This is a genomic window from Burkholderia sp. FW306-1C-G01B, assembly GCF_058781685.1.
Window position 1 is genome coordinate 1 of the sequence record NZ_JBYSWZ010000016.1, and the last position, 56,259, is coordinate 56,259.

51 protein-coding genes, 1 tRNA gene and 3 pseudogenes are annotated in these 56,259 nt (G+C 65.2%); 20 read left to right on the forward strand and 35 right to left on the reverse strand.

The window, feature by feature from the left end; genetic code table 11:
- Positions 1-104: 104 nt before the first annotated feature.
- The 7 genes from AC3WLY_RS27515 to AC3WLY_RS27545 form a co-directional block, all read right to left on the reverse strand.
- Positions 105-1,328, reverse strand: coding sequence for a CpaE/TadZ family protein (locus tag AC3WLY_RS27515; RefSeq protein WP_492309347.1), 1,224 nt, complete (start codon positions 1,326-1,328; stop codon positions 105-107).
- A 22-nt stretch (positions 1,329-1,350) separates the two neighbouring features.
- On the reverse strand, positions 1,351-1,734 hold the full coding sequence (locus AC3WLY_RS27520) for a CpaD family pilus assembly lipoprotein (RefSeq protein WP_072436476.1): 384 nt from the start codon (positions 1,732-1,734) through the stop codon (positions 1,351-1,353).
- A gap of 15 nt (positions 1,735-1,749) precedes the next feature.
- The gene (locus AC3WLY_RS27525; RefSeq protein WP_310140271.1) at positions 1,750-3,129 is read right to left on the reverse strand and encodes a secretin GspD/PilQ domain-containing protein; all 1,380 of its coding nucleotides are present in this window, start codon (positions 3,127-3,129) and stop codon (positions 1,750-1,752) included.
- A gap of 62 nt (positions 3,130-3,191) precedes the next feature.
- Positions 3,192-4,211 carry a Flp pilus assembly protein CpaB gene (gene cpaB, locus AC3WLY_RS27530; RefSeq protein WP_492309346.1) on the reverse strand — a complete coding sequence of 340 codons (1,020 nt, stop codon included), beginning with the start codon at positions 4,209-4,211 and terminating at the stop codon, positions 3,192-3,194.
- Between the two features lie 19 nt (positions 4,212-4,230).
- Complete coding sequence (locus AC3WLY_RS27535; RefSeq protein ID WP_175958782.1) at positions 4,231-4,710, reverse strand: prepilin peptidase; 480 nt, start codon at positions 4,708-4,710, stop codon at positions 4,231-4,233.
- A gap of 90 nt (positions 4,711-4,800) precedes the next feature.
- A complete protein-coding gene (locus AC3WLY_RS27540; protein ID WP_034179896.1) occupies positions 4,801-4,983 on the reverse strand; it encodes a Flp family type IVb pilin in 183 nt (60 codons plus the stop codon).
- A 536-nt stretch (positions 4,984-5,519) separates the two neighbouring features.
- A complete protein-coding gene (locus AC3WLY_RS27545) occupies positions 5,520-5,726 on the reverse strand; it encodes a hypothetical protein (protein ID WP_175958781.1) in 207 nt (68 codons plus the stop codon).
- Positions 5,727-5,820: 94 nt separating this feature from the next.
- Here AC3WLY_RS27545 and AC3WLY_RS27550 point away from each other — a divergent pair, with 94 nt between their 5' ends.
- The 6 genes from AC3WLY_RS27550 (at position 5,821) to AC3WLY_RS27575 (ending at position 11,723) form a co-directional block, all read left to right on the forward strand.
- Positions 5,821-6,903, forward strand: coding sequence for an ABC transporter substrate-binding protein (locus AC3WLY_RS27550; protein ID WP_175958780.1), 1,083 nt, complete (start codon positions 5,821-5,823; stop codon positions 6,901-6,903).
- Between the two features lie 15 nt (positions 6,904-6,918).
- Positions 6,919-7,761, forward strand: a complete 843-nt coding sequence (locus AC3WLY_RS27555) for an ABC transporter permease (RefSeq protein WP_425132899.1) — start codon at positions 6,919-6,921, stop codon at positions 7,759-7,761.
- A 36-nt stretch (positions 7,762-7,797) separates the two neighbouring features.
- Positions 7,798-8,628: an ABC transporter permease gene (locus tag AC3WLY_RS27560; RefSeq protein WP_492309345.1), complete on the forward strand. Its 831-nt coding sequence runs from the start codon at positions 7,798-7,800 to the stop codon at positions 8,626-8,628.
- Positions 8,629-8,668: 40 nt separating this feature from the next.
- Positions 8,669-9,514 (forward strand): ABC transporter ATP-binding protein, encoded by an 846-nt coding sequence (locus AC3WLY_RS27565; RefSeq protein WP_204422659.1) that lies wholly within the window; start codon positions 8,669-8,671, stop codon positions 9,512-9,514.
- 148 nt (positions 9,515-9,662) lie between these two features.
- Positions 9,663-10,616, forward strand: a complete 954-nt coding sequence (locus tag AC3WLY_RS27570; RefSeq protein ID WP_492309344.1) for a TauD/TfdA dioxygenase family protein — start codon at positions 9,663-9,665, stop codon at positions 10,614-10,616.
- A gap of 159 nt (positions 10,617-10,775) precedes the next feature.
- Complete coding sequence (locus tag AC3WLY_RS27575) at positions 10,776-11,723, forward strand: TauD/TfdA dioxygenase family protein (RefSeq protein WP_492309343.1); 948 nt, start codon at positions 10,776-10,778, stop codon at positions 11,721-11,723.
- A gap of 55 nt (positions 11,724-11,778) precedes the next feature.
- On the opposite strand, the gene AC3WLY_RS27580 is transcribed toward AC3WLY_RS27575, so the two are convergent.
- A complete protein-coding gene (locus AC3WLY_RS27580; RefSeq protein WP_492309342.1) occupies positions 11,779-13,431 on the reverse strand; it encodes an ABC transporter substrate-binding protein in 1,653 nt (550 codons plus the stop codon).
- A gap of 298 nt (positions 13,432-13,729) precedes the next feature.
- On the opposite strand from AC3WLY_RS27580, the gene AC3WLY_RS27585 reads away from it, so the two are divergent.
- Complete coding sequence (locus AC3WLY_RS27585) at positions 13,730-14,137, forward strand: DUF427 domain-containing protein (protein ID WP_175958774.1); 408 nt, start codon at positions 13,730-13,732, stop codon at positions 14,135-14,137.
- Positions 14,138-14,311: 174 nt separating this feature from the next.
- Complete coding sequence (locus AC3WLY_RS27590; RefSeq protein ID WP_492309341.1) at positions 14,312-15,304, forward strand: sulfonate ABC transporter substrate-binding protein; 993 nt, start codon at positions 14,312-14,314, stop codon at positions 15,302-15,304.
- Between the two features lie 27 nt (positions 15,305-15,331).
- Here the strand turns inward: AC3WLY_RS27590 and AC3WLY_RS27595 are convergent, their stop codons facing one another.
- From AC3WLY_RS27595 to AC3WLY_RS27610, 4 genes are all read right to left on the reverse strand, one after another.
- Complete coding sequence (locus AC3WLY_RS27595; RefSeq protein ID WP_492309340.1) at positions 15,332-15,916, reverse strand: putative glycolipid-binding domain-containing protein; 585 nt, start codon at positions 15,914-15,916, stop codon at positions 15,332-15,334.
- Between the two features lie 106 nt (positions 15,917-16,022).
- Complete coding sequence (potE, locus tag AC3WLY_RS27600; RefSeq protein ID WP_492309339.1) at positions 16,023-17,408, reverse strand: putrescine-ornithine antiporter; 1,386 nt, start codon at positions 17,406-17,408, stop codon at positions 16,023-16,025.
- Between the two features lie 62 nt (positions 17,409-17,470).
- The gene (locus AC3WLY_RS27605) at positions 17,471-19,771 is read right to left on the reverse strand and encodes an Orn/Lys/Arg family decarboxylase (RefSeq protein ID WP_492309338.1); all 2,301 of its coding nucleotides are present in this window, start codon (positions 19,769-19,771) and stop codon (positions 17,471-17,473) included.
- A gap of 201 nt (positions 19,772-19,972) precedes the next feature.
- The gene (locus AC3WLY_RS27610; RefSeq protein WP_310140314.1) at positions 19,973-20,176 is read right to left on the reverse strand and encodes a hypothetical protein; all 204 of its coding nucleotides are present in this window, start codon (positions 20,174-20,176) and stop codon (positions 19,973-19,975) included.
- 93 nt (positions 20,177-20,269) lie between these two features.
- Between AC3WLY_RS27610 and AC3WLY_RS27615 the strand changes: the two genes are divergently transcribed.
- Complete coding sequence (locus AC3WLY_RS27615; RefSeq protein ID WP_492309337.1) at positions 20,270-22,450, forward strand: ornithine decarboxylase; 2,181 nt, start codon at positions 20,270-20,272, stop codon at positions 22,448-22,450.
- 294 nt (positions 22,451-22,744) lie between these two features.
- On the opposite strand, the gene AC3WLY_RS27620 is transcribed toward AC3WLY_RS27615, so the two are convergent.
- From AC3WLY_RS27620 to AC3WLY_RS27630, 3 genes and pseudogenes are all read right to left on the reverse strand, one after another.
- A complete protein-coding gene (locus AC3WLY_RS27620) occupies positions 22,745-23,902 on the reverse strand; it encodes an iron-containing alcohol dehydrogenase (RefSeq protein ID WP_492309336.1) in 1,158 nt (385 codons plus the stop codon).
- Positions 23,899-24,027, reverse strand: a pseudogene (locus AC3WLY_RS27625) (putative quinol monooxygenase); the annotation flags it as partial. The gene AC3WLY_RS27620 and the pseudogene AC3WLY_RS27625, both read right to left, overlap by 4 nt.
- Positions 24,028-24,108: 81 nt before the next feature.
- Positions 24,109-24,846, reverse strand: coding sequence for an SDR family oxidoreductase (locus AC3WLY_RS27630; RefSeq protein ID WP_310140325.1), 738 nt, complete (start codon positions 24,844-24,846; stop codon positions 24,109-24,111).
- Between the two features lie 103 nt (positions 24,847-24,949).
- Here AC3WLY_RS27630 and AC3WLY_RS27635 point away from each other — a divergent pair, with 103 nt between their 5' ends.
- From AC3WLY_RS27635 to AC3WLY_RS27650, 4 genes are all read left to right on the forward strand, one after another.
- Positions 24,950-25,909, forward strand: coding sequence for a LysR family transcriptional regulator (locus AC3WLY_RS27635; protein WP_492309335.1), 960 nt, complete (start codon positions 24,950-24,952; stop codon positions 25,907-25,909).
- Between the two features lie 159 nt (positions 25,910-26,068).
- A complete protein-coding gene (locus AC3WLY_RS27640) occupies positions 26,069-27,457 on the forward strand; it encodes a uracil-xanthine permease family protein (protein ID WP_175958762.1) in 1,389 nt (462 codons plus the stop codon).
- A 420-nt stretch (positions 27,458-27,877) separates the two neighbouring features.
- Positions 27,878-28,276 carry a hypothetical protein gene (locus tag AC3WLY_RS27645; protein WP_492332733.1) on the forward strand — a complete coding sequence of 133 codons (399 nt, stop codon included), beginning with the start codon at positions 27,878-27,880 and terminating at the stop codon, positions 28,274-28,276.
- A 240-nt stretch (positions 28,277-28,516) separates the two neighbouring features.
- Positions 28,517-28,834, forward strand: a complete 318-nt coding sequence (locus AC3WLY_RS27650; protein WP_072436892.1) for a hypothetical protein — start codon at positions 28,517-28,519, stop codon at positions 28,832-28,834.
- Positions 28,835-29,313: 479 nt separating this feature from the next.
- Here AC3WLY_RS27650 and AC3WLY_RS27655 read toward each other — a convergent pair whose 3' ends face one another.
- The gene (locus AC3WLY_RS27655; protein ID WP_175958761.1) at positions 29,314-29,553 is read right to left on the reverse strand and encodes a hypothetical protein; all 240 of its coding nucleotides are present in this window, start codon (positions 29,551-29,553) and stop codon (positions 29,314-29,316) included.
- 251 nt (positions 29,554-29,804) lie between these two features.
- Between AC3WLY_RS27655 and AC3WLY_RS27660 the strand changes: the two genes are divergently transcribed.
- Complete coding sequence (locus AC3WLY_RS27660) at positions 29,805-30,104, forward strand: NUDIX hydrolase (protein ID WP_425132886.1); 300 nt, start codon at positions 29,805-29,807, stop codon at positions 30,102-30,104.
- 105 nt (positions 30,105-30,209) lie between these two features.
- On the opposite strand, the gene AC3WLY_RS27665 is transcribed toward AC3WLY_RS27660, so the two are convergent.
- Both AC3WLY_RS27665 and AC3WLY_RS27670 read right to left on the reverse strand, forming a co-directional pair.
- Complete coding sequence (locus AC3WLY_RS27665; protein WP_175958760.1) at positions 30,210-30,422, reverse strand: hypothetical protein; 213 nt, start codon at positions 30,420-30,422, stop codon at positions 30,210-30,212.
- A gap of 650 nt (positions 30,423-31,072) precedes the next feature.
- Positions 31,073-31,303 (reverse strand): hypothetical protein, encoded by a 231-nt coding sequence (locus AC3WLY_RS27670; RefSeq protein ID WP_175958759.1) that lies wholly within the window; start codon positions 31,301-31,303, stop codon positions 31,073-31,075.
- Between the two features lie 428 nt (positions 31,304-31,731).
- Here AC3WLY_RS27670 and AC3WLY_RS27675 point away from each other — a divergent pair, with 428 nt between their 5' ends.
- Positions 31,732-32,034, forward strand: a complete 303-nt coding sequence (locus AC3WLY_RS27675; protein WP_492309334.1) for a hypothetical protein — start codon at positions 31,732-31,734, stop codon at positions 32,032-32,034.
- 162 nt (positions 32,035-32,196) lie between these two features.
- Here AC3WLY_RS27675 and AC3WLY_RS27680 read toward each other — a convergent pair whose 3' ends face one another.
- From AC3WLY_RS27680 to AC3WLY_RS27695, 4 genes are read right to left on the reverse strand one after another with little or no spacing between them, the layout of a single operon-like run.
- Complete coding sequence (locus tag AC3WLY_RS27680) at positions 32,197-32,652, reverse strand: Csu type fimbrial protein (protein ID WP_492309333.1); 456 nt, start codon at positions 32,650-32,652, stop codon at positions 32,197-32,199.
- Entirely contained in the window at positions 32,649-35,093 is a 2,445-nt protein-coding gene (locus tag AC3WLY_RS27685; RefSeq protein WP_492309332.1) for a fimbria/pilus outer membrane usher protein, read from the reverse strand. Before AC3WLY_RS27685 ends, AC3WLY_RS27680 begins: the two co-directional genes overlap by 4 nt.
- Positions 35,053-35,784, reverse strand: a complete 732-nt coding sequence (locus AC3WLY_RS27690; RefSeq protein ID WP_175958757.1) for a fimbrial biogenesis chaperone — start codon at positions 35,782-35,784, stop codon at positions 35,053-35,055. Before AC3WLY_RS27690 ends, AC3WLY_RS27685 begins: the two co-directional genes overlap by 41 nt.
- A gap of 3 nt (positions 35,785-35,787) precedes the next feature.
- Positions 35,788-36,369, reverse strand: coding sequence for a Csu type fimbrial protein (locus tag AC3WLY_RS27695; protein WP_425131024.1), 582 nt, complete (start codon positions 36,367-36,369; stop codon positions 35,788-35,790).
- A 604-nt stretch (positions 36,370-36,973) separates the two neighbouring features.
- Here AC3WLY_RS27695 and AC3WLY_RS27700 point away from each other — a divergent pair.
- Together AC3WLY_RS27700 and AC3WLY_RS27705 are read left to right on the forward strand one after the other, a co-directional pair.
- Positions 36,974-37,285 carry an EAL domain-containing protein gene (locus tag AC3WLY_RS27700; RefSeq protein WP_425131025.1) on the forward strand — a complete coding sequence of 104 codons (312 nt, stop codon included), beginning with the start codon at positions 36,974-36,976 and terminating at the stop codon, positions 37,283-37,285.
- Between the two features lie 379 nt (positions 37,286-37,664).
- The gene (locus tag AC3WLY_RS27705; RefSeq protein WP_425131026.1) at positions 37,665-39,074 is read left to right on the forward strand and encodes a GGDEF domain-containing protein; all 1,410 of its coding nucleotides are present in this window, start codon (positions 37,665-37,667) and stop codon (positions 39,072-39,074) included.
- Positions 39,075-39,702: 628 nt separating this feature from the next.
- Here the strand turns inward: AC3WLY_RS27705 and AC3WLY_RS27710 are convergent.
- The 5 genes and pseudogenes from AC3WLY_RS27710 to AC3WLY_RS27730 form a co-directional block, all read right to left on the reverse strand.
- Positions 39,703-39,847, reverse strand: a pseudogene (locus tag AC3WLY_RS27710) (IS5/IS1182 family transposase); the annotation flags it as partial.
- Positions 39,848-40,070: 223 nt separating this feature from the next.
- Positions 40,071-40,664: a hypothetical protein gene (locus AC3WLY_RS27715; protein WP_492309331.1), complete on the reverse strand. Its 594-nt coding sequence runs from the start codon at positions 40,662-40,664 to the stop codon at positions 40,071-40,073.
- A 602-nt stretch (positions 40,665-41,266) separates the two neighbouring features.
- Positions 41,267-41,521: a DUF2489 domain-containing protein gene (locus tag AC3WLY_RS27720; RefSeq protein ID WP_175958754.1), complete on the reverse strand. Its 255-nt coding sequence runs from the start codon at positions 41,519-41,521 to the stop codon at positions 41,267-41,269.
- Positions 41,518-42,048 carry a hypothetical protein gene (locus AC3WLY_RS27725; protein WP_175958753.1) on the reverse strand — a complete coding sequence of 177 codons (531 nt, stop codon included), beginning with the start codon at positions 42,046-42,048 and terminating at the stop codon, positions 41,518-41,520. The genes AC3WLY_RS27720 and AC3WLY_RS27725 overlap by 4 nt, the downstream gene beginning before the upstream one ends.
- A gap of 291 nt (positions 42,049-42,339) precedes the next feature.
- Positions 42,340-43,251 carry a LysR family transcriptional regulator gene (locus tag AC3WLY_RS27730; RefSeq protein ID WP_175958752.1) on the reverse strand — a complete coding sequence of 304 codons (912 nt, stop codon included), beginning with the start codon at positions 43,249-43,251 and terminating at the stop codon, positions 42,340-42,342.
- 106 nt (positions 43,252-43,357) lie between these two features.
- On the opposite strand from AC3WLY_RS27730, the gene AC3WLY_RS27735 reads away from it, so the two are divergent.
- Positions 43,358-43,966, forward strand: coding sequence for a short chain dehydrogenase (locus AC3WLY_RS27735; protein WP_492309330.1), 609 nt, complete (start codon positions 43,358-43,360; stop codon positions 43,964-43,966).
- A gap of 18 nt (positions 43,967-43,984) precedes the next feature.
- Here the strand turns inward: AC3WLY_RS27735 and AC3WLY_RS27740 are convergent.
- From AC3WLY_RS27740 to fdnG, 8 genes and pseudogenes are all read right to left on the reverse strand, one after another.
- Positions 43,985-44,202 (reverse strand): annotated as a pseudogene (locus AC3WLY_RS27740) (transposase); the annotation flags it as partial.
- A 47-nt stretch (positions 44,203-44,249) separates the two neighbouring features.
- Positions 44,250-44,345 (reverse strand) — tRNA-Sec (locus tag AC3WLY_RS27745).
- A gap of 32 nt (positions 44,346-44,377) precedes the next feature.
- Positions 44,378-46,303: a selenocysteine-specific translation elongation factor gene (gene selB / locus AC3WLY_RS27750; RefSeq protein ID WP_492309329.1), complete on the reverse strand. Its 1,926-nt coding sequence runs from the start codon at positions 46,301-46,303 to the stop codon at positions 44,378-44,380.
- Positions 46,300-47,739 carry an L-seryl-tRNA(Sec) selenium transferase gene (gene selA, locus AC3WLY_RS27755; protein ID WP_492309328.1) on the reverse strand — a complete coding sequence of 480 codons (1,440 nt, stop codon included), beginning with the start codon at positions 47,737-47,739 and terminating at the stop codon, positions 46,300-46,302. The genes selB and selA overlap by 4 nt, the downstream gene beginning before the upstream one ends.
- 74 nt (positions 47,740-47,813) lie before the next feature.
- Positions 47,814-48,749, reverse strand: coding sequence for a formate dehydrogenase accessory protein FdhE (gene fdhE, locus AC3WLY_RS27760; protein ID WP_175958748.1), 936 nt, complete (start codon positions 48,747-48,749; stop codon positions 47,814-47,816).
- Between the two features lie 106 nt (positions 48,750-48,855).
- Positions 48,856-49,482: a formate dehydrogenase subunit gamma gene (locus AC3WLY_RS27765; protein ID WP_059599523.1), complete on the reverse strand. Its 627-nt coding sequence runs from the start codon at positions 49,480-49,482 to the stop codon at positions 48,856-48,858.
- Positions 49,479-50,393, reverse strand: coding sequence for a formate dehydrogenase subunit beta (fdxH, locus tag AC3WLY_RS27770; protein ID WP_034179967.1), 915 nt, complete (start codon positions 50,391-50,393; stop codon positions 49,479-49,481). Before fdxH ends, AC3WLY_RS27765 begins: the two co-directional genes overlap by 4 nt.
- 10 nt (positions 50,394-50,403) lie before the next feature.
- Positions 50,404-53,475, reverse strand: a complete 3,072-nt coding sequence (gene fdnG / locus AC3WLY_RS27775; RefSeq protein ID WP_492309327.1) for a formate dehydrogenase-N subunit alpha — start codon at positions 53,473-53,475, stop codon at positions 50,404-50,406.
- Positions 53,476-53,616: 141 nt separating this feature from the next.
- Between fdnG and AC3WLY_RS27780 the strand changes: the two genes are divergently transcribed.
- Together AC3WLY_RS27780 and AC3WLY_RS27785 are read left to right on the forward strand one after the other, a co-directional pair.
- A complete protein-coding gene (locus tag AC3WLY_RS27780) occupies positions 53,617-54,540 on the forward strand; it encodes a YihY/virulence factor BrkB family protein (protein WP_175958746.1) in 924 nt (307 codons plus the stop codon).
- A 431-nt stretch (positions 54,541-54,971) separates the two neighbouring features.
- Positions 54,972-56,129 (forward strand): porin, encoded by a 1,158-nt coding sequence (locus AC3WLY_RS27785; protein WP_175958745.1) that lies wholly within the window; start codon positions 54,972-54,974, stop codon positions 56,127-56,129.
- Positions 56,130-56,259 lie beyond the last annotated feature (130 nt).

Sequence of the window (56,259 nt, forward strand, 5' to 3'; positions counted from 1 at the left end):
CGCCGGCGCCGGCGCGCGCGGCGCCGCGGGCGAGGCGGCCGGTGCGGGGTCCGGCGCGGGATCCGGCGCAGAGTCCGGCGGCGGCCGGTTGCGGTTACCGAACGTCACGATCCTTTCCTCCATTTGACGAAGCGCGCGTACCACGGCTCCGCGACGGCCATCGGTTCGCCGGTGATGCCGTTCGCGAGTTGCCGGATCCCGTCCAGGAAGCCGTGGCGCTTCGCATCTTCGATCGGCTCGCCGAGGTTCTCGGCGACCGCCAGCGTCTGCGGCTCGTGCGGCAGCTCGCGCAGCGACGCGCCGCCGAATGCCTCCGCGAAATCGGCCGGCTCGACGCGGCCCGCGACCGGCGCGAGCGGGTTGTTCAGCGCAATCGACAGCAGCCGCTCGCCCGGCAGTTCCTGCACGAAGCGCGCGAGCCGCGCGGATTCGTACGCGGCGAGCACCGAGCGGTCGGCGACGACGTAGACGAGATCGGACGCCTCGAGCGCATCCTCGAACAGCTTGCCGGCGCCGCTGCCGACGTCGAACAGCACGTAGTGGAAGCGGTCCTTCAGCATGTCGACCAGGCGCGCGACCACCCCGTCGCTCAGCGGCACGTCGGCGCCGTACGCGAGCTCGGCCGACAGCACGTGCAGGCGGTCGCCCTTGGTGACGAACATGCGGTCGAACAGCGCGTCGTCGGGACGCTGCTCCATGTTCAGCAATTCGACCAGCCCGTTGTTGCTGGACAGTCCGAGCATCGAGTTCGCGCCGCCGCCATGCAGGTTCAGGTCGATATACGCGACGCGGCGGCGCTTCTCGCCCGCCAGGCAGCGCGCGAGGCTCACCGCGATGGTCGTCGTGCCGACGCCGCCGCGTGCGCCGACGAAGCTGACGATCTTGCCGGTGCGCACCTGCACGACCGATTCCGTCGCCGTCAGCGCGCGCCGCATCAGCTCGACGGTCAGCGGCTTGACGATGTAGTCCTGCACGCCGATGCCGAGCAGGTTGCGAAACAGCCCGACGTCGTTCTGCGTGCCGATCGCGACGACCCGCACCGACGGATCGCACACGTCGGCGAGCCGCATCAGGTCCGACACCGGCAGCACCGAATCCGACACGTCGACGACCAGCTGGCGCGGCGAACGCTCGTGCTGCTGCAGCAGCCGGATCGCGTCGTCGCAGGTGCCCGTCTGCAGGTGTGCACGCGCGATCGACAAATCGTGCGCGACGCGCCGGATCACGTCCTCGCTGCCCGGATCGGACACGACCGCGACGAGATCCGTCGCTCCGGCGGACGCGGCGCGCTTGGCGCTCTGGCGATCGAGGACGTTCATGGGTGACATCGCGATGGCCTCGGGAATCGGTTCAATGGCCGGGCGAGCCGGTCGTCGTCTGCGTCCTGCCGGGCGTCGGCTGCTTCACGCGATCCTCGACGTAGCGGCGCACCGCACCGGCCGCGACTTCCGCGTCGGCGCCGCCGTACGGCACCGGCGCGACGAGATCCTGCGGTCGCGCGAGCATGGCCGCGAGGTTCGTGTAGGTCGCGCAGCCGAACGGCACGCCCGGCCGCCCGAAGCCCGCATCGACGAGATGCGACGGCTGCATCAGCTTCGCGCAGTCGGGCGCCACCGCCTGAACGCCGTCGAAGCCGATCGACCGCGCGTCGGGCAGGTTCAGCGGCGGCGGCGCCGACATGCAGCCCGCCAGCGCCAGCGGCAGCAGTGCGGAGACGGTGGTTCGAGCTCGCATGGGCGCTCCTCCGGTTCAGTACACGAAGCCCGCGGCGCCGACGAGGCGCGGCGTATCGCCCGACAGCAGGTCGAGCCCGAGGTTGCGCTGCACCGCGAACTCCAGATCGCTGCTCGGCCGCGCGACGGTGTCGATCGCCTGCTCGAGCTGGCCGGGCCCGGTCGGCTGCACGATGTACGGCGTGACGATCACGACCACCTCGGTCTTGTTGTCCTGGAAATTCTTCGACGAAAACAGCCGGCCGATGATCGGCAGCCGGCCGAGCCCCGGGATCTGCGACACGGTGTCGGCCGTCTGGCTCTGCAGCAGCCCGCCGATCGCGAAGCTCTGCCCGCTCGACAGCTCGACCGTCGTCTCGACGCGTCGCACGGTGAGCGCCGGCACCCTGATGCTGCCCGTCGTCACGCTGTTGCTCGCGTCGACCTCGCTCACTTCCGGCCGCACTTTCAGGCTGATGCGGTTGTCGGAGAGCACGGTCGGCGTGAAGTCGAGCGACACGCCGAACGGCTTGTACTCGACCGTGATCACACCCGTGTTGCCGCTCTGCGCAACCGGGATCGGAATCTCGCCGCCCGCGAGGAAGCTCGCCGTCTCGCCCGACATCGCGGTCAGATTCGGCTCCGCGAGCATCGTGATCAGCCCTTCCTGATCGAGCGCGTCGAGCACGACGTCGATCGACCAGCGCCCCGCGCGAAAGCCGCCGAGCACCGAGAATGCGCCGGTCGGCGACAGGTTGAACAGGCCGTTCGTCGGGTCGAACAGCGTGCGCCCGTTGAACAGCCCGCCGACGAAGTTGCCGGCGGCGCCGAGCGAGCTCCAGTTGATGCCGAGCTGCTGCGTGACGTTGCGGCTCACCTCGGTCACCCGCACGCGCAGGTTCACCTGGATCGGGCGCGACAGCGTCAGCCGGTTGACGATCTTTTCCTTGTCGTGCAGGTACGGCGCGAGCGACTGCATCACGGCGTCCGCGTCGGCCGCGCCCGGCACCTTGCCCGACACCATCAGCGAGCCCGGCGCGCCGGACACCGACAGCTTCAGCTGCGGAAAGCGGCTGTCGAGCACCGCCTGCAGCGACGCCGTGTCGACCTGCACGATCACCGTCCTGCGCAGGATCGGCCGATGGTTCGCGCCGAGCGCGATCAGCGTGGTCGTGCCAGCCTTCTTGCCGAACACGAACACGGTGCGCGGCGACGGCACCTGGATGTCGGCGATGGTCGGATCGGCGACGAACATCGCGACCGCGGGCTCCGGCAGCGACAGCAGCTCGCCCTTGCCGGTCGCGATCGACAGCGGCGCGCCGGCGTCCGGCGTGCGCGTGCCCTGCGCGAACGCGACGCCGGGCGCGGCGAGGCCGGCCAGGCACCAGAGAGCGATCCAACCAACCATGCGCACCATGCGTGTTCCCGTCATCCCGTCAAATGCCCGCCGCCGCGCGGCCGTCCCGCTCCGTCGATCCGTCATTGCGGCACCGCCGCCCGCGGCGGCTGCGCCGTCCCGTCCGCCGCCGCGACATTGCCGCCACCCGGCAGCGCCGGCATTCCCTGCAGGCCGGACGGCAGCGGCGGCAGGCCCGGCGTGCCGGTGCCGCCGCCGCGCGACCCGTCGTCGATCGAGGAACCGCGATAGATCACGACCGTGTTGCTCTGTCCCGTCGGCCGTGCGCCGCCGGCCGCCGGCCCGGCGGACGGCGCGCGCGCGGCCTCGCGGGCCGCACGCGACACGTCGCCCGCCCACACCGGCTGCGTATCCGGCTCCTGCTCGTCGCCGCCCGCCGGTTGCCGCCGGTCGCTGGTCACGAAGCTGCGCAGCGCGAGCGACAGCGAGCCGAGGCGCGTCGCGACCAGCACGACCTGCGCGGTGCGCGGCGCGACCTCGAGCGTGACCGTACGCGCTCGCGCCGTCGCGTCCGGCGCACTCGCGGGCGTCTTCGCGCGCTGGAATTCCGAGCCAACCGCTAGCACGCGCGCGCGCCGCACGACCGTCTCCGCTTCGAAGGTGCCGGGCGACGTCGCCGAGCCGCCGATCTGCTGCGTGAGCACCACGTCGACGAAGTCGCCCGGCTGGATCAGCCCCGCGTTGCCCGACACGTCGTCGACCGGCACCGAGATCGCGCGCATGCCGGGCTGCAGCGCGGCCGCGAGAAAATCCGGCGCGTCGGCCGGAATCACGTTGTCCGTGCGAATCGGCGTGCCGGCGCCGACGCGATTGCGCAGCAGCGCGCCCTTCAGGTCGGCGCCCGGCTGCGACTCGACGAACGTGCCCGGCGGCACCTGTGCGCGCGGCATGCGCTTCCATGCGAGATCGTTGTCGCGCAGCAGCAGCCCTTCCGGCAGATCGGCGGCCGCGACACGCACGCGCGCCTGATCCGGTGCGCCGGGTGCCGACGGCGTCGACGCGGCAACGTACAGTTCGCGCAGGATGAATGCGCCGATGCCGGCAGCGATGATCAGCACGGCCATTCTCAGAGGTTTGGGCATGGCGGCGTGCGTCCCCCGGCTAGGTAAGCGAAACCGCGTGCGGAAACGGCGCCCAGACGGCCAGCGCACCGCCGAGCGCGAGCGCGAGCCCGTACGGCACGCCGCGCGCGGCGACCGCGCGGGCGGGCGTGGCGCGCCGCTGCCAGGCGACGGCCGCGAGCGCGGCGAGGCCGCATAACGCGCCACCCGCGCCGACGATCGTCAACACGGGGAACGCCAGCGTCGGGCCGGCCCACAGGAATACCGCCGCCGCCAGCTTGACGTCGCCGCCGCCGATCCAGCCCGCGTGGCGCAAGCCGCCGGACAGCAGCAGCATCGCCGCGGCGGTCGCGAGGTGGCCGGCCAGCGGCGCGAGCCCTTCGCGCACGAGCGCCGCCGCGACGAAATACAGCATCGCGAACGCCAGCACCGCGCAATTGGACAGGCGCCGGTCGCGCAGGTCCTGCGCGGCGAGCGACGCCAGCACGACCGTGGCCACCGACTGCACGAGAGTGAGCATGGGAGAGCCGTCCATCGGCGCACCCCCGGGTTGGATACGTTCTACCGCTGCGGATCCGTGTATTCGTCGGCGGCGCGCGGGTTCAGGGGATCAGATCAGGCTCGTCACCTTCGTGATCAGCGCCGTGAACACGCTCGGCAAGCCGCCGGAAGTGCTGCTGAGGATCACGCCGACCGCTGCCAGCGCGACCACGACGATGCCGGCCAGCACCGCATATTCGAGCGAGCTGACGCCACGTTCATCACGCAGCAGGGACTTGACGTATTGCAGCATGGCAACCTCCGTGTGACGGGGTCGATGATCGACCGTTGAACGTAAAGACGCTGCATGGGTCCGGCGGCTGCATATGGCGTTCGCCCATTCGCGACTCATGCGGACGGCCCACGCATGAGGCCGTTCGCATTCCCCGAAGTCCACTCGATCACTGCGACGCGCGGCATGCAACGACGGCATCGATCGTTTCATTCGCACATCTGTTGTGCAGCCTCGCCGGTACGACGCCGACCGCACTGATTCGTCTAGGGTATAGACAATTTTTGAGATGATTTCAAATAATTTGGCGTCGGAATGTATTTATGGATAGCACCCTGAAACGATGCAATTCATAGAGGTTGTCTGCCGCGATTCTTTCGCACGGCATTCCGCATGATTCGGATTGGTTCGGACGTCGATGTAAGCATGTTAACTGTCGCGATGCGTCATTTCCCGTCTGGCGGATAACCCGTTTTTTCCATTCGATTTTTCGGTATGCGCCAATTCGGCAAATATAACAGGTCAGGATCTGTTTTTTTAACCGACTGATACCGATTTCACTGCCCTGATTTGCATGCGGATCGACCGGAAAATCCGCGATTTAGCCATTTCAGGAATTTTCCAGCCGGCGCTTGCCTGATCGGCAGGCGACGCCAATCGACATGATCGGAATCCTGAACGATTCCGCGATACATGCGAATCCGCTTTCCGTTCGCGGAAAGCGGCGCGCCCGGCCCCGCAACCCGCCAGGCGGCGATAAGCATAGTTCAAATCGTTGTTTGTCCCGCGCCGGAAGCGTCCACCAGAATGGCTCGACGCCTCCCTGTCCGATTTCATTTTCACGCTACCCGACGCACCATGACCGATCGATTCCCGTTTCCGCTGCGCCTGCTGCGATCGCTGCTGGCGGCCACGCTGATGACGCTGGCGGCCACCGCCGCGCACGCCGACAAGCCCGCCACCATCCGCATCGGCGTCGCCCAGCAGGGCGCCGGCGATCCGCCGACCTTCGGCGGCTCGAGCGCCGCCACCGCGCAATTGCAGCAACTGGTCGAAAAGGAGTTTGCGGCCGACGGCATCAACGTGCAGTGGCTGTTCTTCAAGGGCGCGGGGCCGGCCGTCAACGAGGCGATCGCCAACAAGGCGCTCGACTTCGCGTACCAGGGCGACCTGCCGGCCGTGCTCGCACGCTCGAACGGGATCAAGACGCACCTGCTGCTTGCCGCGAGCGTGCGCTCGGGCGTGAAGATCGCAGTGCCGCCCGACTCCGGCATCCGTTCGATCACCGACCTGAAGGACCGCCGCGTGTCGATCTTCCGCGGCACGAACCTGCAGCTCGTCGCCGACAACGCGCTCGCGAAAAACGGCCTCGGCGAACGCGACCTGCGCGTGATCAACCTCGACGCCGCGAGCTCGCTCGCCGCGCTCGCGTCGAAAGGCATCGACGCGTCGGTGGGCGACTACCAGCTATACAAGCTGCGCGACGCGGGGCTCGCGAAGATCATCTACGAATCGCAGAACGACGGCCCGCAGTACACGCGCCAGACCCACCTGCTCGTGCTCGACGATTTCGAACGCGCGCATCCGGACATCGTGCAGCGCGTCGTCAACGCGCTGGTCAAGGGCGCGCAATGGTCGTCCGACGAGGCGAACCGCGATGCGCTGTTCAAGCTGTGGGCGAAGAGCGGCGTCCCGTATTCGTCGTGGCAGGCCGACTATGCGAACCAGCGCCTGAAGGATCGCCTGTCGCCGCTGATCGATCCGTTCCTCGTCGCGCGCTACAAGGCCGTCGCGCAGGATGCACTGAAGCTGAAGCTGATCCGCCAGCCGGTCGACGTCGACGGCTGGTTCGAGCCGAAGTATCTCGACAACGCGCTGCGCACGCTGAAGCTCGAAAACTACTGGCCGCGCTACGACGCGGCCGGCAAGCCCCTTTCCTGACCCGGACCCACCCCGATGAGCGATACCGCGATCCCGATTCCGTCGTCCGAGCCGCATGCACTCGCCGCGCCGCCGCGCCGCGCGGCGGGCGTGAAGCGGCTCGCGTGGCAGTTCGCGCCGTGGGTACTGCCCGCGCTGCTGTTCGCGCTGTGGAGCGTCGGCAGCGCGCGCGGCTGGATCGCACCGCAGATCCTGCCGCCGCCCGAACGCGTGTACGACGCGCTCGCCGATCTCGCGACGAGCGGCGATCTCGCGCGCCACACGCTGGTCAGCCTGCAGCGCGTGCTGGTCGGCTTCGCGGCCGGCTCGCTGCTCGGTTTCGCGATCGGCGTCGCGCTCGGCCTGTCGCGCACGCTGGAAGCCTATGTGCTGCCGAGCTTCAACGCGCTCGTGCAGATTCCGGTGCTCGGCTGGCTGCCGTTCCTGCTGCTGCTCGTCGGCGTCGGCGAACCGCTCAAGTACCTGCTGATCGCGCATGCGGCGCTCGTCCCCGTCACGATGAGCGCGTTGCAGGGGTTTCGCCAGACGCCGCCTGAACTCGACGAAGTCGCGCGCGGGTTCGGCTACACGCGCCGGCAACGCATCGTCCACGTCGTGCTGCCGGCCGCGATTCCGACGCTCGCGACCGGCGTGCGGCTCGCATTCACGAAGTCGTGGCTCGCGCTCGTCGTCGTCGAGCTCGTCGCGTCCTCCGAAGGGCTCGGCTACCTGATCGTGTACGGGCGGCAACTGTTCCAGCTCGATCTCGTGATGGCGGCCGTGGTCGTGGTCGGCGCGGTCGGCCTGCTGATCAACCGGCTGCTCGATGCACTCGAAGCGCGCCTGCGCCGCGGCGTGCCGTCCGCGTTCCGCGGCTGAACCTGCCCGCCCGCACCAACCGAAGGAGACCGCCCGATGCCGCACTCCGCCACGTCGACGCTCGCGCCGGATGCCACCCCGTCGCCCGTCGCAACCGCCCGCCGTCTGCATGCGCCCGACTGGCGCGGCTTCGTGCTGCCGCTCGTCGCGTTCGCGCTCTGGTGGGCGATCGCTTCCGCGCACCTCGTGAAAAGCGGGCTGCTCGTCGGCCCGGCCGACGTCCTGCACACCGCGTGGTCGCAGGTCACGAGCGGCGCGCTCGGCCGCGCACTGTCCGCGTCGCTCGCGCGCGAAGCCTGCGGTTTCGCGATCGGTGCGACGGGCGGGCTGCTGCTCGGCACCGCGCTCGGGCTGTCGCGCATCGCCGCGCGCATCGTCGGCCCGAGCTTCGACACGTTCAAGCAGATCTCGCTGTTCGCGTGGATTCCGCTGATCTCCGTGTGGTTCGGCCTCGGCGACGTCGCCAAGGTCGTGTTCCTGTCGCTCGCCGCGCTGCTGCCCGTCGCCGCGCACACGTGCGACGGCATTCACGCGGTGCCGCGCGCGTATGTCGACGTCGCCCGCGCGCTGCGCTATTCGCGGCTTCAGCTCGTCCGCTACGTGATCCTGCCGGCCGCACTGCCGTCGATCTTCACCGGGCTGTATCTCGGCCTGATCTATTCGTGGCTCGCGACGCTCGGCGCCGAATACCTGCTCGTCGCGGGCAGCGGGATCGGCAACACGCTGATCGACGGCAGCGAGCAGTTCCGGATGGATCTCGTGCTGTTCGGGATCATCGTCGTCGGCGTGACCGGCTGGGCACTGAACGCGATCGCGCGTGCGATCGAACGCAAGGTACTGGCCCGGCGCGGCGACCTGCCGCGCTGATCTGACGCTCCTTCCCTGTCGCATCCTTCTTCGCTCCGCCATGACGACCCTCGCCTCCGACTCGCTCGACATCCTCCACGTAAGCAAGCACTACGCACAACGCGGCGCGGCGCTCGCCGTGCTCGACGACGTGTCGCTGCACGTGCGCGCCGGCGAATTCGTCACGATCGTCGGCGCGAGCGGCTGCGGCAAGTCCACGCTGCTGCGGCTGGTCGCGGGGCTCGATACCGACTACTCGGGCGAGATCCGCGCCGGCGACGAACGCGTGCGCGACACGTCGCTGCAGCGCGGGATCGTGTTCCAGGATCACCGGTTGTTCCCGTGGCTCACCGTCGAGCAGAACATCGGCGCCGCGCTGCGCAACGCGCCGCTCGACGCGGCCGCGAAGCGGCGAGCGGTAGCCGACCACATCGCGCTCGTCGGGCTGAACGGCTTCGAGCACGCGTTTCCGAACCAGTTGTCGGGCGGGATGGCGCAACGCGTCGCGATCGCGCGCGGCCTCGTGAACCGGCCGCGCGTGCTGCTGCTCGACGAGCCGTTCGGCGCGCTCGACGCGCAGACGCGCGCGCGGATGCAGAACGAATTGCTGCGCATCTGGGAACAGGAGCGCATCACGATGATGCTCGTCACGCACGACGTCGACGAAGCCGTCTATCTCGGCGACCGCGTCGTCACGATGGCGCCGCGCCCGGGCCGCATCGAACGCATCGTCGATGTCGCGCTGCCGCGGCCGCGCCGGCGCGATTCGCCGGAATTCGTGCGGTTGCGCGATACGGTGCTCGCCGATTTCGACGATAGCGACCCGCCGCGCGACGACGGCGCGGGCGGCAAGCGCATCGACACGCCGCACGCGCACCGGATCGGTGAATTCCGGCTTGCGTGGTAGACGCGTGTCGCGACCGCATTGCTCAGCATGACGACACATATCGATCATCGCAGCACGCACGCTAAGGTTGTGACGATTCATCGGTTCCGGTTCCGCGCGCGCCCTGCTTGAATGGAGACTCGACCGACCCGACTCCAGGAGACTCCCGATGTCCGAAGTCCAGCACGCCGCCCACCCGTCTTCGCATGCTTCGCACGCCGCGCCGCGCACGGCCGCCGCCCCGCTCCAGCTTCGCCAGGTTGCCGGCCGGATCGGCGCCGAGATCGCCGGCGTGCGGCTGTCGGCCACGCTCGACGACGCGACGTTCGATGCGATCCAGGCCGCGCTGCTGCGCCACAAGGTGCTGTTCTTCCGTGGCCAGAACCATCTCGACGACACCGCGCAGGAAGCGTTCGCGCACCGCTTCGGCGACACGGTCGCGCATCCGACCGTGCCGTCCGTCGACGGCAGCGCGCATCTGCTCGAACTCGATTCCGCGCACGGCGCCCGGGCGAATTCGTGGCACACCGACGTCACGTTCGTCGACGCATACCCGAAGATCTCGATCCTGCGCGCGGTCGTGATTCCGCCGTTCGGCGGCGATACGGTATGGGCCAACACGGCCGCCGCGTACGCGCATCTTCCCGACCCGCTGCGCGCGCTCGCCGACACGCTGTGGGCGATCCATACGAACGCATACGACTACGCGTCGACGCACGTGCATGCCGACGACACGCAACTGAAGCGCTACCGCGAAGTGTTCACGTCGACCGTCTACGAAACCGAGCATCCGGTCGTGCGCGTGCATCCGGAAACCGGCGAACGCACGCTCGTGCTCGGGCACTTCGTGCAGCGGCTCAAGGGGCTGTCGGCGCAGGATTCCGCGCACCTGCTGCAGGTCTTCCACGAGCACGTGACGCGCCTCGAGAACACCGTGCGCTGGAACTGGCAGGAAGGCGATGTCGCGATCTGGGACAACCGCGCGACGCAGCACTACGCGATCAACGACTACGGCGCTGCGCGCCGCGTCGTGCGCCGAGCGACCGTTCACGGCGACGTGCCGGTCGGCATCGACGGCCGCCGGAGCATCGTGCTGAAGGGGCCGGGCGCGACGCTGCAATAACGTCCGCGTACCGCGGCGGCGCCGTTCCGTGCGCGCCGCCGCGCGTTCCGCTCCATTCGCCACCGGACATTCCACCATGAACCTCCCGCCACCGCATCGACGCTTGCACGCGCAACGATGTCGGCCATCCGCCCCGTTCACTTCCGCCAGGAGCGTCGCATGAGCGCCCTACCCGAACCCGCCGCCCAGCCGGTCGACGTGATCCCGCTGTCCGCCCATATCGGCGCGGAAATACGCGGCGTCGACCTCACGCAACCGTTGACCACACCGCAGATCGCGGCCATCCGCACCGCGCTGCTGAAATGGCGCGTCATTTTCTTCCGCGAACAATTCCTCACGCACGACCAGCACGTCGCGTTCTCCGCGCAGTTCGGCGAGCCGACGGTCGGCCACCCGGTGTTCGGGCACGTCGACGGCCATCCGGCCGTCTATTCGATCGCGAAGCACCGCAAGGCGACGCGCTTCGAAGGCGAACCGGTGCGCCGGCCGTGGACGGGCTGGCACACCGACGTGACGGCCGCCGTGAACCCGCCGTGGGCGTCGATCCTGCGCGGCGTGACGATCCCGCCGTACGGCGGCGACACGCACTGGACCAATCTCGTCCGCGCGTATGAAACGCTGTCCGAGCCGCTGCGCGGTTTCGTCGACGGCTTGCGCGGCATCCACCGCTTCACGCCGCCGGCCGGTGCGTGCGCCACCGGCACGTTCGACGACGCGGTCGAACGCCGCCCGCTCGTGACCGAGCATCCGCTCGTGCGCGTGCATCCGGAGACCGGCGAACGCGCGCTGTACGTGAGCCCGAGCTTCCTGAAATCGATCGTCGGGCTGACGCCGCGCGAGAGCCAGGCGCTGCTCGAACTGCTGTGGGAACACGTGACGCGGCCGGAATTCACGATCCGCTTCAAATGGGAACCGCGCAGCATCGCGTTCTGGGACAACCGCGCGACCGCGCACCTCGCGCCCGTCGACATCTTCGATCTCGACTTCGACCGCCAGCTCTACCGTACGACGCTCACCGGCGACGTGCCGGTCGGCCCCGACGGCCGGCCATCGGTCGCACTCGAAGGCTCGCCGGTCGAAACGGCGGCGGCCGTCGCGCTCAACTGATCGCAACCGGCACCGGCGCGCGCGAGCGCGCCGGCCCTTCGTCCATCGATCTCCGTCAATCCAGCCACACGCCGTCGAACCGGTGCCCGCCAAGCGGCGAGAACGTCAGCCCGTGCACACGTTTCGACACCGGCAGCGACACGATCGACGTTGCGATCGGCGTGAACGGCACCTGGTCCTTGAACACCACCTGCGCCTGTTCGTACAGCGCCGTGCGCTTCGCGACGTCCGCATTCGAGCGCGCCGCGCTCACCAGCTTTTCGAAATCCTGATTGCACCACTTCGCGAGGTTGCTGCCGTGCACCGCGTCGCAGCCGAGCAGCGTGCCGAGCCAGTTGTCGGGGTCGCCGTTGTCGCCCGACCAGCCGTACAGGATCGCGTCGTGCTGCCCGTCGTGCTTCGCGCGTCGGTTGTATTCGCCCCACTCGTAGCTGACGATCTTCGCGCGCACGCCGATCTTCGCCCAGTCCTGCTGGATCAGTTGCGCCATCAACTGCGCATTCGGGTTGTACGGGCGCTGCACGGGCATCGCCCACAGCGTCAGGTCGAAGCCGTTCGGGAAACCGGCCTGCGCGAGCAGCGCCTTCGCGGCGGCCGGATCGCGCGGCGCATCCTTCAAGCGCGGGTTGTACGACCATTGCGCGGGCGGCATCGGGTTCGTCGCGATCTTCGCGTCGCCGTTGAAGACGGTCTTCACGATCGCCGTCTTGTCGATCGCGATGTCGAGCGCGCGCCGCACGTCGACGCGATCGAGCGGCGCATGCTGCGTGTTGTACGCGACGAAACCGACGTTGAAGCCCGTTCCCGAGAACAGCTCCAGCTTCGGGTCGCGCCGCACCGTGTCGAGATCGGCCGGCCGCGGGAACGCCGATACCTGGCACTCGCCGGCCACCAGCTTCTGCAGGCGCGCGGCCGGATCGGGCGTGATCGCGAACACGAGGCGCGCGAGCTTCACGTCGTCCGGCTTCCAGTAGTCGGGGTTCGCTTCGTAGCGGATCAGCGCATCCTTCTGATACGTGCGCAGCAGGAACGGCCCGGTGCCGACCGGGAACTGGTTGATATCGGCCTCGCGATGGCGCGCCGCGAGCTGCGACGCATATTCGGCCGACAGCACCGACGCGAACGCCATCGCGAGGTTGCGCACGAACACGACGTCGGGCGTCTTCAGCACGAAGCGCACCGTGTAGTCGTCGACCTTCTCGATGCGCTCGACGTTGCGGTCGAAGCCGAGATCGCTGAAGTACGGGAAGCTGACCGGGTAGGCCTTGCGGAATGGATCGTCGGGATCGAGCATCCGGCGGAACGTAAACACGACGTCGTCGGCCTGGAACGGCCGCGTCGGCTTGAACCATGCAGTCGTCTGGAATTTCACGCCATGCCGCAGGTGGAACGTGATCGTGCGCTGGTCGGGCGACACGTCCCAGCTCGTCGCGAGCGACGGTTCGAGATCGAGCGTGCCGCGCCTGAATTGCACGAGCCCGTTGTAGATCGTGTACGTGCTCGCGTCGAAATCGGTGCTCGTCGTGTGCTGGCCCGGATCGAAGCCGGCCGGGCTGCCTTCGCTGCAGTACACGAGCGTCTTGCCGGCCGGCGCGGCGAGCGCCTGCATGGCCGCGCCGGCGAGCAGCAGCGACGCGGCCATGCAACGAAGTGCGACAACGGCATGCGGTGCGCGGCGCGCGGCTGACGAAACGAAAGAATGCTTCATGGTGGCGGAAAGGAGGAATGAGTCATGCGAATGACGACGGCCGATCTTCGCGCGCCTCCCGCCGATCGCTTACCAATTAATTCGGCGTTGCTTATCGCCGCGGGTGCATCCCGCTGTCCGTGCGTGAATATGTCCGCGCAAGCGCCGGGACATCGCCCGGCAGCCTTGCCGCGCCACCGCCTTCCGGCCCCCTGCAGATTCTCCGGAATTGGCGCATCGTATCGGCTGGCAAACGCCGGCAGAGGCGCGCCGGGATCCGCCCGGCGACGCCGCGCCGCCAATTCCTGGAGGACCCACGATGTCGATCAGCTCCGATACGCCCTCTCGTCCCGTGAAGTCGCCGGGCCCCGATCATCCGATCGCGATCGAGCCGCATCCGTCGCGCGTGGTGGTCACGGTGGCCGGCAAGGTCGTCGCCGATACGCGCCGCGCGCTGGCGCTGCGCGAGGCCAGCTATCCGGCCGTGCTCTACATCCCGCGCGAAGACGCCGACATGTCGCTGCTGCGACGCACCGACCACGCGACATACTGCCCGTACAAGGGCGACTGCGCGTACTACTCGATCCCGGCCGGCGGCGCACGCGCGACCAACGCGGTGTGGACCTACGAGCATCCGTATCCGGCCGTCGAAGCGATTCGCGGGCACCTCGCGTTCTATCCGGACCGCGTCGATTCGATCGAGGAAAGCGCCGCCGACGCAGCCTGAGCGCCGCTGATTTGCATATGCGCATTCATTGGTTGGCCGCCGGCCCGCGCGGCCGTATCGTCCTGAATCCGGCGCGGGCCGGCCCGTTGCGAGCATCGCCCGCATCCGGCCCCGTCCTGCGCCGGCCGCGCCGCCTTTGCGCGCGACCCGTGAACCCGCACGCAGGACACCCCGATGAGCGACACACCGCACGCAGACGTTGAAACGACCCCGGCGAACCCGCGCCGCCGCCAATGGCTGCATGGTGCGGCCGCCGGGCTTGCCGGACTCGCGCTCGGGCCGCTCGCGACCCTGCCCGCACGGGCCCAGGCCAACGGCACGCGGCTGCGCATCGGGTTCCAGAAATACGGCAACTTCGTCGTGCTGAAGGCACGCGGCACGCTCGAGAAGCGCCTCGCCAGCCAGGGCGTCGCGGTGCAATGGCTCGAATTCCCGGCCGGCCCGCAACTGCTCGAAGGGCTGAACGCCGGCGCGATCGACGTCGGCACGGTCGGCGAAACGCCGCCGATCTTCGCGCAGGCGGCTGGTGTCGATTTCGTCTATATCGGCAACGAGCCGCCCGCGCCGCAGGGCGAAGCGATCGTCGTGCTGCCCGATTCGCCGATCCGCAACGTCGCGCAGCTGCGCGGCAAGAAGGTCGCGTTCAACAAGGGCTCGAACGTCCACTACCTGCTCGTGAAGGCGCTCGAACACGCGGGCCTCGCGTATGCGGACATCCAGCCGATCTACCTGACGCCCGCCGACGCGCGCGCCGCGTTCGTGCAGCGCAGCGTCGATGCGTGGGTGATCTGGGATCCGTATCTGGCGGCCGCCGAACGGCAGCTCGGCGCGCGCGTGATCGCGAACGGCGAAGGGCTCGTGCGCAACACGCAGTACTACCTCGCCGCGCGCAAGCACGCGGCCGCTCACCCGCAGGTGCTGCGCGCGCTGCTCGACGAAGTCGACGCGGTCGATCGCTGGGCGCGCGACCACACGCCCGACGTCGCCGCGCAACTGTCGCCGCTCGTCGGCCTCGACGCGCCGACGCTCGAAGTCGCGCTCAAGCGCGCCGGCTACGGCGTGCAGCCGATCACCGACGCGACGCTCGCGTATCAGCAGAACATCGCCGACACGTTCAGCACGCTGAAGCTGATTCCCGGCAAGCTGACGGTCGCCAGCGCGCGCTGATGCGCTGCCGAAGCACGACGCGACGCGTTACGGCGCAGGCGCCGCGCCGATGCGCCGCCATTCGTCGTAGTCGATGACGAGGCCGGCTTCGTCGATCGCGATATCGGCCGCATAGGCGCCGCTCTCGTAGCGATACACGTGTGGCGCCGTATGCGTATAACGCTGCTCGCCGCGCACGATGGCGAAATCCGGAAAGCGCAGCCATGCGGTATGGATCGTCGCAGCGTCGCCGACGGCCAGCGCCAGCCGCCGGATCGGCAGCGTATTGGTCGACGGGCTGAAACCGAGGTCGATGTCGGTCGCGCCCGCGAGCAGCGGCGCGTCGGCGCCGTCGATCGTCCAGCGCCCGCCGTCGCATCCGAGGTCCAACCGTTGCGGCGGCAACGTGCCGAGCCAGCGTGTCACGCGTGCCGAGCGCGTGAGCCAGTCGGCACCGCATGCGATCGCATAGTCGATGCGAAACGGCGTGCCGTCGATCGCGCCCGATACCGAACCCGACAGATCGATTCCCGTTCGCCTCTCCGCGAGCCGGCACCATTCGGCCGCCTGCCACGTCTGCACGATCTGCCATGCGACGCATCGCGTGCGCGCCGCTTCATCCTGTTGCGTCATGTCGCCGTCTCCTGTCGGTCGCGCGAAAGCCGATTTTCGCTCATCGCGTCGACGAACACACGCGGCTTCGGCAACCGACCTCCGGCGATACGGATTGCGCCCGCCCTCACGCCTGCAACGACTTCCCCGGCTCCTTCACGTGCGCGTCGACTTCCATCTGGTAGAAGCGCGCGCTGACGAACCCGAACAGCGTCCAGCCCAGGAACACGCACAGGCCGCCGAGCATCAGCGCCTGCTCGCCCGAGTTGAACAGCGCATAGAAGCTGTACGCGGTCGCGACCATCGCGATCACGTTCGTCACCAGCGCCTTGGCCGGCGGCACGTTCGCGACCTTCTGGATCGTGATCAGCGCGGCCATCGACATCACGTACGGCACGAGGTTCGTGACGACCGCGAGATCGACGATCTTCTGGAACTGGCTGCTCAGCTCCGGGCTGATCGTCATCAGCGCCAGCGCGACCTGCGCGACGAGCAGGATCACCATGCCGACGATCGGCGTGCCCGTGCGCGTCGCACGCGCGAACACCGGCAGGAAATAGCCGACGTCCGCCGAGCTCTTGAACACCTGCGCGACCGTGAACTGCCAGCCGAGCAGCGAGCCGATGCACGCGATCACCATCAGCGCGGTGACGATCGTGCCGACCGTCGGCGTGAACATCGTCGCGAACGCGATGCCGAACGGCGCGTTCGACTTCGCGAGGATCGTGTTCGGCACGATCCCCGCGATCACGTTGGTCGACACGATGTAGAAGATCGCCGATGCGATCGTGCCGCCGAGCACGGCGATCGGCACGTTGCGTTCCGGGTTCTCCACCGCATCCGAGTTCGCGCATGCCGATTCGAGCCCGAGGAACGCCCACAGCGTCACCGCGATCGAACTGCCGACGGCCGGCCCGAACGGCATGTCGTGCGGATTCCACGCAGCGCCCCAGGTTGCGCCGTTGAACCAGAACCAGCCGATCAGCGACACGATGACGACCGGAATGATCACGCCCCATACGGTCACCGCACCGATCCGGCCGGTGATGCGCGAGCCGCCGAAGTTCGCGACCGTCGTGAGCACGAGCAGGAGGATCGTCCACAGGCCTGTCTGCAGCGGCGACAGCGTCGCGCCGAACAGCACGGTGCCGTAGCCGACCGCCGTGACGCCGATCGCGACGTTGGCGATCACGAGCGACAGCCCGTACGTGTAGTTCGCCATGTAGTTGCCGGCCTTGCCGAACGCGTATTCCGCGTAGCCGCCCATCCCGCCCGGCTTGCGGCTCAACATCCCGCAGCGCGCGAACGCGTAGGCCAGCGCGAGCGAGCCGCCGGCCGTGACGATCCACGACAGCAGCGAGATCGTGCCGACCTGCGCGAGCTTCGCCGGCAGCAGGATGATGCCGGAGCCCATCATGTTGACCGCCGTGAGGATGGTGAGCTGCCAGACGTTCATCCGGTTCTTCGCCGCGGCCGCCGGGGCCGCGGCGGACATGCGTGCTGCGTTTTCCATGATCTCGATCCTTCGATGTGATGCCGCCGCGCGGCCGGTCGCTCGTGCGTCCGGCCGCCCGCTCATGCCGTCAGGCAGTACACGCAGTACGTGCCGTCCTCGACTTCCACGCCGTGCGTATCGTGCGCGAAGCCCGGAAAGCGCCGGTCGTACGCTTCGAGCGCCTTCAGGTAGCCGAGCACCGGGCCGCCTGCCGGCCCCGCGTTCTCGCCCGGCATCAGCAGCGGAATGCCCGGCGGATACGGCACGACGCCGGTGGCGACCGTGCGCCCGGCCAGCTCGTCGAGCGTGACCTGCTCGACGCGGCCCTGCACGAGATGCTCGTATGCGCGCACCGGGCTCATCTCCGGCTTCGGCAGGATCGAGAACGCCTCCGACATCAGCCGCGTCGTGCCGAGCTGCTCCATCGCCGCGAACATCGTGTCGGCCAGGTCCTTCAGCCCCATGCCCGCATAGCGCGCGCCGTGCTCCTTCGCGAGCGACGGAATCGCCATGTCGAGCGGCAGGTTCGCGTCGTAGTCGCGCTTGAAGTCGCACAGCGCGCTGACGAGCGAGCCCCACTTGCCCTTCGTGATGCCGATCGAGAACAGGAACAGGATCGTGAAGTCGGTCGTCTTCTCGACAACGATCCCGCGCGCATCGAGATAGGCCGTGACGACGCTCGCCGGAATGCCGACCGGCATCAGGCCGCCGCTCGGCGCGACGCCCGGCGTGACGATCGACACCTTGATCGGATCGAGCATGCAGTAGCCGTCCTCGATATTGCCGAAGCCGTGCCATTGCGCGCCGGGGCGCAGCACCCAGCACGACGGATCGCTCGCGAGCAGCTCGGGCGGCGCATCGTGGAACGGCAGCGTGCGGCCCGTGCGTGCCTCGAGCACGGTGTCGGGCTGCCAGCATTCGAAGAACCAGTCGCCCTTCGCGTCGAACTCGTTGTTCATCCGCGCGATCATCTGCCGGAACGCGACGGCCTCCTCGATCGACTCGTGCGTCAGCGCTTCGCCGCCGGGGCCGTCCATCATCGCGGCCGCGACGTCGTTCGACGCGATGATCGCGTAGTTCGGCGACGTCGACGCGTGCATCATGAACGTTTCGTTAAACTGACCATGCGGAATCGGGCTGCGGCCATCGCGCACATGGATGTACGACGCTTGCGACAGCGCGGTCAGCAGCTTGTGCGTCGACTGCGTCGCGAACACCGTGGGCCGGTCCGCACGATGGTCGCGCGGATCGCCGTGCATCGCATGGCGGTCGCGGTAGATCGGATTGAAGCGCGCGTAGCCGTACCACGCTTCGTCGAAGTGCAGGCGGTCGACGCTCGCGCCGAGCAGTTCTTCGACGCGCGTGACGTTGTAGCAGAGGCCGTCGTAAGTCGAGTTCGTGACGATCGCGTGCTTCGGCTGGCGATCGGCAAGCCCGGCCGCGAGCGGGTTCGATGCGATCGCCTCGCGGATCGCCGCCTGCGTGAGGCGCTCGGACGCGATCGGCCCGATGATCCCGTAGCGGTTGCGCGTCGGTACCAGGTAAGTCGGGATCGCGCCCGACATCGTCATCGCATGCTCGGCCGACTTGTGGCAGTTGCGGTCGCACAGCGCGATCTGGTCGCGGCTCACGCTCGCCATCAGAATGATCCGGTTCGACGTCGACGAGCCGTTCGTCACGTGATACGTGCGATGCGCGCCGAACACGCGCGCCGCGTATCGCTCGCTTTCGCCGATCGGGCCCGAGTGGTCAAGCAGCGAGCCGAGTTCGCCGACCGAGATCGACAGGTCGGAGCGGAACAGCGATTCGCCGAAGTATTCGAAGAACGCGCGGCCGACCGGCGACTTCAGGAAGCCCGTGCCGCCCGTGTGGCCGGGCGTATGCCACGAGTATTCGTAGACGCGAGAGAACTTCGCGAGCGCGCCGAACATCGGCGGCAGCACGGTCGAGCGATAGCGTTCGATCGCCGCGTGGATGCGCCCGCCGATGAAATCGGCCGTATCCTCGAGCAGCCACACGAAATCGTCGACCTGGCCCATGACCGTGGACGGCACCGACGACGCGACGCTGCGGTCGGCCAACAGGAAGATCGGCACGTTGGCATTGCGATGCCGGATCGCTTCGACCACCGCCTCCGACGGCCCGTGGCCGTCCACGCCGAGATCCCAGTCGAGCAGCACGCACTGGATCGACGGATCGGAACGGATCAGCATGATCGCATCGTCGGCGGACGTCGCCGTGAGCACGTCGATGTCGCGTTGCGCGAGCTCCGTGCTCAGTGTGCGGACCGCGCGTCCGGTCGCCGTTTCCTGCGTGATTTCGTCGTCGACCAGCAGCGCACGCATGCCGAGACGACGAATGCCGCCGGCGGATGTATTCATGATGTTGCCCCCGCTGTTCCGATGCTTCGTTGGTGTTGTTCGTCTCACGAGCACGCGGACAGCAGGCCACGGTCGGCGACATGAGACGCTCGTCATTCCGGTTTGATTCGCCATCCGATTCGGATGCCGCCTATGCCATGGATGCCTTTCGATGAAAAGCCGACGATTCGGCGAAACCGTCGATCCCTTTCAAATCGGATTTCATAATTGGATCATTTTTATGTGCACTTCAGCACGCCAATTCCTGCTTATTTGATCCTTCTCATCTTTCAATGAAATTGCCGTTTCCGGTCGATTGAATTCGCCGGATTTTGTTGCTACGATCGGCTGCGTCGCGCACTGACCGGCGGCAGCCGTGCCTCGCTGCGCAAAGCTGCTTCTGCGGCGCGCATCGGCATTCAGCATTCGCGGAAGCGTTTCAATCGGCTGCAGCGCGTGTCGAATGACGCATCGGCACGAATTCGGCTCCCGTTTCCGCACATTTACCGGAGAGTTCGCGTGAGCCTGTTGAAAATCGCAGTCGAGCCGGCGCTGATTGGCGCCTTTCTCACCACGCACGAACAGGTCGACGTATTTCAGACCGATTTCACGAATATCGCGGCGATCGTCGTCGGAATCGATGCGGCGCAGAAAATCCTGAAAACGGTCGAAAGAACCGGCTTCGCGATTCCGTTCTTCGTCGCGGTCGAGCCCGACCAGGAAGTGCCGCCGTCGGTCCTGCCGAGCGCGAGCGGCGTGATCCAGCTCGGGCACGGCAGCCGCCACTATTACGGCCGGCAGATTTCAGCCGCCGCCGATATCTACAGCGAGAACCTGCTGCCGCCGTTCTTCAAGGTCATGCGCGAATACGTGCAGCGCGGCTACGTCGAGTTCGACTGCCCCGGCCACCAGGGCGGCCAGTTCTTCTCGAATCATCCGCTCGGCCGGATGTTCGTCGACTTCTTCGGCGAGACGCTGTTTCGCGCCGACCTCTGCAACGCGGACGTCCGGCTCGGCGATCTGCTGATCCACGAAGGCCCCGCGCTGGAAGCGCAGCGCAACGCCGCGCGAATCTACAACGCCGACAAGACCTGGTTCGTGCTGAACGGCACGTCGACGTCGAACAAGGTCGTCACGAGCGCGCTGCTCGCGCCCGACGATCTCGTGCTGTTCGATCGCAACAACCACAAGTCGGTGCACCTCGGCGCGCTCGTGGTGTCCGGCGCGCGGCCGGTCTACCTCGAAACCGCGCGCAACGCGTGGGGCCTCATCGGCGGCGTCGACAGCGCGGCGCTCGGCGAAGCGCGCATTCGCGACGCGATCCGCGACGTCGCGCCCGAGCGCGCCGACCTGCCGCGCCCGTTCCGGCTCGCGGTGATCCAGCTCGGCACCTACGACGGCACGATCTACAATGCGCGGGAAATCGTCGACCGGATCGGGCATCTGTGCGACTACATCCTGTTCGATTCGGCGTGGGTCGGCTACGAGCAGTTCATCCCGATGATGCAGGACTGCTCGCCGCTGATGCTGACGCTCGGCCCCGACGATCCCGGCATCTTCGTCACGCAGTCGGTGCACAAGCAGCAGGCCGGCTTCTCGCAGACGTCGCAGATCCACAAGAAGGACAGCCATATCGAAGGGCAGAAGCGCTTCTGCGATCACCGGCGCTTCAACAACGCGTACATGATCCATGCGTCGACGAGCCCGTTCTACCCGATGTTCGCGGCGCTCGACGTCAACGCGCAGATGCATGCGGGCCCGGCCGGCAAACGACTGTGGCGCGACTGCGTCGCGCACGGCGTCGATGCACGCAAGCTGCTGCTGAAGACCTGCCGCCAGATCCGCCCGTTCGTTCCGCAGCATGTCGACGGCCGCCCGTGGGCCGACTACCCGACCGAGCAGATCGTCGACGACCTGCGCTTCTTCCGCTTCCATCCGGCCGACACGTGGCACGGCTTCGAAGGCTATGCGAACGACCAGTACTTCGTCGATCCGTGCAAGCTGCTGCTGACGACGCCCGGCATCGATCGCGACACGCACGAATACGCGCCGTTCGGCGCGCCGGCGCCGATCCTCGCGCGCTACCTGCGCGAGCACGGCGTCGTGCCCGAGAAGGCCGACCTGTACACGATCCTGTTCCTGCTCACGCCGTCGGAGAGCTTCGGCAAGCTGCAGCATCTGGTCGCGCACCTCGCGCAATTCGAACGCCATCTCGACCAGGACACGCCGCTGCGCGAAGCAATTCCATCGCTGTGCGAAGCGTATCCGGAGCTGTACGGCAGCATGCGCCTGCGGCAGTTGTGCCAGCGCATGCACGATTTCTACCGCAGCCACGACATGAAGCATCTGCAGAAGCAGATGTTCCGGCGCGCGCAGTTCCCGAAGCAGGCGATGCTGCCACAGGCCGCGAATGCCGAGCTGATCCGCAACAACGTCGAGCTCGTCACGCTCGATCGCATCGAAGGCCGGATCGCGACCGAAGGCGCGCTGCCCTATCCGCCCGGCATCTTCTGCGTGGTGCCCGGCGAAGCGTGGGGCGGCCCGGCGCTCGACTACTTCCGCGCGCTCGAAGCCGGGATCAACGCGCTGCCGGGTTTCGAGCCGGAGATTCAGGGCGTCTACCTGCAGACGAAACCGGACGGCACGAAGCAGGCATCGGCGTACGTGGTGGCCGACCACCCGAGCGCGCCGCTGGCCTGAGCGCGCAGCTCGTCTCCATCGCGCCGATCGTGCAGAACTACCTGATCCGTGGCGCGTCGCCGCTGGCCGATGCGAGCGTCGGCATCAACGTGTTGGCGATGCATGCGGGCGTCGCGCTCGGTTCGGCGTTCGGCGTTTGGCGGCGTGCTCATCGAACACGATGCGATGCTGCGCGTCTCGCCGTGGGCCGGATGCCGGCACGCGGCCGTCGCGCTGGCGTGCGCATGTTTCCCGACGTGGCCCGCGCGGCAGGCCGCACGCGTATCGCGACGGGCGTTGCGCCCGTCCGCCGCATCACCACGCCTGCCGATAGATCGCCAGCGCGTCGGCCTCCGTCACCTCGCGCGGATTGTTCACGAGCAGGCGCGTCTGCAGCATCGCGTCCGACGCCATCCTCGGCAGGTCGCCCTCGCCGATACCGACTTCGCGCAGCGTGCGCGGGATGCCCGTCGCGACGACCAGCCGGTCGATCTCCGCGATCAGCGCATGCGTTCTCGCTTCGTCGCTGCCCGTCGCCGACGGCGCGACGATCGCCGCGAGTTCCGCGTACAGCGGCGCGGCGGCCGGCGCGTTGAAGCGCAGCACGTGCGGCAGCACGAGCGCATTCGACAGCCCGTGCGGCACGTGGAAGATCCCGCCGACCGGATAGGCCAGCGCATGCACGGCCGCGACCGGCGCATTCGCGAACGCCTGCCCGGCGAACATCGCGCCGACCAGCATCGACTCGCGCGCGTGGCGGTTGCGGCCGTCGTCGCAGGCCGCGAGCAGGTTGCGCGACAGCAGCGTCAGCGCGTGCACGGCCAGCATGTCGGACACCGGATTCTTCAGCCGCGCGGACGTATAGGCTTCGATCGCATGCACCATCGCGTCGATGCCCGTCGCGGCCGTCGCCGCACGCGGCAGGCCGAGCGTCAGCTCGGCATCGAGGATCGCGACGTCCGCGAACAGGTGCGGCGACACGACGCCCATCTTGCGCGCCTCGCCGACCGTGACGATCGATACGGCCGTCACTTCGGAGCCCGTGCCGGCCGTAGTCGGCATCTGCACGAGCGGCAGCCGCGCGCTCGCGACCTTGTCGACGCCGTACATGTCGGCCAGCGCCTGCTGCCTCGGCGCAAGCACCGCGATCAGCTTCGCGACGTCCATCGACGAACCGCCGCCCAGGCCAAGCACGATCTCGGCATCGGCCGCGACGGCCCGACCGGTCGCTTCGAGCACCACGTGCTCGGGCGGATCGGCGATCACGTCGTCGATCACGGTGACCTGCCAGCCGTGCGCGGCAAGACTCTCCAGCGCGGGCGCAAGCACGCCGCTGCGATGCAGGAACGCATCGGTGACGACGCACAGCCGCACGAGCGCCGGAAAGCGTTCGCGCAACAACGCGCCGAGCCGGCGCGCGGCGCCGAATTCGACGATCTGCGTCGGAACGGTACGGAATTGAAACGGGTTCATCGAGTGCCTCCCGGTGGCGTCGCCGTGCCGGTGTCCGGCTGCACCATGTAGCGCGACACGTCGCGGCGATCGAGCAACGGAATGATCGCCCCGACACCCACCCTCTGAAAATGCGGCGTTTCCCGATCACCGGCGCGCAGAGCCGGAGCACGCACGGCCGGCTGACGCCCCGCGCATCCGAAGCCGGCCCGCGCAACGCGCACGGGTCAGACCAGCCGGCCGCCGCCGTCGATGTGCAGGATTTCGGCATTCATGAAGCCGTTGCCCAGCAGGAATGCGATCGCCTCCCCGATTTCGTCGGCGCGACCAACGCGGCCGCCCGGCAGCGCCGATGCGGCTCCCGCGAGGATCGCATCGCGCGCTTCCGGGCCGAACGCGTCGTAAAGCGGCGTCTCGACGAAACCGGGTGCGACGACGTTGACGCGAATCGGCTTCAGTTCCAGCGCGAGCGACTGCGCCAGCGCTTCGACGCCACGCACGGCGGCGGCAATCACGGACGTACCTTGCGCGGACGGACGATCCGACAGTTGCCCGCCGGTCAGCACGATCGAGCCGGTCGCGGGCATCAGCGGCAACGCGGCCCGGATCGCGTAGACCGGCCCGGCAATGCGCTCCTGTATCGCGGCGAGCAGATGATCGGGATCGGTCTCGCCCAGCTTGCCGGCGATAAACCGGCCGGCCGTGACGACGAGGTGATCGACGCGCGTCATCGCATCGAATATGGCCTGCACCGCGTGCCTGTCAGCGATATCGGCCACCGCGACGCGCGCGCCGCCGATCGCCTGCGCGGCGGCCTCGAGCTTCGCGCGGGTCCGGCCGACCAGCGTGACAGCGGCGCCCCTGGCCTTCGCGGCCGCTGCGGCCGCGAGGCCGATTCCGGAGCTCGCGCCGAATATCACGACGTGCGCGCCGTCCAGTGTCGAAGATTGCAGTGCCTCGTTCATGTCGATTCCTCATCAGGGATTGAAGGTTCGCGAACGTTAGGTCATTCTCTGTTACGCCGGAACGTGGGAGACTTGAATAGGGTTCATTCCATAGGGGAATAAGATGGATTCGCTGCGATCCATGCGCGTGTTCGTCCGCGCCATCGAGCTGGGCAATTTTTCGGCGGTCGCTCGCGAGGAAGGCACCGGCCAGCCGACGATCAGCAAGATCGTCGCCGCGTTCGAACGGGAACTGGGCGTTCGCCTGCTCGAACGCTCGACGACGAGCCTCGCGCCGACCGACGAAGGCCGGCGGTTCTACGACCGCTGCAAGCGCGTGCTCGACGAATACGAAAGCGCGGTGGCCGAGGTGCGCGGGCAAGCGCTGCGGCCGGTCGGCAAGCTGGTCGTCAACGCGCCGCTGGGGCTGGGCGAGCTGAGGCTGAACGCGCTCATGCTCGAATTCCTCGCCGCGTGGCCTGAAATCGACGTCGAGCTTCATTTGACCGATCGCGTGATCGATCTGGTCGAGGAAGGCGTCGACGTCGCCATTCGCCTCGGCCACGTGCTGCCGCCGGATGTAATCGCGCGCAACATCGCGTCGTCGCCGCGTCTGCTGGTGGCCGCGCCGGCGTATGTGTCGCAGGCGCCGAGGGTCCGCCGGCCGGAAGACCTGGCGAAGCATGAGTATGTCGGATACGCGCGCGCGGACATCATCGGCAGCGAACTGGAATTTGTGCGGGGCGACGAGAAAATCGCCGTTCCGGTACACGGGCGGTATCGCGTGAACAGCTCGATCGCGCTGCGGGAATGCTTCCTGGCCGGGAACGCAGTGGGCAGCGCGCCGGCGTGGCTCGTTCAGGACCTGATCGACACCGGGCGGCTCGTCCGGCTGCTGCCGAAGTGGGACATGATTCCGCCGCATGCCCTGCACCTCGTGTATGCGTCGCGCCGGTATCTGCCGCTCAGGACCCGCACGTTCCTCCAGTTCATGGAGCAGCGGATTCCGGAACTGCCCGGGTTCAGCGCGACGACAACGGCGACCATGACGTCAGCCGCAATCGTGTCGCGGCAGGCCCGCTGACCGACGGCTGCCACGGTCACGGCCGCCCGGGCGCCCGGGCGCCGATCCGTCGCCGTTTCCCCGCGCCGTCGAATCCCCGCCATTGCAGCCCGCCCCGGCGGCGCCGGCGGGCCCTTCGGCTAAAATGCCGCACTTTCCACCCTGTCCGGCCCGCTCGCCATGCAACCCGCCTCTCACGCCCAACCCGCCTCCCACGGCGCCGCCGCCGCAGAATCGGCCCGCGACCTCGTCTACGGCCCGAACGACCGGCCCGCGCCGACGGTCGCCTTCGTCGCCGCGCTGCAGCACCTGCTGGCGATCATCGTGCCGATCGTCACGCCCGGCCTGCTGATCTGCCAGGCGCTCGGCGTGTCCAGCCGCGATACGACCCTGATCGTGTCGATGTCGCTGGTGATTTCCGGCATCGCCACCTTCGTCCAGTGCAAGCGCTTCGGCCCGCTGGGCGCCGGCCTGTTGATCGTCCAGGGCACCAGCTTCAACTTCGTCGGCCCGCTGATCGCGGGCGGCAGCCTGATGGTCAAGCAGGGCACGCCGGTCGAGACCGTGATGGCCGCGATCTTCGGCGTCGTGATGGCCGGTTCGTTCGTCGAGATGGGCGTGTCGCGCATCCTGCCGTTCGTGAAGCGCCTGATCACGCCGCTCGTGACCGGCATCGTCGTGCTGCTGATCGGCCTCACGCTGATCAAGGTCGGCCTCATCAGCATGGGCGGCGGCTTTGGCGCGATGGCAAAGGGCACGTTCGCGAGCGCGGAGAACCTGACGCTGTCCGGTCTCGTGCTCGGCACGATCATCCTGCTGAACCGCGTGCCGATCGTCTGGGTGCGCAGCACCGCGCTCGTCATCGCGCTCGCGATCGGCTACCTCGCGGCTGCGTTCCTCGGCCGCCTCGACTTCACCGGCATGCACCAGGCCGCGCTGTTCCAGGTCCCGACACCGCTGCATTTCGGCATCGGCTTCTCGTGGTCGCTGTTCGTGCCGATGCTGATCATCTACCTCGTCACGTCGCTCGAAGCGATCGGCGACGTCACCGCCACCAGCAAGATCTCGAACGAGCCGGTCGAAGGGCCGGTGTGGATGCAACGAATCAAGGGCGGCGTGCTCGTCAACGGCGCGAACTCGCTGCTGGCCGGCGTGTTCAATACGTTCCCGAGTTCCGTGTTCGCGCAGAACAACGGCGTGATCCAGATCACCGGCGTCGCGAGCCGTCATGTCGGCATCTGGATCGCGGGGATGCTGGTGGTGCTCGGCCTGTTCCCGGTCGTCGCCGGCGTGCTGCAGGCCGTGCCGGAGCCCGTGCTCGGCGGCGCGGCGATGGTGATGTTCGGCGCGGTGGCCGCATCGGGCATCAACATTCTCGCGGGCGTCCAGCTCGACCGCCGCGCGCTGCTGATCATCGCGGTGTCGCTGGCGCTCGGCCTCGGCGTGTCGCAGGTGCCGGACATTCTGAACAGCCTGCCGCACGCGCTGAAGAACGTACTGGAATCGGGCGTCGCAACGGGCGGCATCTGCGCGCTCGTGATGAACTGGTTCCTGCCGGAAAAGAAGTAAGGACGGAATGCGCGGCAACCGCGCGGTGTTTCAGGCACCGCGTCGGCCAGCCCGCACGCCGGTTCAATCCGACCGCGCCAGACAGCCACAGCCTCGCACCAGAGGCAATCCGCGTCGCCCGAAATAAGATGGCCACCCGAAGGGCGACGCGCGTATGATGAACTCATCAGGGCATTCGTGAGCCGTTCGACTGCTCGCCCTCCATCTCCCTCTTGCTGCATCGCGCTCACGTTCGCACGCAGCGTTACGCCTTTCGCCCCACCCCGTCGCGCCACACTGGCGATACTGGCCGGACGCGTTCGTCCCGCGATTCGTCGCGATCGAACGTTCAGAAGCTCGTCATGAGCGTGCGTCTCTATCGTGGAATCGCATATTGCCCGCTCATTTGTCCCCATGTGCCGGCGCAGAACGGCCGCCCGCATGACGACGACGCCGGCTTCGTCACAGTGGTCGAGATTTTACGTGCGGGCACTGACGACAACATCGCTCGAAATTGGCCCGCACGGCGGCTTTCCGAGTGAAATCAAACGCGCTCGCCGTGCAGCAAGCCAAGAAGTGAACCATAACCGGGAGTCGAAAAACATGAGCTGGTACTGCGATGTGGAGCGCGAACTGGCTCATATTAGGGGAGCGATCGGACTGCTCGAGCAAACACACGACGCCTTCACGAACCGATCGCCAGTGAGCGATCCGGCGTATTGGCGAGTCAAGCTCGACACACTCCGGACACGATTTGAGCGCAATAAGGTACTTGAATACCAGATCACCGAGCTTTCCGCTCGCCTCGATCGAATCCGGGATCCGAACTTCCGCAAATAAGAATCTGCCACGCACGTCCGAGAATTCGGTTGCACATCAATTCGGGACCCAACACATCTTGAATGCCGGATTGCAGGCTGCAGAACAGCTCGGCGAACGCAGTATCCGCGGCGGCGGCCGTCGCGCGAGTCGCCTTGACCCGGCCTCACTCGCGAGTCGGTTCGTCATCCATATCGTTTTTCCGGCATGCATCCCGGGCAGCAGCCAAACCGGGCTCATGCCGGACTTCGGAGCAACATCATGACTGACGCCAACCCAAACAGCACCTTCCGGCACCTTCCACTGACGCCCGAACAGGATGCGGAAATCCGGCACTACATCAGGAAGAAAGAACAACGAGGCGAACCATGGGACACCCCGGAGCTGGCGACGATGCTCAAGGACATGCTCGATCCTCCCGTCAACGACGACGAGGAGCCCGACGCCGACGTCGAGGAAACGAAGCTGGCCTGCGAGTATGCATTGGCTTCGATCGACGAGGCCATGGAACCTGTTTCCGCGAGTGAGGAACGAAACGCGGCAATGGAAGCCGAGGAGATGAAACACCCCAGGCGGTAGCGCGCCTCCAGATCCGAAACTCGAACCGAAGCTGCGCCGTCGTCCTGATCTTCATCGCCTTTGTGTGCCCTTCCGTATCGTTGCCGCTTAAAAGGTGGAGCAAATGCGTCGGGCACGATCCTGACGCCGCAAGCTGCATCGACACCGGGCCCGAAGACGGGCGATGTCGCGCAAAGCCCGGTCGAAGCGAGCGAACTCCGTTGAGACTCGCCCCAGGCAAGCTTTGCCTTCAACCTGGACCGGCCAGCCATCCGTCCACCCGCTTTGTCGCGTATGCAACCGCATCGTCACACGCCTCGAAGCCGGCCAGATCGCCGCTGGCGTGCGCTTGTCCCTGACGGCGGATGCGATCGCGGATTGCTTCCGATCCGATCGCAGGCATGACACCAGCATCGAGTGCGTTTCGCTATCCTTACCGAATCTCTTCCGAGCAAACCGCGGCAGCGCACGACCTGTGCAGACGAGCGTTCAGAAGAAGTTCAGTGCGCCCATAGCTGGCCACGCCGCTCGATCGAGGCCACAACGATATTCAATACATGACGAACTACGTCCTCATCCGTCATACCCGCATCAAGGTACTGGCGGACCCTCATGATCTGCGGCTGATGAGAACCGTCATCGTTGTCCATCACGAAAATACTGGCCGTCGCGGTGTCGGTCATCAGGGCTACCTGAATGGTCTTGCCGCAAACGATCGCTTGCATGCTTAGGGTAGTCATCGCCGTGTCCGGTCTGGTTATTGGGGGCTCAAGTATGCGCCCCTATACCCGGGCGAATCCTCCTGTAAGCGCTCCATTTCCAGCCGATTCGCGGGTTATTCGCTCGCTGCGAGCAGCTTTGACTTATCGGTGCAATTTCGCTCGGGTTTGTTTTGCATCTCGGATTCAACCCGTCGGTTCCCGGTGCTCGCACAAGTCACTCTGGACATAACCGGTTTCCTTATGATCGAGCGGTTCCGGCAGATGCCGCCTTGGCACCGGGCGGCACGATCAAGCGCGGGGAAACGCCGCTCGAAGCGGCGCATCGCGAGTTATGCGAAGAAACCGGCATGACCGGCCAGACTCTCGTTTACTCGATGCAATTCACCGGAATCGCGAAGGCACATCACGTGTTCTTCACGGAAGTCGGCCCGGACCAGACGCCGCAAGCGAACAACGAGATCGAGAAATGCAGGTGGTTTCCCGTCGACGGCGTCGACGAACTACGCGCGAGCATCCCGACGAAGCGAATCGTCGAACTCGTCTATAACCACGAAATCCGCAAGTCGTAGCCCGCACGAATCCCGTGCGGCTCGTGCGCATAGAGGACAAGCGCATTCCCGAGCCGTCGCCGGCCCGAGTCGCTTTTTCGTGGATCACAGCGGCCGCGCGACCGCTCAGTGCGCGCGCTTTCTTCGTAACTCGTGCGTGGAATAAACGACGAGGAAGATGCCCAGCATCGTCGCGCCGGACGCCATGAAGTCGTTTGCGGTTCCCGAGCTATGCAGGGACGTCGGGAAGATGCCGAGACTCAGTCCTGCGGCGGCAAGAAGCAATCCTGCAGCCACACCCCAGATCGGTCCGGCGGTCATTTCGATTTTATTTTTCATGCAGCACCCGTCTACAGTCATTACCTGGCCGGTATCGGCAAAAGGCGCCGCGCCTACCTCCAGTGGTTCCACTATAGCCGGGAAATAATTCGCAAACTTTCAGTGCTTTTCCCGATCAAGTTTTCTCGTTTACGGCCGCTGTGCAGCGCCGGCGCCGCGGCGCAAGTGCGCGCCGTCAAGCACGACGATTCGCAGGGAAACGGGATGACTGAAGGCAGCAGACTTAGTCTGCTGCCGGCAACGCCTTGCCAGGTAAGACTCCCGCCATTACGGATCGCGACTACCCTTGATCTTACCCATGTCCGGGGCGAGCATGAGAACACGTTGTCACATACAGGACGCCCCTCATCCAAGCAAACGAGGACAGGTACTTCGACAGCGCTAGAGTGTCTGGTTATCGCATCCTGCGCTTGCGTTATGTCGCCGCATTCTCGACCGGCGTCGGGACGCCAGCCGGCATGAATTTCAGTGAGGTGGGGGCTCGCCTTCGTAATGGAAATCGCCGCGTGCAGTCCTGCCCAACCCGTGCGACTCCGGCGGCGATGCAACTCGCGCTGATTTTCCATACCGGCCGGTTCTGCCCAGCAGAAAGCGGCTCCGTCTGAATTCGCGTAGCCACCTCTGAGGTTGATCCTCACCACCCGGCCCCGTCATTTGTTCACGTTCTCGCAACTCGTCGGGCCGTCGCCCCAACTCTTTCCGCCGCCGTTCTTGCACTGCCGCTTGGTGTATTGCTCAGGCAGCTGACCTTTCGGCAACTTTCCGTCTGCGGGACAATTGTGATGGTAATAGCAGAAAGATTTTTCGGCGGCACCAGCTTCTCCGTTGAAAACAAGGCAGGCCATCAAGGCCGGAAAGAGAATCTTGGCAATAGTGCGCATGTCGATTATCCAGAGCGAAAAATTGCAGACAAAGAGATAGGCGCCGCCAAATCATCTTAGGAAATTTTTTTAACTCAAATGCAGAAAACGCCCTATCGTTTACCCTAAATACGGATTTGCTAATTTTTTACCATTCCTTAAAACAATTCAATATTTCGCACCAAACAGCGGATATCATTTTTGTCAACACTGAACCCTGTAATTTCGACTCCGGATCGGATGGCAGCGCGGCGCTGTCGTCGCTTGATCCGTTCAATGAAGAGCGTAGCTGGCGTCGGACACGATACTCCAGTGTCCTGAGTTGCAGGGAGCAACGCCTGCCGCCGACTCCCCAACATCGGCTACGCCGTCCGGGCGTCAATACCGCTTTCCGTTGGTCCTCCGATCAGCCGATCCTATACAATGGACCCTCGATATTTCGGTATCCGATGTATCGCGTAGAGAAGAATATTCTTCGGCACGCGCGCGATTTCGTCATCGGACAGCAAGCGCACTACCTTGGCGGAGGATCCAAGAATCAATGCGCGCTCGGAAAATACTCTCCTGGCCTTGACGACTGCGCCGGCACCAACGAGGGATTGCCGCCCGATCACGGCGCCATCAAGCACTACGGTCCGAATGCCGATCTGGCGACGAAGCAGCGGGCACTCGAGAAACTGGCGCCAGCAGAAGCCGCCCCGTTCCGGTTCAAGACTTCCGACAGCGTGCTCGCTTTCCTGCAACAGCTCTGATTATCTACAGTTTCGTCGCCGGCGATCCACCGCTGCCGGACACCGGTCGACGAGCTGGACATAACCGGGAACGGTGCCTGAAAGCGTTTATGCTCTGCAGAGCATAAGCATGAACCTCGTTCATCTCCCGTGAATGACCACGCCTGTCCAGCGTTCCGTCAATCAATACGTCACGGTCACCACAATGACGTCGGTATAGGCGCCGGGGCTGACTGCCTGCCTGGCAACGATTCGGCCATACACCTGGTAGGTCGAGGTGCCGCCCACTTGCGGAATGTTATCCGTGCCGGTAATGATGGAACTGCCGCCGGTACCGTCGCCCCAGATCTGGCTGTGTGCGGCGTCCAAATAGAGCTGGTAGGGCAGGATGGAACTGCCACTGCTCATCCTGCGCCCGGCATAGCTCCCGCCACCGCCCGTGCCAAGCGCGATGGCGTAGGCGCCGGTGCCGGACGCGGCGCTGCAACTGAGCGTTACCGTGGCGGTGCTATCGGTGGGCGTCGTGAAGGTTGGGTTGTACACGCCGAACGCGAGGCCCGAGGCGGACACGGTGCAGGCGGCCTGTCCCCCCGCCGGGGCGAGCAGTATCAGCGCCGCCAGGGCGAGCCTGCGCGTCACGGCTTCTGCTCCCGGCAAGGCAATGGCCCGATCGTCGGGATATCGCCGGGCACAGGCCGGTAGTCGAAGGCGACACTGCAGCGCCGCCCGTCCAGCCGCTCGACGTCGAGTTCGTTGTGGGCATCGAGGTCCAGGACATACGCGTTGCCGTCATAGCCGACGGGAACGGTGGTACCCGTCGCCCGCAGCGTGGCGGTGCTGCCGACCGCCACCGGCGTGCCAGCCTCGTCGACCAGCCGCAGCAATGCGCCATGGCTGATCTGCACCGGGAACCTGACCACGACGCCGGAGCGGTCCTGGGGCCGCACTTCCCGCGTGGTGAAGGCAATCGCGGCGTCCGGCGGGATATCGGTTGGCTCTATGCCGATGTGATTGACATCGAAGGAACGCAGATCGGGCACCAGCCGCCGCCCTGCGGAGTTAGTGCGGCCCGCGTCGCGATTCTCGTACAAGACCCGGACATGTTCCAGTCCATCGGTGTCCACCACGGCGAAGCTGTCCTCGATCGTGTTGGAAGCAAACAGGCCGCCATCTACGAACGAGACCGCGCCCTGGGATTCCAGCCGCAGCGATGTCTGCCCGTCGACGCGGTCAGCTCCGGCCGTGAGCAGGGCCCAGGGCGACTTGTATTGCAACTGGGCGAACTCGTGGCTGGAATTGCCGTCGGAGCCGTAGAGCTGGTAACCCCAGTCGCCGATCGTCACCGGTGACTGCGCCGCCTGCACCTGCCGGTAGCCGCCGCTCGACCCGGATCCCACGCTGGCACTAACCGAGCTACGCGTGCCGAGCGGAATGGTCAGGCCTGCCAGTATCCCGCTGCTACCGTTGCTGGCGAAGTCACGAAATCCGGTGACGTAGATCGACATGTTGCGCACCGGGACCGAATAGCTGGCGGAGAGGATATGCGTGTGCTGTGCCGGCTGGAAATAAACGGCGCCACCCAGTGACGCGTTCCGGGCTACCGTGCTTCCCGGCGGAACGTACAGCCTGATCGGGCTCGGAGCGCTGTCTCGGTAGACTCCCGCGTACGCGGCGCCCACAGAGCCGAACCGCCCCAGCGACAGGCCGACGCTGGCGTTGAGCCGCAGCCGTGGAACCGGGTCGCCGTTCATCGCCGCAATGTCCCGGAAGTCGTGGCCGGCCACCGATACGGAGGTGCTGAAGCTGAACACAGCGCCGAGGCGCTGGACACCGACGGAAAGCTGCGTACCGATGCCCCCGGAGCCAGTGCTGGCCGCTGCTGCGACGTTGAGCATCGCGAGATTGCCGACATTCACCACGAGGCCGCTGCCCGCCATGAACGTGCCTGCGGTGCCCTCGGCGCTGGCTTCCACGGTCAGCGCCGAGGACAGGCCACGACGCCAGGTCGCGGTGGCCGCAAAGTTGCCGTAGTCGTTGCTGAGCAGGCCCCAGTTGCGTCGCACGGCGCCCGCTTGCACGGAGAAGGTCTGCAGACCCGGAGCAAGCAGCGCCGAGCTGGCATAGAAGGGTAGCGTTGCGACCACCTGCCGGCCCAGCGCGTTGGTCAGCGTCATCGAAATCGTGCCGGCCCCCGTCACCACCGGCAGTTGCGGGATCTCGAAGGGCCCCGCCTCGACCTCGTGCGAGAACAGCCTGATACCGTTGGCCAGCACGTCCACCGTGGAAGGGACGGCGGCCGAGCCGCTCACCAGAGGCACCGGAAAGGTCACGAGATCGGGCCGCATGCTGAAGTCCGAGGTGATCTGTGCCCCCCCAAGGCGAACCGGACGCGTCCAGCCCAGGCCGCCCGTGATGAAATCGCCCAGGCGATAACGGCGCAGCGTATCGGGGTCCGACAACGTGTAGGTCGAGTCCAGGCGTATCGCCGATTCCGTACCGGGGCCGCCCGGACCACCACCGGCATAGGCCAGCAGTCCCGAGCTGACGACCCCCCAGCGCGAGAACGCCCGCAGGTCAAACAGCCCGTTGGCGACATTCTGGCGACCAGTGCCGGTGCCGGTGATGTCATAGTTGAGCGTTGCACCCGTGCCGCTCTCGACGGTACCGCCGCCGGAGTTTCCCTCTGGTTGCAGTAGCGCCGGCAGCAGGCGGTCATTGGCAGCGGTGACGTATAGCGTCTGGCTCGTCTGAACGAGACGCCAGGTCAACCCCGGTAGGTCGGACAAGGAGATCAGACCGTCAGGCCCGGAGGCGATGGCGTCGGGCACCCGGAAGCCGAGATCATGCAGTTCTCCTCGCCGCGCCAGCAGCGCGCCGTCGCGCAGTGTGAACTCGCCGATCTTGTCGGTGGAATGGCCATTGATCTGTACCTCCAGCAGCAGCGTCTGCCCGGCGGCTTCGGTCAGTCGCGGCATGATGGTCAGCACAAGCATGATGATCGTCGCACGGCACAGGCGCATGGCGGCCACGCGCGGGCGATCAGGGACCGGCAACAACAGGAACCGGCTGGTCGACGACACCGGTGTCCGCGTGCGCGGTGAGGCGCACCGTTTCACCCGGTACCGGCAGGCGGGTCTGCGCGACAATGCGCCAACGGCGGGTGGCGCCGGCGAGAACGTATGGCGATACGTTAGCCTCGGTCTGCAGCCCGCTGCCCTCGCTGGTCGTGAGCGCGATGTTGCGGATCGTTTCGTGGCGGCCGCCGTCATTGAATGCCACGAGCCAGGCCTGCCTCGCATCGCGCTCGATGTGAAACTGCACATGTGGGACCACCCGGGTCGCCGGCTCGGCAAAGATTGGGATGGACAGGCGCAGCGCGATGCGCACGGTCCCGGGCGCGGCTGGCGGCGGAATCTGGTCGAGCAGGATGCGGTAGGCGGCCTCGCGTCCCTGCGGCGGCCGACGCAGCACCAGACGCACGATCTGGGGGGCCGCCGGCGCGATAGTGGCGAGCGGTGGACTCGCCAGCACCTCATCGGAACTGGTGAGCTGGTCGTTGCCATCAGGCTGGTTCCAGGCGAAGGCGCGAACCTGGATGCTGGTCTCGTCGTCGCCCTGGTTGATGACCGTCAGGGCGGTGGCCATCCGTCCCGGTGCCATCTGAATGGTGACGGGCAGCACCGTCAGCGACTGCGCGCTGACCGCGCCACCCGTCAGGAGAGCAATGAAAACCGCAACGGGCGCGACCGCCCCATATGGCTTTGCCGCCATCGGTCAATAGGTGACGGTTGCCGTGATCGTGTCGGTGTACGCACCCGGCGTGACAAACTGCCCCGCCGCTATCCGGCCATAGACGGTCAGTGCCTGGGCGCTGCCTGTGCCAGTGCCGGCCACGGTATCGGTGCCGACGGTATTGCCCCAGTTGGTGGTCCGCCCGGCATCCTGGAACAACGAGTAGAGCAGGCTGGCACCAGTGATGGTCATCGCCCGGCTGGTCACCGTCGCGCCGGTCGCCAGCCCGGCGTCGAGGCCGACGTTATACGGCGTAGTGTTGCTGCAGGTGACCGAGAGGGTGGAGGTGGCGTCCGTCTGCGTGCCCGCGTAGGCGCCGAAGGCCAGCGGGGTGGCCGTGATCAGGCAGGTAGAGTCAACCGTCGCGGTGACCGCCATCGTAGCGGTAGCGGTGGCGGCGACGGCCGGCAGATTGAACGCTAAAATCCCCAGAAGGCCAACGCCGGCGGCAAAGAGTTTCGGACGGCCCCCCCGCGCGATGCGGGTGGCCTTCCTGTCTGGCAGGATGCGGCTGCCATCCCAATGGGAACGTGACGAGGACGTCATACAATGCAAGAGCGTCATGGTAATACCCCCGCTATTTACGTGTGGGAAATGGTCATGACAGGCCGCTGGCACTCCATCGCACATGGCGTGGCCGACCTATCGGAAGAGCCGGATCGTTTCAACGTAAAGTCCTGCTCTTTAACGCAAAGATTAGCGCATATGCGGCCCCGCACAAATATTTATTCATATCAATTGTTTTGGCGCGATTGATGCCTGCATTGTCTGCTGGCGACTGCTTCAAAAATCATTGTATTAGAGCATTCTTAATGCGCGGCGCGGGACTGATTTTTGTGCCGCAGGCACGACTCATCTGACTCACGCTCACCCTGCGGGGGCAGCCGAAACCGGGCGGCACTCGAAACTCTGGCGTGAAGTCCTTGCAGGAATAATCGCCCAGATTATTTACTCATTCACCGTTTCGCAACCTGTTGTCGCATAAGTCCTTCTAACGCAACGCGCACCATCGACGTGGCGCCACCTATGCATGGCAGGCCCGGCAAAATCGATGCCGCTCTATAAATCATTTAATTTCTTTTAAGTGCCGTTTTACCGGAGGATAATCGTTTCCGCCTGGCGTGCGCCGCTCAGGCCGAGGCACGGTAAAGCCCAAAGGGGGAAGCGAATGCCAGCAATCGCCCAGTGGCGAGAAAGCGTCGCGTCGCGCCGGCGCGCAGCGCTTGGAATCGCGGTGTCCGCCGGCGCCGCAAGCCACTCCCGTCAGCTCGTTGAAGGCATCGTCTATCTCGCGAACAAGCTGGGCCTGGCCGTGGTGGCAGAAGGCGTCGAAGAAGTCGAGCAGCGCGAGGCCTTGAAGGAGATCGGCATCAGATTCGCGCAAGGTTTTCTGTTTCAGCGGCCAGCCAAGATTCTCGAATTTGACCGGATGTACCGCCATTCACTAACCCTTGCGATATCGCAAACGGTGGCGTACTGACCGGCATGATCGAGAGCTGACATTGTCAGAGGACCGACTGCACGGATCCGCGACACCGCATCAGCCTCAAACATCGGGCGTCCCGGCGGTAACAGAACGGTATCGAGGCAGGCAATTTTGGGGAATGAATTGTGACGACGGTACGGCTGGTTGAGGACGAGCCCGAGGCACCGGCAGCATGGAAGTGCTGTTGTACGTCGGCAGGCTATGAGGTCAGGACTGCGTGCGATACGAATGATGTCTTCGCAAGCCTGTTGACATGGCCGACGTATTTGGTGCGATCCGTCGTCTGCTTGCGGCTTCGGGACTCTGGGCATCCACTATCGCCGGGCGGGAATGCCACCGTCAGGCATAACGAACGGGGCGAAGGAGACAAGCTATGAACGTGAACGTGTCCATGCCGGTAGGTGACCCGAACGTGGTCGTCCGGCTGATAGCGCAGACTTACGCGCGCCTCCTCCTCGTGGCCTTCGCCCTCACCCCGGCCTGCCTCATTGGCTACGTGTTTTTCTTCCAGGATCCCGCTCTCAACTTTGAAAATCATGCATTTCATGAAATGGCGATTGCTGCGGCGACGCTGGAGGGTCTCTTTGTCACGTATGTGACGTGGCGGTGCTACCGTTCCTCCGGCGAACCGTTGCTGCGCTGGATGACGCTGGGCTTCTTCGGGTTCGCGGTGATATACGCACTACACGGCGCCTTCACCGGGTTCGCACACCACAACATCTGGCTATTCCTGCTCTATGGACCGGCGTCGCGGCTGGTCATGTCCGTCCTGCTACTGATCGGGCTGCTGTCATACAGGCAACCGCCGGACCCCACCAGCAAACGCGTCGATACCCGGCAGTGGCTGGCTTGGGTTGCGGCCTTTCTCGTCGTCGACGTGCTGGTTGCGCTCCTTGCGAACTCCTCCGTCGCGGGAAACCTCGGTGTGCGCCTGTCGATGGAAGGCGGCGCCCTCGTCCTTTCGTCGTTGAACGTTGCCACCCTGATGTTGCGGCGGATCCGTTCCCCGTTGATGCTGATCTATGGGATCTCGGTTACGGCGTTCGCGCTCGCGTCGCTCGCCTTCATCCTCGGACGCCCCTGGAATCACATGTGGTGGCTCGCACACGCGATCTTCGCAGGCGGGTTCTTCCTGCTGAGCTACGGGGTAGTCCAGGCCTTTCTCACGACACGTTCATTCGAAACGATCTACAGCCAGGAAGAGTTGATGGCGCGTCTTGCCGAGGCCATGGCGCGCACGGAAAGTGCGCTGCAGGAACTGCAGCGCACCAATCAAACGCTCGAACATCTGGCCGCTACCGATCCGCTTACAGGTGCGTCGAACCGGCGTAAATTCATCGAATGCGTCGAAGCGGAAATCGCGCGTGCGAAGCGGGACAGCGCTCCATTTTCCCTGTTAGCGCTTGATCTTGACAATTTCAAGTGGATCAACGACTGCTATGGACATCAGGTCGGAGACAGGGTTCTGCAAGGGTTCGTGCAGACCTGCCTCGACGCGATCCGGCCGTACGATGACGTCGCGCGTGTCGGCGGCGAGGAGTTCATGGTGTTGCTGCCGCGAGCCGATCCCGACGCCGCGCTCGCGGTCGGGGAGCGCATCCGGTCGGCAATCGCCAGTACCCCGTTCGCCCGTGAGATCGGACGTAGTGTCTCAATTACGGTGAGCATCGGAATATCGCAATTCGGGAAGGACGGCAACACGATTGACGCGCTCCTGCGGGCGGCCGACCAGCGCCTTTATCGCGCGAAGCGTCGTGGTCGTAACTGTGTGATCGCCGCCTAGTGCGATCCCTTCGCCGCCATCACCTGCGGATGTGATTCTTGAGATGTATGACGGACCGCGGGAACTGGTGCAACCAGGATGCTGCGCGCATGCGCGACGCCGTACGGCCAGTCGCCTTGCACAAGCCACGTGGTTTATTGTGAGCTTACGCTGCGCGCCCCGTAACCGTCACGCCCCCTCACATGAGCCATGCCGTTGTAGTCCCTCTACTCACGCCGGCCCCATATGCAAAAAAAACCGACCGCAGAGGGACCACGGCCGGGGTACAAAATCGTCCGCGCTCAGGCACGAGGAAGGACGTTTCCAAAGTCTAGAATTTGCACTCTATTTCCCAAATAGTGGTAAACGATCATTTAAAATTCAAATTATTCGCCAATAGGAATTAATCGCATTCCCTCAATGCACCAACTCAAACGCTGGGTTATGTGGCAGTACCACCGCCGCTCGACCGGAGATCGCGTGCGGCGTCGAGCTCGATTTGTTATCGAGGCCGCCGCAATCTGTCACCTGGACACTTATCGCCGCACTTTCGACCTGCAGGGTTTTCACGCTGCAGCGTACAAGCGAGCCGCCGCTCGAGGCGTCGAATTCTGGTGACGGCCGCCATTTTTCGCATGAAAAATACGATTACTCCACGCAGCAGGTTCTTCGCGATCACCAGGTTCGCCAAAGCGAACATTGCACCGTGTTCTTGACGAGCCCTTGTAGCGCACCTTGCGATGGTGGAACAAGTTCTTGACGATATGAAACGGATCGGATTTCCTGCTCGACAGCATCGTCAATCAAGCGAACCTGCTGGAAAGCGTCAATTCGATGGAAGGCGGCGTCCGACGCCGTGTGCGTGATACGCATTCGCGGCGACGCTGCGTGAATGCGCGCCGATTCCGACCGTACAGTGCGCCTGCCATGAGGTGGACGCCGCACATCGGGACGACACGCGGAGTACGTCGTCCCGATGCTGCTTACTCGCCCGTTACAGCCGGGAAATCGTCCTTATTAAATATTATCCTTGAGATTCTTGAGAATAATGTAGAACCAGTTGGTGCTCTGGCTGTTGTTCAATGCTTGAATTTTGCTCCAATCCCTATCGAGATTCCAGATCGAGCCGGTTGCGAGTTCATTGTCTTTCGGGCAATTCGGATATATTTTGAAAATGTCCTTGTAGGTTCCGATTCTCCCATTGCCAATGGCAGCAGCTGCGTCGGCGCCCGTCTTGAGGTTGGCAATTGCCTTGCCGCTGATATCGTTGAATACCGCGTTCGAGAACTGGTAGTAGACGCCGTAATACTCGGACTTGCCCGTCCCGTGATGCCACTCTTTCGGCATCAACTTTCCGTCGAATTTGCGAAGCTCGACGCCGGTCTCCTCCTGAAATTCGTTTGCCGCGCCGATCGCCGGATCGGTGTTCGCTGCGAGCCCTCCGCCGGGAAGCGCGGGCTCTCCAGGGCCGTTCCTGATCGGGGTGCCGTCCGGTGGATAGATATTGCCGTTGCCGTTGTTGTCGGTATGATAAAAGAACCCGCTAGTATTCTTGACGGCAATAAAGAAATTCTTCGAGGTGTCGTACACGACGGCATATGTCTGGGCCATGTTTTTCTTTCACTCCGGATCGGGTTGATGGAACGGTACGGCTATTCATATTGGATGATAGTGCCTCCCCGAAATTTCGCCAGTTCCGATCGGCATGCCGCTCAATATCAAGATCATTTTTTTGATATTTTAGTTATTTGATATTTTGGTGATGGTCGTTAATTTTTTCGAAACTATTTGTGATGTTTGCCGTGTTGAATTGTGATGCGGCGGATCGAATTGGCGAAACGTAGACCGAAATAAAATCGTCACCGTTTGCGAAGCAAAGATGTCGATTCGGCACCGGACATCGGCAACAGGAAGGGAATTCCTCGTGCATTCTTGAGGTTATGCGCTGCGCAATAAAATTGTCTCCGGTCGTGGCGTCGCGAAGCCCGCTGTCAACACCCTTCCGCCTTGTCGCGACGAGCGCGGTCATGATGATGCGGTGCGCCGATCACCAGTTTCGGCTCGCAATCGCACGATCGCGATAAAAAGATAGTTTTATCCCGAGAACGCTTTCCTCTGCAACGTCGATATTCATGCGTCACATCGAATGGCGGGTCTGGGGCGACCCGGATGGCTCTGTACGACCCATTGCGAACCCTCGCGTAGTTTGGTCTCTACGGGCCAAATCGTGCGATCAACGACTTGCATGCATCGGTTCCTACAGCAGATGCCCACAGTTCAGCTTCTTTGATTTCCGGCTCAAGTTTGGCCAGGACACTTCGATCCCAATGCTCTCGGGACGCACCAAGCGGTAACGCATCGGTTTCTGAATCGATGGCGACGAAAACCAGGAAGTCTGTATCGTCGGCAGCCGCATTGGCCTCATGGCGCAAGCTAGCCAATCGTCGCGAACCGATCAGAAAGCTCAACTACCCGTCGAGCATTGCCTGCGCTGTAGAGACGATCTGTCGACGTACTGACTGAGCAAACGCTTCATGAGTATTGTATCGGGCCATCTCAAGTCAACCTGGTCGTCGAAATCTGTCGCGCAGTATGCCGGCAAATGGAATTCAACCTCGTCAGGCGAGATGTCAACATATGCTAGATATTCCTCGCAATCCATTTCCTTCGGAAGCGATCGAGCAGCGGCGTCCATCTCGACAATATTGCCCAGAACATCTCTGGTAATATCGATAAAGCGACGATCAATCCTTGAATCGCAACTAGGCACATAAATTTCAAAGTCGAAAAAATCAGCCTTTATCTTGCAACAGCCTCGTTCCGAGCACGACGGCAAGAATATCGCTGATGAGTCGCGCTCATCGGCTCCAACAAATTCACCGTGCTCGATTTTGTAACGCCCAGCTTCACGATGCGGCTGAATTTCAAGAGGCGATCCCGTAAACTGGCCCAAATAGTAAGAGGATGGTTGCGTATCGAGAGCGTACTTGTTCATGGTGAGTGCTTGAGAAATGGCAGAAAACCGTCGCCAGTTGACGGAGCGAAGCAGTGGCCGTCTACATTGATTGCTCGAAATTGTCGACGATCTGAACCAAGGTGTCGAACGTCTCTTCCTGGCTGCGGATTCAACCCGTCGATGCAACGAATTGATGAAATCGCTCGCCGGGACACCTCGTCCTATGCTGTTTGCGCGAGCGCTTGGTGCGTCTTTGAAAGCTGGCGTTTATGTTCTAGCCGGAGGCACTTCTGTCAGCCGATGCGGGGACACCATTTTGCGTACGTGCCATCAAGCGGAAAAAGCTCGCGAGGGTGCTTCCCGCTCCGGCGCATGCTCGAGCAAATGCGCAACAAATCGGGTGAGCTTCGGCAGGGGGCGCCGGTCGTGTCGGTACACGATGTGGACGGGGTGGGGTTTGGGCGAGTAGGCCTGCAGCACTTGTACCAACGTTCCGCTTGCCAGATCGTGGGCCACCAGGACCTCCGGTTGCAGCAACAATCCCGCGCCTGCGATTGCAGCCATGCGCAAGCCGTTGCCGTCATTGCATGTGAACACCGATTCCGTCGCCAAGCGCGGGCTGTCCCCATCCCCGAACTTCCAGCCGCTACGACTATTCCATACCGTATGAGACAGGCAGTGATGGGCGCTCAAATCCTGTGGCGTCTCAGGACACCCGTATTGAGCGAGGTAGCCCGGCGACGCACAGATCACCATGCGGTACATGGTCAACGGCTTTGCAATCAGGTCGGCATCGCCCAATTCACCAATTCGGATCGCCAGATCAAAACCCTCGTCAATCAGGTTGACGTTGCGATTGCTCAAATCCAGTTCCACACGCACGAGCGGATACATCTGCCGGAAAGTCGCGGCCAGCGGGGCGATGACACAGGCGCCAAAGGTAATCGGCGCGCTGATACGCAACGTGCCGGACGGTGACGCGCGTAGCCGCTCGACCGATGTTTCGGCGATACGCATGTGTTCGAGCGCACGCTTCGCGTCTTCGTAAAAAACGCGGCCGGCATCAGTCAGACTCTGACGCCGTGTAGTGCGCTCCAGCAGGCGCGCACCGAGACGCTCTTCAAGTTCGCGCACATATTTGCCGACCATGACCGCCGATATGTCCAGCCGCTGCGCTGCTTCGGTGAAGTTGCCTCCCTCCACGACGGCAACGAAGGTTTCCATGGCACGCAGTCTGTCCATATTGCTAACTGTGGATTAGTAGTATCGTAAATTAAAGCATATTTATGGTTACCTAGGTTCGGGGAAGAATGGCGACGTTTCAACCTGAATTCGAAAAGGAGTATTTATGAAGATCGTCGTAATCGGTGCCGGTGGGGACGTTGGTCGTTCCGTGGCGGATGAGCTTGCACGTGACGGAAAACACGACGTCATTCGTGTCGGTCGTACCCGGGGTGATCATCAGGTTGACATCACCCGCGATGACAGCGTGAGCGCGCTGTTCGAGCAGATCGGCCCCGTCGACGCCATCGTCGCAGCCGCAGGCAATGTCATTCTGGCGCCAGTTGAGAAAATGACGGCAGCCGATTTCCATCGAGGCTTGCAGGACAAATTGCTCAGTCAGGTGCGCGTCGCGTTGATTGGTCAGCATTACCTGAGCGATGGCGGCTCAATTACGCTGACCTCCGGCGTCGCTGTCGATGATCCGATTGCGCAGGGTTCCCATGCCGCAGCATCGAATGCCGGGATTGAAGGGTTCGTGCGTGCCGCGGCGTGCGACTTTCGCCGGGGCATCCGCATCAACGCCGTTAGTCCGACCGTGCTGATCGAATCCATGGACCGGTTTGGTCCGTTCTTTCCCGGCTATGAAGGCGTGCCGGCGGCAAGTGTGGCAATGGCCTACCGACGCAGCGTGGAAGGCGTGCATAGCGGCCGCGTATATCGGGTTGGTCATTGAAGTAAGGAATGGACCGGCCAGCGCTTCGCGCCGGCCCGTCGGGGGGCTCATTTTTTTCGGCTGAATTCCTTCAGGCCGTCGATGACCAGCAATTGCTCGGCAATCAGGCGCTTGAGCCGATCGTTCTCCGATTCCAGATCCTTGAGCCGACGGGCGTCGGCCACATCCATGCCACCGAACTTGTTGCGCCAACGATAGAACGTCTGTTCCGAGACGTTGTGGCGCGCGCACAGATTGTAGAGGACGTCAACGGAAGAGATCGGAACAGGACGGAAGGCCCATATGGCGGAAGGCAGCAGGAGTCGAACCTACCCGGGAGTGTCTGACACCCCCAACTGGATTTGAAGTCCAGCCGTACCACCGGATACGAATGCCTTCCTCGGGGAAAACAACCAAAGGAACAACGAGCGCCTACGCCTGAATACCCACCCAACCGCTGTCAGGCCGCAGGAAGTGAAGATCGCGGTGGAAGCGAGTATACCCAACCCGATCGAAGAACTCGAGAATCTGGATCGCACGTTTGCGGCCCAACCCCGTCGCGTCGCGAAACGTCGCGGCATCGAGCCCGCCGCCACGCGAAGGCGCAAGGTGCGCGACCAGTTCCGTCAGCTCGCGCACGACATCCGCGTGATAGAACAGGTCGCGCACGACCTGGTGCACGTCGCCGCGCCGCGCGAGCTTGCGCAGCAGCGTGCGCACCGCGTCCTCGGCCGCGCCCGTGTCGCGGGCCAGGTCGCGCACCCACGGCGGATCGAAGCGCCCCGCATGAATCAGCGGCAGCAGTTGCCGCGCCAGCGCCTCCTCGCGCGAATCGAGGCTCACCGAATGCGACGGCAGATGCAGCCACGGCCCGCTTCGCGCGACTTCGCCGCCGGACACCAGCGCATCGACGAGCGCGCGCCACAACGCATCGCCGGCAAGCGGCGCAGCCATCCGCCGCAGACGCGCGGCGTCGAGCCCCTGTTCGTCGGGCATGCGCTCGTGATACGCGCGCAGCGTCTCGATCGCCCGCGTCTGCAGCGTGCGCCAGTGTGCATGCGAAATCACCGCGCCGTCGTTCGACGCGGCATCGCGTTGCCCGATCGCCAGCGCGTCGTCCGGCAACGCGAGCGCGTCCGGCGCGAAACCGGTGAGATGCGTGAGCATCGCGCGCGGGATGCCGAGCGGCGCCTGCGCGAGCAGCGCATCGAGGCGCTCCGCGTCGAGCCACTCGGCAAGCGCATCGAGCCACGCGCGACGCGCGGGCGTGCGGCGCTTGCGCGCCGGCCCGAACGGATCGAGCACGCGACCGCCGCCGACGGTGCGCGTCGCCTGCGGATTGCGGACGATGAACCGGTCGCCCGGCAGCACGAACACCGGTTCGTCGAATACCAGTTGCACGCGCATCCGCTGGCCGGCCGCGAGCGTGTCGCCGTCGAGCAGCGCGACATGCGCGACTCGATGCAGCGTGCCGAGATGCACGTGCAGCGGCGCCCAGTGCGTCAACGTCAGCCCCGCGTCCGCGAGCAGCGTCAGCTCGACGTCCACGCGCGGCGACGTCGCGGCGAGCCGCGCATCAGCGACGGTATCGCCGCGCTCGACGTCGGCCTTGTCGACGCCGGCCAGGTTCAGTGCGCAACGCTCGCCCGCGTGGCCGGCCTGGACCGGCCGGTTCTGCGCATGGATGCTGCGCACGCGCGCCGCGCCGCCCGTGCGCACGATCGCGAGCGTGTCGCCAGTCGCGACGCGGCCCGCGAACGCGGTGCCCGTCACGACGGTCCCCTGCCCCGCGAGCGTAAACACGCGATCGACCGCGAGCCGGAACAGGCCGTCGTCGCGGCGCGCGCGCCATGCGATCGCCGCGTCGGCCAGGTGACGCTTCAACGCGGCGACGCCCGGATCGTCCACGGCCGTCGCACGGGTTTCGAAAATCGGCGCGCCGGCCAGCGTCGAGTCGTGCAGCCATGCGGCGATCTCGTCGCGCGCCTGGGCGACGCGCGCGGCGTCGACACGATCGCACTTCGTCAGCGCGACCGCGCCATGCGTGACGCCCAGCAGCTGCAGGATCGCGAGATGCTCGCGCGTCTGCGGCATCACGCCGTCGTCGGTGGCAATCACGAGCAGCGCGAAGTCGATTCCGCATGCGCCGGCCGCCATCGTATGAATCAGCTTCTCGTGGCCCGGCACGTCGATCAGACCCAGCACATCGCCGTTCTCGAGCGGCGTATACGCATAGCCGAGTTCGATCGAGATGCCGCGCGCCTTCTCTTCCTTCAGCCGGTCGGTATCGACGCCCGTCAGCGCGCGTACAAGCGTCGTCTTGCCGTGGTCGATGTGCCCCGCGGTACCGACGATCATGCAGCGGGCTCCGCAGGCGGCACGCATTGCGCGACGAATGCCGCTTCGTCGGCGGCTTCGAGGCAGCGCAGGTCGAGCCGCAGCGCATTGTCGGCGATGCGGCCGATCACCGGGCGCGGCCATTCGCGCAGCCGCTTCTCGAGCTGGGCAAGCGCGCGGCCGCCGCGCTTGCCGTCCGGCGTGCGCACGACGAGCCCGGCGCTCGGCAGCTGATCGACCGGCAGCGCGCCGCTGCCGATCTGGCTGAACATCGGTTCGACCGTCACGTCGAAACCGTTGCCGAGCGCCGCCTGCAGCGCCGAGCGCACGCGCTCGGCGGCCTCGGCGATCTCGCGCTGCGGACGCGTCAGCAGACGCAAAGTCGTGAGCCGGTCGCGCAGGAATTCGGGCGCCTGGTAGAGCCGCAGCACGGGCTCGAGCGCCGCGAGCGTCAGCTTGCCGACGCGCAGCGCGCGCTTGAGCGGATGTTTCTTGATCTTCGCGACCAGTGCGCGATCGCCGACGATCAGGCCGGCCTGCGGCCCGCCGAGCAGCTTGTCGCCGCTGAAGGTGACAACGTTTGCGCCGGCGGCGACGGTTTCCTGCACGGTCGTCTCGTGCGGCAGCCCCCATAACGACAGGTCGGCGAGCGTGCCGCTGCCGAGATCGACGGCGACCGGCAGCCCGTGCTCGCGCGCGAGCGGCGCGAGTTCGGCGAGCGTCGCCTCCTTCGTGAAGCCGCTGATCGCATAGTTGCTGCAGTGCACCTTCATCAGCAGCGCGGTGCGCGGGCCGATCGCGTCCGCGTAGTCGCGCAGATGGGTACGGTTGGTCGTGCCGACCTCGCGCAACCTGGCGCCGGCGCGACTCATGATGTCGGGAATCCGGAAGGCGCCGCCGATCTCGACCAGCTCGCCGCGAGATACGACGACTTCGCGCTTCGCCGCGAGCGCCGACAGCGTCAGCAGCACGGCCGCCGCATTGTTGTTGACGACGGTCGCCGCTTCCGCGCCCGTCAGTTCGCACAACAGATCGTCGATCAGGTCGTCGCGATCGCCGCGACGGCCCGTGGCGAGATCGAATTCAAGGTTGACGGGTCGCGTAAGCACGTCGATCACCGCGCGCACCGCTTCGTCGGGCAACAGCGCGCGCCCGAGATTCGTATGCAGCACGGTGCCGGTCAGGTTGAACACCGTGCGCACGGCGCCGGCGCTCTGCGCGGCCAGCGTGCGCGCGACGGCCGCAGCGATGCGCGGCTCGTCGAGCGGCTCGGCCGCCATCGGATCGTGCTGGGCGGCGGTACGCCAGCGTTCGAGTTCGGCGCGCACGGCATTCAGCACGCGCGTGCGGCCATGGTCGGCAAGCAGCGGTTGCAGCGGTGCCGACGACAGCACGCGCTCGACCGACGGTACGCGCGCCAGCACCGCATTCAGTTCATTCACACCCGGTCCGGTCACGTAGTAGTGGCTCCAGTCTCAGCTTCGCAGTCGGCCGGAGCCGGCGCTCGCGCACCGCCCCCGGCCCCGTGCCGTCAATCCGCTTCCCGCGACACATCCGGCCACAGCAGCGGGTTCGGCGAACTGCGCTGGTATCCGGCCTCGTTCATCAACAGGTCGAGCGTGAGACTCGCGAGATCGTCCGCCAGCGGCTCGAACTCGTAGTCCTTCTCCTGGTAGCCGATCTTGCGATAGGTCTTGCACTCGTCGCACGATTCGGCCTTGACGGCTTCGCTGCCGCCCTCGATCCCGTGGTATGCGATGCCCTTCGTCGAATCGCAGTGCGAGCACTTGGTGCGCACCATGTGCCACTCGGTCGTGCACAGCCCGCATTGCAGGAAACGGTAGCCCTGGAACTGGCCACCTACCCGCACGACACTCGCGACCGGATGCGAGCCGCACACCGGGCACAGCCCCGGCTGGTCGAGATACGGAACGTCGGCCGGCGTCACGCGGCTGGCGAGATCGGTCCATACGACCTGCAGCGCGGCCATCAGGAACGGCGCGGTGGCCGGGTCGACCTCGGCGAAGCGCAGCGCGAGGATCGCGTCGGCCTGCGCGTCGAGCTCGGCGGGCGCCGTCAGGCGCAGCCGGTCGAGCAGTTTCGCGAGCGACGGATTGACGAGGCCGGCGCCTTCGACGCGGTCGAGCAGTTCGTACAGCACGGCGCGCCAGCGCGGATCGCGCTCGCCGTCGAGCGCCGGCACGAGCGGCATCGAATGCTGCTGCGCGCGCGCGATCGCTTCCTTCGAGGGCAGCGGCAGCTCCAGCGTCTGCAATGTCGCGTGCTGCGCATCGGCGACGGTGGCCATCAGCCGCAGGTAGCCGCTGATCGGGTTCAGGTCGGCAAGCTTGCGCAGCCGCGCGGCGCGCGCCGAAAACGCGGTGGCGCGCTCCGGCAGGCGAAAGCGCGGAATGGCCGAATGATCGAGTGCCGAGATCTCGGTCGGTTCGAGAATGCGTTGTGTCACAGAAATGTATTCCAAATAAACAAGCGCCGACGGATCGGCGCTTCGGGCGGTTCCGACGGCTGACGGAGCGGCCCGCCGCGATCGGCGAGCCGCCCGCTCCGGTGCGTTATTTCACGCTTTCACGGAACCACTTCGGGTGATGCTTGCGGGCCCAGCCCAGCGTGACGGTGCCACGCACCATCGCACCGATCGAGCCCTTCACCCACAACGCCGCGTAAATGTGCACGATGATGCTCGCGATCAGCACGAAGGCCGCCACGGCATGCACGACAGCGGCCGCGCGGATCACCCCGATCGGGAAGTAGAACGAGAAGTAGCGCCGCCAGATCACGATCCCCGACAGCAGGAGCAACAGCAGGCATGCCACCAACGTAAAGAATAGCAGCTTCTGCCCGGCGTTATAGCGCCCGACGGGCGGCAGCTTGTCCTCCTGGTTGGTCAGCACGTCGCCGATCTGCTTCAGCCACTGCCGGTCGTCCGCGTCGAGCGCGTTGTGGTGCCAGAAGCGCACGACCAGGATCGCGAACGACACGAACATCACGAGGCCGACGAACGGATGCAGGATCCGCGTCCACTGGCCGCCGCCGAACAGCGCGGTCAGCCAGAACATCGACGGATGGAACAGCGCGAGCCCGGACAACGCGAGCAGCACGAACGTGATCGCGGTGATCCAGTGATTCGTACGCTCGTTCGCCGAGTAGCGCACGATCAGGTTGGGGTCGTCGTGCTTCATTTCGCGTCCTCCTTGATGCGTCGCGCCTCGTCGCGCGCGGCCGATTCCTCGTCGTCGCTCACCTCGTTCGGACCGACCCGGACATAGTGGAAGAACCCGGCAAGCGCCGTCAGCGCGATGCCGGCGACCGCGAGCGGCTTCGCGATGCCCTTCCACAGCTTCACCATCGGGCTGATCGACGGGTTGTCGGGCAGCCCGTGGTACAGCGACGGCTTATCGGCGTGGTGCAGCACGTACATCACGTGCGTGCCGCCGACGCCCTGCGGATCGTACAGCCCCGCATGCTCGAAGCCGCGCTCCTTCAGGTCCTCGATGCGCTCGGCCGCGTGCTGCTTCATGTCCTCCTTGGTGCCGAACACGATCGCGCCCGTCGGGCAGGTCTTCACGCAGGCCGGTTCCTGGCCGACCGCGACGCGGTCGGAACAGAGCGTGCACTTGTACGCGCGATGATCCTTCTTCGAGATCCGCGGAACGTTGAACGGGCAGCCGGTCACGCAATAGCCGCAACCGATGCAGTTCTCCTCGTGGAAATCGACGATCCCGTTGTTGTACTGCACGATCGCGCCCGGCGACGGACACGCCTTCAGGCAGCCCGGATCCTCGCAGTGCATGCAGCCGTCCTTGCGGATCAGCCATTCGAGGTCGCCTGCCGGGTTCTCGTATTCGGAGAACCGCATCACCGTCCACGAGTGCTCGGTCAGGTCGGCCGGGTTGTCGTACACGCCGACGTTGGTGCCGACTTCGTCGCGCAGGTCGTTCCACTCCATGCACGCCGTCTGGCATGCCTTGCAGCCGATGCACTTCGATACGTCGATCAGCTTCGCGACGCTCCCGGTCACCGGTTCGCGCACCGTGGGCGGTGGCGTCGTGGTGGCCGAGACGCGCTTGATATCCAGCGATTGCAATGCCATCTCTTTCCCCTTACGCCTTTTCGACCTTCACCAGGAACGACTTGAATTCCGGTGTGTACGAGTTGCCGTCACCCACGGACGGAGTCAGGGTATTGGCGAGATAGCCGGGCTTCGTCAGACCTTTGAAGCCCCAGTGCAACGGGACGCCGACCGTCTGGACCTTCTTGCCGTCGACCGTCAGCGGCTTGATCCGCTTCGTGACGAGTGCGACCGCGACGATATGGCCGCGCTTGGACGACACCTTCACGCGTTCGCCATGCGCGACGCCGACTTCCTTCGCGAGGTCTTCGCCGATCTCGACGAATTGCTCGGGCTGGATGATCGAGTTCAGCCGCGCATGCTTGGTCCAGTAGTGGAAATGCTCGGTCAGCCGGTAAGTCGTCGCGACGTGCGGGAACTCCGACACCTTGCCGAACGACGCGCGGTCGTCCGGGAACACGCGGGCGGCCGGGTTGTTCAGCGCCTGCGGGTTGTTCGGGTGCAGCGGGTTCGCGGCGAGCGGCGTCTCGAACGGCTCGTAGTGCTCGGGGAACGGACCTTCGTTCATCCCCGCGCGCGCGAAGAAGCGCGCGACGCCCTCCGGATTCATGATGAACGGCCCCATCCCGTTCTCGGGCGGTTCGTCCGCCTTGAAGTCCGGTACGTCGGGGCCCGCCCACGCCTTGCCGTTCCAGCCGATCAGCTTGCGGGTCGGGTCGAACGGCTTGCCGTTCACGTCGCACGATGCGCGGTTGTACAGGATCCGCCGGTTCGCCGGCCAGGCCCACGCCCAGTTCAGCGTCTGGCCGATGCCGGTCGGGTCCGAGTTGTCGCGCCGCCCCATCTGGTTGCCGGCCTGCGTCCATGCGCCGCAGAAGATCCAGCAGCCGCTCGCGGTCGTGCCGTCGTCCTTCAGTTGCGCGAACGCGGCGAGCTGCTCGCCCTTCTTCACGAGCGTCTTGGCCGGATCCTTCGGGTCGGGCAAGTCGGCGAGCGCCTTGCCGTTGAACTCCATCGCGAGTTCTTCGGGCGTCGGGCTTTCCGGGTTCGCGTACGGCCAGGTCAGGTTCACGATCGGGTCCGGATACTTGCCGCCGTCCGTCTGGTACATCTTGCGCATGCGCAGGAACAGCCCCGACATGATCTCGAGATCGCTCTTCGCGTCGCCCGGCGGCTCCGCGCCCTTCCAGTGCCATTGCAGCACGCGGCTCGAACTCACGAGCGAGCCGTTTTCCTCCGCAAAGCACGTGGTCGGCAGACGGAACACCTCGGTCTGGATCTTCGACGCATCGACGTCGTTGTAGTCGCCGTGATGCTTCCAGAACTCGGACGTCTCGGTCGCGAGCGGATCCATGATCACGAGCCACTTCAGCTTCGCGAGCCCCGCGGCCGTCTTCACCTTCGACGGCGCCGCCGCGAGCGGGTTGAAGCCCTGGCAGATGTAGCCGTTCATCTTGCCGGCACTCATCAGCTCGATCACCTGCAGCAGGTCGTACTGCTTGTCCAGCTTCGGCAGGTAGTCGTAGCCCCAGTTGTTCTCTGCGGTCGCCGCATCGCCCCACCACGACTTCATGAAGCTGACGTGGAACGCCTTGTAGTTCTTCCAGTAGCTCAACTGGTTCGGCCGCAGCGGCTGCTGCACGCGCTTGTTGATATAGCCGTCGAAATCCTGCTCGGCCTGCATCGGCAGCGTCATGTAGCCCGGCAGCAGGTTCGACATGAGCCCGAGGTCGGTCAACCCCTGGATGTTCGAGTGGCCGCGCAGCGCGTTCATCCCGCCGCCGGCGATGCCGATGTTGCCGAGCAGCAGCTGCACCATCGCGCCGGTGCGGATCATCTGCGCGCCGATCGAGTGGTGGGTCCAGCCGAGCGCGTACAGGATCGTGCCGGCGCGGCCGGGCACGGCCGTCGTCGCGAGCATCTCGCAGACCTTCAGGAACTTCTCCTTCGGCGTGCCGCAGGTCTGCTGGACCATGTCCGGCGTATAGCGCGCGTAGTGCTGCTTCAGCATGTTGTACACGCAGCGCGGATGCTGCAGCGTCGGGTCGACCTTCACGAAACCGTCGTCGCCGCGCTCGTAGTCCCAGCTCGATTTGTCCGGGTACGCGTGCTTCTCCGCGTCATAGCCGGAATAGATGCCGTCGTTGAACGCGAAATCCTCGCGCACGATGAACGTGAAGTCCGTGTAGTTCTTCACATACTCATGCTGGATCTTGTCGTTCGTCAGCAGATAGTTGATGACGCCGCCCAGGAAGACGATGTCGGTGCCGGTGCGAATCGGCGCGTAGTAGTCGGCCACCGAGGCCGTACGCGTAAAGCGCGGGTCGACGACGATCAGCCGCGCCTTGCGGTGCGCCTTCGCCTCCGTTACCCACTTGAAACCGCACGGATGGGCCTCGGCTGCATTGCCGCCCATCACGAGAATCACGTCCGCGTTCTTGATGTCGACCCAATGGTTCGTCATCGCTCCACGGCCAAACGTCGGGGCAAGACCTGCCACCGTCGGGCCATGTCAGACACGCGCCTGATTGTCGAATGCGAGCATTCCCAGACTACGGATAGTCTTGTGCGTCAGGTAGCCGACCTCGTTGCTGCCCGCCGACGCGGCCAGCATGCCGGTCGTGAGCCAGCGGTTGACCTTCGCGCCGTCTTCCGTCGTCTCGACGAAGTTCGCGTCGCGGTCGGCCTTCATCAGCTTCGCGATCCGGTCGAGCGCGTCGTTCCACGAGATGGGTTCCCACTTGTCCGAGCCGGGCGCCCGGTATTCGGGGTGCGTCAGGCGGTTCGGGCTGTGGATGAAGTCGATCAGGCTCGCGCCCTTCGGGCACAGCGTGCCGCGATTGACGGGATGGTCGGGATCTCCCTCGATATGGATGATGCTCGGCTGCGCGTTCTTCGCGCCGTCTCCGAGGCTGTACATGAGGATGCCGCAACCCACTGAGCAGTAAGGACAGGTGTTGCGCGTTTCGACGGTGCGCGCCAGCTTGTACTGTCGGACTTCGGCAAGCGCTTCGGATGGAGAAAAGCCCATCAGGGCAAGACTCGATCCGGCAAGCGACGTGGCCGTCACCTTCAGGAACTGGCGCCGGGACATTTGTAGCATGGTGGTCTCGGCGTTATTGTGGGGTGGAGGAAACTGAAAGGAATTATAGACAGTTCGCGCAACTATGATCGAATCCTCGGATCAATACTGAATTGTCTGATTACCAACGATGATCCGCGTTCCGCGCGCAACCGAACCGTCATGAAACGACAGATCACTTCCGAAGCAACCCGTCTTGCCCAGCAACAGGCCAACTGGGCCCTCACCGCGTTCAAGCGCTTCTCGTCCGACCGCTGCTCGTCGATGGCCGCGGGCATCGCGTTTTTCTCCGCATTCTCGCTCGCGCCGATGCTCGTGATGGTGATCGCGGTAGCCGGCTGGTTCTACGGCGACGACGCCGCGCGCGGCCAGGTGTTCGAACAGGCGCACCAGTTGATCGGCGACGACGCGGCGGCCAGCATCCAGACGATCGTGCAGAACGCGCACCGCGCGGGCCAACGCGGCGGCTTCGCGACGCTGATCTCGTTCGCCGCGCTCGCGATCGGCGCGTCGGCCACGTTCGCGTCGCTCAACACCGCGCTCAGCGTGATCTGGCCGGCGACCGAAAACCGCTGGTCGAGCATGCTCGGGCTCGTGCGCGTCCGGCTGATCTCGTTCGGGCTCGTGCTCGGCGTCGCGTTCCTGCTGATCGTATCGCTCGTGCTCGACACCGCGATCACGTTCGTCGGCACCTGGCTGCTGGGCGATTCGCCGTATGTCGTCGTCACGAACCTCGCGCAGTTTTTCGTCGGCATCGCGGTGCTCGCGGCGGCGTTCGCCGCGTTGATGAAGTTCCTGCCCGACGCGCGAGTCGCGTGGCGCGACGCCGCGGTCGGCGGAGTGGTGTCCGCGATCCTGTTCTCCGGCGGCAAGAAGCTGTTCGCGCTGTACCTCGCGCATGCGGGCACCGCGAGTGCGTTCGGCGCGGCCGGATCGTTCGCGGTCCTGCTGATGTGGCTGTACTTCTCTGCAATCGTGCTGCTGCTCGGCGCGGAATTCGCGGCGGCCCGCGGCAACGCGCATCGGCCCGCCGCGAATTCCGCGGCGGCCACGCCCACCCAAACGGATCGCATGCGCGGCGACTGATTCATCAACCTCCGCAAAGCGGCTGCGCGCCGGCATCGCGCGCATCGCGAAATGAGGCCAGCACACCCCGCCCGACTCCTGCAACCACGCTGTCCGCCGCGCGTTCGCACGGCGTTGACGCGTTCCTTGCACGTCGACGCGTTCGTCGCTGCAACGGCAAACGTTTGCAAGCACTCATTTCGCTGCTCCAACCGGCCGAAACGGGACGTCTGCCGCAATGTGCATCACACACCGAAACAATCGCACCGCAGCAACTGTCAACTATTTCAAAAACAGGAACGGTCGTTGATGTGCTTGATATATATAGACTTTTTGAGGCTGTTACCTTTTCGAGACACTTTATTTTTTAAGCTTTCTTGCGTGGATGGCACTGAGCTATTCTCCAATCCGCAACAAATAACGATGAATCACTTGCGTGGAGAATCTCAACGATGAAGAAACTTGCTCTCTCGACCCTCTCGCTCGCCCTGCTGGGCGCCGCTGGCGCTGCGCACGCTCAGTCGAGCGTGACGCTGTACGGCGTGATCGATACGTCGATCGCATGGGTGCACGGCAATGACGGTCAAGCCAACAACTCGTGGCAAATGCTGTCGGGCAACCTGCAAGGCAGCCGCTTCGGCCTGAAGGGCGCAGAAGACCTCGGCGGTGGCCTGAAGGCGATCTTCCAGTTGGAAAACGGCTTTGATCCGGGTACGGGCAAGCTGAACCAGGGCGGCCGCATGTTCGGTCGTCAGGCATTCGTCGGTCTCGACAGCAAGCAATACGGTACGCTGACGCTCGGCCGCCAGTACGACCCGCTGGTCGACCTGGTCCAGGCAGTCACGGCCGACAACTACTTCGGCAGCGTGATGGCCACGCCGGGCGACGTCGACAACAACGACAACAGCCTGCGCGTCAGCAACGCGATCAAGTACACGTCGCCGGTCTTCGCAGGCTTCCAGGTCGAAGGCATGTACGCCCTCGGCGGTGTGGCGGGCAAGACGGGCGCGGGCCAGACCTGGTCGGTCGCAGCGGCTTACAACAACGGCCCGGTCGGCGTTGCCGCAGGCTACTTCTACGCGAACAACCCGTCGCCGACGGCCACGCCCGTGCGCGGCGGCTGGGGCTCGACGACGTCCGACAACATCATCGACGGCCCGATCAACTCGGGTTACGCCACGGCGAAGTCGATCGCCATCGCGCAAGTCGCAGGTCAGTACGCGATCGGCCCGGTGACGTTCGGCATCGGCTACAGCAACGCACAGTACAAGCCGGACGCGTTCTCGGGCTTCGGCTCGACCGAGAAGTACAACACGATCCGCGGCTTCGCGACGTACCAGGTCACGCCGCCGCTGCTGCTGGGCCTCGGCTACTCGTACACGAAGGCAAGCGGCGACACGTCCGCGAAGTACCACCAGGTCGGCGTCGGCGCGGACTACTCGCTGTCGAAGCGCACGGACATCTACCTGGTTGGCGCATACCAGCACGCGAGCGGCACGCAGCTCGTCGACGGCGTGCAGCAAAGCGCGCAAGCGTCGATCGCTTCGTACGGCTTCGCCGGCAAGAGCTCGGCCGAAATGGTCGCACTCGGCATTCGCCACAAGTTCTAAAAACGATGTATCCGGCGTGCATGGCGTCTCCGACGCCTTGCCGCCGAACTGGAAAGCCAGCCCCGGTTTCGGCCGCGGCTGGCTTTTTTTCGTCCGTCTCACGCGTGCCCGCAGCGCCTGTGCGGGCCGG

What these genes read in the sequence shown, in the direction of transcription:
- AC3WLY_RS27515 (WP_492309347.1), bottom strand. Translation starts at nt 1,328, where the DNA reads ATGTCACCCATGAACGTCCTCGATCGCCAGAGCGCCAAGCGCGCCGCG.
- AC3WLY_RS27520 (WP_072436476.1), bottom strand. Translation starts at nt 1,734, where the DNA reads ATGCGAGCTCGAACCACCGTCTCCGCACTGCTGCCGCTGGCGCTGGCG.
- AC3WLY_RS27525 (WP_310140271.1), bottom strand. Translation starts at nt 3,129, where the DNA reads ATGGTGCGCATGGTTGGTTGGATCGCTCTCTGGTGCCTGGCCGGCCTC.
- cpaB (WP_492309346.1), bottom strand. Translation starts at nt 4,211, where the DNA reads ATGCCCAAACCTCTGAGAATGGCCGTGCTGATCATCGCTGCCGGCATC.
- AC3WLY_RS27535 (WP_175958782.1), bottom strand. Translation starts at nt 4,710, where the DNA reads ATGCTCACTCTCGTGCAGTCGGTGGCCACGGTCGTGCTGGCGTCGCTC.
- AC3WLY_RS27540 (WP_034179896.1), bottom strand. Translation starts at nt 4,983, where the DNA reads ATGCTGCAATACGTCAAGTCCCTGCTGCGTGATGAACGTGGCGTCAGC.
- AC3WLY_RS27545 (WP_175958781.1), bottom strand. Translation starts at nt 5,726, where the DNA reads ATGCTTATCGCCGCCTGGCGGGTTGCGGGGCCGGGCGCGCCGCTTTCC.
- AC3WLY_RS27550 (WP_175958780.1), top strand. Translation starts at nt 5,821, where the DNA reads ATGACCGATCGATTCCCGTTTCCGCTGCGCCTGCTGCGATCGCTGCTG.
- AC3WLY_RS27555 (WP_425132899.1), top strand. Translation starts at nt 6,919, where the DNA reads ATGAGCGATACCGCGATCCCGATTCCGTCGTCCGAGCCGCATGCACTC.
- AC3WLY_RS27560 (WP_492309345.1), top strand. Translation starts at nt 7,798, where the DNA reads ATGCCGCACTCCGCCACGTCGACGCTCGCGCCGGATGCCACCCCGTCG.
- AC3WLY_RS27565 (WP_204422659.1), top strand. Translation starts at nt 8,669, where the DNA reads ATGACGACCCTCGCCTCCGACTCGCTCGACATCCTCCACGTAAGCAAG.
- AC3WLY_RS27570 (WP_492309344.1), top strand. Translation starts at nt 9,663, where the DNA reads ATGTCCGAAGTCCAGCACGCCGCCCACCCGTCTTCGCATGCTTCGCAC.
- AC3WLY_RS27575 (WP_492309343.1), top strand. Translation starts at nt 10,776, where the DNA reads ATGAGCGCCCTACCCGAACCCGCCGCCCAGCCGGTCGACGTGATCCCG.
- AC3WLY_RS27580 (WP_492309342.1), bottom strand. Translation starts at nt 13,431, where the DNA reads ATGAAGCATTCTTTCGTTTCGTCAGCCGCGCGCCGCGCACCGCATGCC.
- AC3WLY_RS27585 (WP_175958774.1), top strand. Translation starts at nt 13,730, where the DNA reads ATGTCGATCAGCTCCGATACGCCCTCTCGTCCCGTGAAGTCGCCGGGC.
- AC3WLY_RS27590 (WP_492309341.1), top strand. Translation starts at nt 14,312, where the DNA reads ATGAGCGACACACCGCACGCAGACGTTGAAACGACCCCGGCGAACCCG.
- AC3WLY_RS27595 (WP_492309340.1), bottom strand. Translation starts at nt 15,916, where the DNA reads ATGACGCAACAGGATGAAGCGGCGCGCACGCGATGCGTCGCATGGCAG.
- potE (WP_492309339.1), bottom strand. Translation starts at nt 17,408, where the DNA reads ATGGAAAACGCAGCACGCATGTCCGCCGCGGCCCCGGCGGCCGCGGCG.
- AC3WLY_RS27605 (WP_492309338.1), bottom strand. Translation starts at nt 19,771, where the DNA reads ATGAATACATCCGCCGGCGGCATTCGTCGTCTCGGCATGCGTGCGCTG.
- AC3WLY_RS27610 (WP_310140314.1), bottom strand. Translation starts at nt 20,176, where the DNA reads ATGCTGAATGCCGATGCGCGCCGCAGAAGCAGCTTTGCGCAGCGAGGC.
- AC3WLY_RS27620 (WP_492309336.1), bottom strand. Translation starts at nt 23,902, where the DNA reads ATGAACCCGTTTCAATTCCGTACCGTTCCGACGCAGATCGTCGAATTC.
- AC3WLY_RS27630 (WP_310140325.1), bottom strand. Translation starts at nt 24,846, where the DNA reads ATGAACGAGGCACTGCAATCTTCGACACTGGACGGCGCGCACGTCGTG.
- AC3WLY_RS27635 (WP_492309335.1), top strand. Translation starts at nt 24,950, where the DNA reads ATGGATTCGCTGCGATCCATGCGCGTGTTCGTCCGCGCCATCGAGCTG.
- AC3WLY_RS27640 (WP_175958762.1), top strand. Translation starts at nt 26,069, where the DNA reads ATGCAACCCGCCTCTCACGCCCAACCCGCCTCCCACGGCGCCGCCGCC.
- AC3WLY_RS27645 (WP_492332733.1), top strand. Translation starts at nt 27,878, where the DNA reads ATGACGACGACGCCGGCTTCGTCACAGTGGTCGAGATTTTACGTGCGG.
- AC3WLY_RS27650 (WP_072436892.1), top strand. Translation starts at nt 28,517, where the DNA reads ATGACTGACGCCAACCCAAACAGCACCTTCCGGCACCTTCCACTGACG.
- AC3WLY_RS27655 (WP_175958761.1), bottom strand. Translation starts at nt 29,553, where the DNA reads ATGACTACCCTAAGCATGCAAGCGATCGTTTGCGGCAAGACCATTCAG.
- AC3WLY_RS27665 (WP_175958760.1), bottom strand. Translation starts at nt 30,422, where the DNA reads ATGAAAAATAAAATCGAAATGACCGCCGGACCGATCTGGGGTGTGGCT.
- AC3WLY_RS27670 (WP_175958759.1), bottom strand. Translation starts at nt 31,303, where the DNA reads ATGCGCACTATTGCCAAGATTCTCTTTCCGGCCTTGATGGCCTGCCTT.
- AC3WLY_RS27675 (WP_492309334.1), top strand. Translation starts at nt 31,732, where the DNA reads ATGTATCGCGTAGAGAAGAATATTCTTCGGCACGCGCGCGATTTCGTC.
- AC3WLY_RS27690 (WP_175958757.1), bottom strand. Translation starts at nt 35,784, where the DNA reads ATGGCGGCAAAGCCATATGGGGCGGTCGCGCCCGTTGCGGTTTTCATT.
- AC3WLY_RS27695 (WP_425131024.1), bottom strand. Translation starts at nt 36,369, where the DNA reads ATGACGCTCTTGCATTGTATGACGTCCTCGTCACGTTCCCATTGGGAT.
- AC3WLY_RS27700 (WP_425131025.1), top strand. Translation starts at nt 36,974, where the DNA reads ATGCCAGCAATCGCCCAGTGGCGAGAAAGCGTCGCGTCGCGCCGGCGC.
- AC3WLY_RS27705 (WP_425131026.1), top strand. Translation starts at nt 37,665, where the DNA reads ATGAACGTGAACGTGTCCATGCCGGTAGGTGACCCGAACGTGGTCGTC.
- AC3WLY_RS27715 (WP_492309331.1), bottom strand. Translation starts at nt 40,664, where the DNA reads ATGGCCCAGACATATGCCGTCGTGTACGACACCTCGAAGAATTTCTTT.
- AC3WLY_RS27725 (WP_175958753.1), bottom strand. Translation starts at nt 42,048, where the DNA reads ATGAACAAGTACGCTCTCGATACGCAACCATCCTCTTACTATTTGGGC.
- AC3WLY_RS27730 (WP_175958752.1), bottom strand. Translation starts at nt 43,251, where the DNA reads ATGGACAGACTGCGTGCCATGGAAACCTTCGTTGCCGTCGTGGAGGGA.
- AC3WLY_RS27735 (WP_492309330.1), top strand. Translation starts at nt 43,358, where the DNA reads ATGAAGATCGTCGTAATCGGTGCCGGTGGGGACGTTGGTCGTTCCGTG.
- selB (WP_492309329.1), bottom strand. Translation starts at nt 46,303, where the DNA reads ATGATCGTCGGTACCGCGGGGCACATCGACCACGGCAAGACGACGCTT.
- AC3WLY_RS27765 (WP_059599523.1), bottom strand. Translation starts at nt 49,482, where the DNA reads ATGAAGCACGACGACCCCAACCTGATCGTGCGCTACTCGGCGAACGAG.
- fdxH (WP_034179967.1), bottom strand. Translation starts at nt 50,393, where the DNA reads ATGGCATTGCAATCGCTGGATATCAAGCGCGTCTCGGCCACCACGACG.
- AC3WLY_RS27780 (WP_175958746.1), top strand. Translation starts at nt 53,617, where the DNA reads ATGAAACGACAGATCACTTCCGAAGCAACCCGTCTTGCCCAGCAACAG.
- AC3WLY_RS27785 (WP_175958745.1), top strand. Translation starts at nt 54,972, where the DNA reads ATGAAGAAACTTGCTCTCTCGACCCTCTCGCTCGCCCTGCTGGGCGCC.